This is a genomic window from Erwinia tracheiphila (genome assembly GCF_021365465.1).
Taxonomy (GTDB): domain Bacteria; phylum Pseudomonadota; class Gammaproteobacteria; order Enterobacterales; family Enterobacteriaceae; genus Erwinia; species Erwinia tracheiphila.
The window spans coordinates 1,264,030-1,321,128 of record NZ_CP089932.1 but is presented as its reverse complement, the minus strand read 5'-3'; the positions used below and the strand labels follow the sequence as shown (position 1 = coordinate 1,321,128).

The following is a 57,099-nucleotide window of genomic DNA, read 5'->3' as shown; positions in this document are numbered from 1 at the left end:
CGCCACTTATCCGGGTGCCGATGCAAAAACATTACAGGATTCAGTCACGCAGGTTATTGAGCAAAATATGAACGGCATTGATGGCCTGATGTATATGTCATCTAACAGTGACTCATCCGGTACATTACAACTTACGCTGACTTTCCAGTCAGGTACGGACCCGGACATTGCTCAGGTTCAGGTGCAGAATAAACTGCAGCTGGCCACGCCGTTACTGCCACAGGAAGTTCAACAGCAAGGCATAAACGTTCAAAAGTCCTCCAGCAGTTTTCTGATGGTGGCAGGCTTTGTCAGCGACAGTGACAGCATGACGCAAAATGATATCGCTGACTATGTGGCGTCGAATATTAAAGATGCTATCAGCCGAACACCTGGCGTGGGCGATACCCAAATATTTGGTGCTCAATACGCGATGCGCATCTGGATGGATCCGCACAAGCTCAATAACTACCAGCTGACGCCCATTGATGTCATTAGTGCGATTACCGCACAAAATTCACAGGTTGCCGCAGGTCAGTTGGGTGGCTCTCCCCCGGTTCCTGGCCAGCAGTTAAACGCGTCAATTATTGCTCAAACCCGTCTGACGTCGACCGATGAATTCGGCAAAATCCTGCTTAAAGTTAACGCTGATGGTTCGCGAGTTCTGCTGAAAGATATTGCAAAAATTGAGCTGGGAGGTGAGAACTACGAGGTCATTGCACGATACAACGGCAAACCTGCTTCCGGTATTGGTATTAAACTGGCAACAGGTGCCAACGCGCTGGATACTGCGGATGCGGTAAAGGCACAGCTGGCCAAACTTGAGCCGTTCTTTCCATCGGGCCTTAAGGTTGTTTATCCCTACGACACCACGCCATTTGTTAAAATTTCAATTATGGAAGTGGTGAAAACCCTGCTCGAGGCAATCGTGCTGGTGTTTATCGTTATGTACCTCTTTTTGCAAAATTTTCGTGCCACCCTTATCCCCACAATAGCGGTGCCCGTTGTGCTGCTTGGGACGTTCGCCATTATCAGTGCCTTTGGCTATTCGATAAATACGCTGACAATGTTCGGCATGGTGTTGGCAATAGGATTATTGGTTGATGATGCAATTGTGGTGGTGGAAAACGTTGAGCGCGTAATGGCTGAGGAAGGTCTGCCGCCAAAAGAAGCCACTCGCAAGTCGATGGAACAAATACAAGGTGCGCTGGTGGGTATCGCTTTGGTACTTTCTGCCGTATTTATTCCGATGGCTTTCTTCGGGGGGTCTACTGGGGTTATTTATCGCCAGTTCTCCATTACCATCGTCTCCGCGATGGTATTGTCCGTGGTTGTGGCCATGATCCTCACGCCTGCGCTCTGCGCCACCATGCTTAAGCCAATCAGCAAAGGTGAACATGGCAAAACGACCGGCTTCTTCGGATGGTTTAACCGCATGTTTGACAAGAGCACTCATCACTATACTGACAGCGTAGACCATATTATTCGCAGCACTGGCCGCTATCTGGTGATCTATCTGGTGATAGTGCTGGGCATGGCATGGCTGTTTATAAAATTGCCTTCAGCCTTCCTGCCAGAAGAGGATCAAGGGCTGCTACTGGCACAGGCTCAGTTACCTGCGGGTGCAACACAGGAGCGCACTCAGGCTGTGTTGAACAAGGTCACCGATTACTTCCTGACAAATGAAAAAGACAATGTGAAGTCAGTTTTTACCGTGAATGGCTTTGGTTTTGCCGGTCGTGGTCAAAATACGGGAATTGCCTTTGTCAGCCTCAAGCCATGGAGTGAGCGTAGCGGTGCAGCCAATAAAGTTGACGGTATTGCAGGTCGCGCCATGAGAGCATTTGGTGCCATTAAAGACGGTATGGTCATTCCCTTCAACCTGCCTGCCATTATTGAGCTGGGCAATGCCACGGGTTTTGACTTTCAGCTTATTGACCAGGCTAACTTAGGCCATGATGCCTTGACTCAGGCACGTAATCAGCTTTTTGGTATGATCGCTCAACATCCCGATACGCTGGTGGGCGTCAGGCCAAATGGCCTGGAGGATACTCCACAGTACAAATTGGCCATTGATCAGGAGAAAGCAGAAGCACTTGGCGTATCAATTTCTGACATCAATACCACGCTTGGCGCTGCCTGGGGCGGTTCCTACGTCAATGACTTCATCGATCGTGGTCGTGTGAAGAAAGTGTATGTGATGGGTACGGCCGATTCACGTATGCTGCCAAACGACATTGATAAGTGGTTTGTACGCGGTTCGTCGGGTCAAATGGTGCCATTCTCCGCGTTTGCTTCGGCTAAATGGCAATACGGCTCACCTCGTCTGGAACGTTACAACGGCCTGCCATCGATGGAACTGCTTGGCCAGGCTGCACCTGGCAAAAGCTCCGGTGAAGCGATGGCGCTAATGGAACAACTGGCATCCAAATTACCGCAAGGGATTGGCTATGACTGGACGGGGATGTCTTATCAGGAACGTCTGTCCGGTAATCAGGCGCCGGCACTGTATGCGATCTCATTGATTGTGGTGTTTCTTTGCCTGGCCGCGCTGTACGAAAGCTGGTCAATTCCCTTTGCGGTAATGCTTGTTGTCCCCCTGGGGGTTATCGGGGCGCTTATCTTCACCACTCTTCGTGGGTTGAGCAATGACGTCTACTTTGTTGTTGGCCTGCTGACAACTATTGGGTTGTCAGCAAAGAATGCCATCCTGATCGTGGAATTCGCCAAGGATCTTATGGAGAAAGAAGGTAAAGGCCTTGTGGAATCAACCCTTGAAGCGGTGCGTATGCGTTTACGCCCGATTCTGATGACCTCACTTGCTTTCATTCTTGGCGTGCTTCCGCTGACTATCAGTACAGGCGCAGGTTCCGGTGCGCAAAACGCGGTGGGAACAGGTGTCATGGGCGGCATGGTTACCGCGACGGTACTGGCAATTTTCTTTGTCCCGGTATTTTTTGTAGTGGTACGCAGACGCTTTGGCAAGAACAAAGGATGAATTGAAGCATGCCCATCTGCCAGAACATCCCTGATACCTGGCTGTAAATAAATATCAAAGGGGCTGCTCATACAGCCCCTTTCTTCTTTGAAGACCTGCCTGACAGATTCAGTTTCTGTCACTCCCTTTTTTGGTTGCAATCTATTTTTTCAGAACGCATAATATTGTTATGTTATAACATTTCAATTCAAGAGAAGAATTATGAAAGAAGACATTCATCCTGATTACCGCATCGTGGCATTTCACGACACCAGTGTTGATACTTATTTTATTGTTGGTCCCACTGTCAGAACTGAACGGACGGTAGAGCTCAATGGAAAAATATTATCTTATGTAACACTGGATGTATCCTCCGCTTCGCATCCCTACTACACCGGTAAGCAAAAAGAATTTGCAAAAGAAGGTAGCGCTCGCCGTTTCAATCAGCGCTTTGGTCGCTTTTTCTCTGGCGCAAAATAAGGAGACGATATTATGCAGGTTCTTAGCTCATTAGCATCAGCCAAAAAACGCCATAAAGATTGTAAAGTGGTGCGTCGGCATGGCCGCATATACGTTATTTGCAAAAGCAACCCACGCTTCAAAGCGGTACAGGGAAGAAAGAAAAAGAAACGATAACAGAAATGATATTTCCTTAAATGTATTAGTCGCGACTTAATCTGACACATGACCTTGAAAAGTTGAGAGTTACCGATTTTGATATGGGTGTCGAAGCCTTATACAAAACACAAGGTCACTCTCATGTTTCATTCTACCAATCCCGTCATTAAACACAAAGCCGGTTTGCTCAATCTGGCTGAAGAACTCAGTAACGTGTCGAAAGCCTGTAAAATCATGGGCGTCTCACGCGAGACCTTTTACCGCTATCGCGAACTGGCCGATAATGGCGGCGTGGATGCGCTGATAAATTGCAGTCGCCGCGTCCCTGACCTTAAGAATTGCACCGATGATGCCACTGAGCAGGCTGTTGTTGATTATGCCGTTGCTTTTCCCGCCCATGGCCAGCACCGGAGCAGTAATGAATTACGTAAACAGGGCGTTTTTATCTCAGGAAGTGCTGTCCGTTCTGTCTGGTTGCGCCATAACCTTGAGAACTTCAAAAAACGCCTGAAATCGCTGGAAGAAAAAGTGGCCCGTAAGGGTATCGAACTGAGCGACAGCCAGATAGTGGCATTGTAACGTAAGGCCAGTGATGACGACGTCTGTGGCGAAATTGAAACGGCTCATCCCGGCTATCCGGGTTCACAGGACACGTTCTACGTGGGCAACCTGAAAGGAGCCGGTCGTATTTATCAGCAAACGTTCGTGGATACATATTCAAAGGTCGCTCACTGCAAGCTGTATGTCGCCAAAACGCCGATTACTACGGCTGACCTGCTGAACGATCGCGTGTTACCGTTTTACGAGTCGCAGGGCCTGCCAGTACTGAGGATACTGACAGACAGAGGCACAGAGTACTGTGGCAAGGTGGAACAGCATGACTATCAGCTTTATCTGGCGATAAATGATATTGAGCATACAAAAACCAAAACGATGTCTCCGCAGACCAATGGTATCTGTGAGCGCTTTCACAGAACGATATTGCAGGCGTTTTATCAGGTGACGTTCCGCAAAAAACTGTATGGCGATATCGCCACACGACAATCGGATCTTGATGAATGGCTGGCTCACTATAATAATGAGCGAACCCATCAGGGAAAATGTGCTGTGGGCGGACGCCAATGGAAACGTTACTTGATGGAAAACCTATCCGGGCTGAGAAGAATTTAAGCCAGATATAATCTGACAGACACCTGTATAAATAACCGGTAACGGTCAGATCAGGTCTGAGCTAATACACATAATAGTAGCCAGCTGATGGCCTGCATCAACTATTGATGTAGTACTCAAGAAAGTGTTATATGATTTCTCTGGATCTGATTTACCACAAGGGAATATTTTATGGCAACAGGATTTGCAACCACAGAAGAACCCGGTCGATATTACATATTTCATTCCCCATTGCCCCAGGGGGAATTTTTTGAAATCCGTCCGCTACTTTTACCCCACAATGCCAAACCCATAACCGATGACGAAAGCGGGATGTGTATCGGTTATTCCGTTTCACAAGCCCTTGGTCTTTGGCGAATTTATGACACCGATGGAACTTTTGTCACACTGGAAGAAGCTCCGCTGGAATCACCGCTGATTGATCCAACCGATATTGCGTTACTTGCGGCCGGTATTTTCCGCATCTTCTTAGCTGGCAGGGCGCTACTGCAAAGCGGAGTCAGAACGGCTCTCACGGTAAAGCTCAGTCAGGGAACGGTCAGTTTTTTAAGAAGTCGGTTAAAAGTTGGTCTGTCAGCTCGTAAACTAAAAATGACAGAAACCGCTGCGAAACATATGTATAACTCCGGGCGCTATGTGCCTTTGCAGCTTCAGGAGAAAGCTATTCACTATGGCAAACGAATGCCTGATCCCCAAAAAAAACCGGGTTATTTTCGTTATGAAACAGATATATACAGACTTATAGAAGACAAGGCAAAAAAACATATATCTACAAAAAATACATGTTGGAAGTCGTTGTCAGAGAAAAAGACTGGACAGTTAGCCATTTTTTATATAAATGAAAAAGATTACTATGATCGAAATTATTTGTGGAAACAGACAGCTAAAAGTTACTCCTTATGAAAGAGAGTGTAATCCAGATAATGATGACTGGATAAACGCATGGATTGAATTTAGTGTGCCTGAATTGAAAACGGAATTTAAAACAGCATTTACGGTTTATGAACTTTCACAATTAAAAAATGGAGTTGAAAATATCTATCAAAGCATAGTTTCTGTAAATGAATCATTTACTGTAAATTTTGATAGTCTGGAAAACAGGATGAATATTTCTTTCATTAAAATTCACTCAGAGCATGTCGAAGTTAATTTGGTCTTGAGACCAGAAGATCATGCAGAAAGCATCAAAGTAACGGACACATTTTACATTGACCAGAGCTACTTTCCGGCGTTACTGTCCGGCCTCGACGAGATGATTAACTGGCCTGAATGAAACAGCTAAAAGCCAGAGCGGCCTGCTCGCTCTGTGCCTGACCACGAAAGAGGGCTGATTTTGCCCTCTGCCTGACCGCAGTTCATGCTAATGTAAGTTTGAAATGTGATCCAATGTTCCAAAGTGAAAATGTCAATTTTATGCCTTTCACCAATGTTATTTAGTGGTTAGATATCCGTATGATGATATTGCTTCTCTTGGGGTATTAGGGGTTTGAGGCTCAGTGGAACAGTAACCGCCGTTAAGCAGCCATTTTAAGTGGCCAAAAATAAACCAGCCAATTTACATCGTGAATTTGTGCTCTTGGCTATCTCAATTATGGTAGCTAAGTTGGCTGTACTCATGCTGGCTATTTTTAGAGCAAAAAAAGCCATTAACCGCAACAGATTGATTTAAAAGTTATTGACCACTCAATTTAACCTTTTAACTATCTTTTGGATTCCACTGCTCCATAAACCCCTATGATGCCTGACCGGATGGTTGAGGTTTTAAAAGAATCAAAAAATAAATGAAATTGTAACGGGAGTGGAGAACCACTCCCGTTTGCTATTTGGTAGCTATGACTTTTTTTATTAACTCGAGGTCGTTCTTTTTTTGTTGAGGGTGTGTGTTAGTCGCGACTTAATCTGACACATGACCTTGAAAAGTTGAGAGTTACCGATTTTGATATGGGTGTCGAAGCCTTATACAAAACACAAGGTCACTCTCATGTTTCATTCTACCAATCCCGTCATTAAACACAAAGCCGGTTTGCTCAATCTGGCTGAAGAACTCAGTAACGTGTCGAAAGCCTGTAAAATCATGGGCGTCTCACGCGAGACCTTTTACCGCTATCGCGAACTGGTCGATAATGGCGGCGTGGATGCGCTGATAAATCGCAGTCGCCGCGTCACTGACCTTAAGAATTGCACCGATGATGCCACTGAGCAGGCTGTTGTTGATTATGCCGTTGCTTTTCCCGCCCATGGCCAGCACCGGAGCAGTAATGAATTACGTAAACAGGGCGTTTTTATCTCAGGAAGTGCTGTCCGTTCTGTCTGGTTGCGCCATAACCTTGAGAACTTCAAAAAACGCCTGAAATCGCTGGAAGAAAAAGTGGCCCGTAAGGGTATCGAACTGAGCGACAGCCAGATAGTGGCATTGTAACGTAAGGCCAGTGATGACGACGTCTGTGGCGAAATTGAAACGGCTCATCCCGGCTATCCGGGTTCACAGGACACGTTCTACGTGGGCAACCTGAAAGGAGCCGGTCGTATTTATCAGCAAACGTTCGTGGATACATATTCAAAGGTCGCTCACTGCAAGCTGTATGTCACCAAAACGCCGATTACTGCGGCTGACCTGCTGAACGATCGCGTGTTACCGTTTTACGAGTCGCAGGGCCTGCCAGTACTGAGGATACTGACAGACAGAGGCACGGAGTACTGTGGCAAGGTGGAACAGCATGACTATCAGCTTTATCTGGCGATAAATGATATTGAGCATACAAAAACCAAAACGATGTCTCCGCAGACCAATGGTATCTGTGAGCGCTTTCACAGAACGATATTGCAGGCGTTTTATCAGGTGGCGTTCCGCAAAAAACTGTATGGCGATATCGCCACACGACAATCGGATCTTGATGAATGGCTGGCCCACTATAATAATGAGCGAACCATCAGGGAAAAATGTGCTGTGGGCGGACGCCAATGGAAACGTTACTTGATGGAAAACCTATCCGGGCTGAGAAGAATTTAAGCCAGATATAATCTGACAGACACCTGTATAAATAACCGGTAACGGTCAGATCAGGTCTGAGCTAATACACCTTAAACGAGCCGATGGCCTGATACGCCAGCTGTTGTAATTCATAAATTGTAAAGGACAGTATTTTGCCATCGCTCGCAATTACAACACCATTCCTGCACATTTCTCATTACTATCTTTCAACAGCTGACTACCGTTGTGCTCTGTTCAGAGCCACTAAAAAGGGCTTCCCTGTCCTGCTGACTTATTTCATGCTCTCAACCATGGCATTGACGTTGTGCCTGAACGCTGCAATATAACTGTTCGCCATACCATCTTTTTTAGTTAATGCTTCGGGGTATAACTCCCCGCCGGGTTTAGCCCCCGTGGCAGACGCGATCTGTTTCACCAAGCGAGGATCGGTCTGGTTCTCAATAAAATAGCTGTGAATATGTTCTTTTTTCAGCTGGGTGATTAAGCCAGCAACATCTGAAGCGCTTGCTTCTGATTCAGTAGAAAAACCGGCAGGCGATAAGAAACTTACACCATAACGTTGACCAAAATAACCAAAAGCATCATGGCTGGTTAACACTTTACGTTTTTCTGCAGGCACTGCGGCGAATTCCGTTTTCGCCCAGTCATCAAGCTTCTGTAATTCAGTGATATAGGCCAAACCGCGCTGCCGAAAATAATCTGCATCTTCGGGGTCGATAGCAATAAGTGCATTCATCACATTTGTTGCGTATACCTCACCATTTTTCATGCTGTTCCATGCGTGTGGATCGGTAACAATTCTACCCTCGTCTTCCATCGTTCGGGTTGTGATCCCTTGAGATGCAACAATCACTTTACCCTTGTATCCGGAAGCAGAAATCAAACGATCCATCCAGCCCTCCATACCCAGCCCGCTGACAAAAACCGCATCCGCTTTTAGCAGGACCTGTGAGTCCTGAGGTGTAGGTTCGAAACTATGCGGGTCGCCGTCGAAGCCGACAAGGCTTTTCACTTTCACATGCTCGCCGCCAACTTCTTTAACTATATCAGCCAGAACTGAAAAACTGGCTACCGTATTGACCGTATTTGCCAGCACAAAAGGGGAGACAAAAAACGCCGCAACCGCTAGCGTAACGGGTAACATCTTCATGCTTTCTCCTTACCAATAGAAAAAGGCCGTTTGCGGAAGATTCCACCGCATGGCCCAATTAAAATTGAAATAAAAAACAATATGGCGGCGTTGAGTATTACAGCTGGTCCGGCGGGTAACGAACAATACCAGGAGGCAATCAACCCGGTGAAACTGGCGATTAACGCGAGGAGCATCGCTGTAAAAATCATACCAGGTAATCTCACAGACCAGAAACGCGCGGCAGCGGCAGGTAACATCATTAATCCAACACACATCAAGGTACCTAGTACCTGAAAGCCAGCAACCAGATTAGTGACGACCAGCATGAGGAAGATGCTGTGAACCAACGGAGGGACCCAACGGCTCTGAGCATGCAAAAAAGCGGGGTCGAAAGCATCGATAACTAAAGGACGGTAAATTAATGCCAATGCTAACAGAGTGAAGGAAGCAACGCCGCTGACCAGGATAATGGATGGGTTATCAACAGCCAGAAGCGACCCAAAAAGGACATGGAGCAGATCGATGCTGGAACCACGTAATGAAACCAGCGTAACTCCCAGGGCCAGCGAGCCGAGGTAAAAAGCCGCGAAGCTGGCGTCTTCCCGCAGTGGCGTAAAACGACTGACCGCTCCCGAAAGTAAGGCAACCGACAGGCCTGCGATAATGCCGCCCGTCCCCATCGCCACCAGCGAAAGCCCTGATATCAAATAACCAATAGCCGCCCCCGGCAAAACCGCATGAGAAAGCGCATCACCGACAAGGCTCATTCTGCGTAATAGCAGGAAAACCCCCAAGGGAGTTGCACTAAGCGACAGTGCAACACAGGCCACCAGCGCTCTGCGCATAAAGCCAAATTCAACAAATGGCGCAGTTAGCAGCAAGCTCATTTAAACCCCACTACATTATTAACATTGGGTGACGTAACCCTCTTACTACCAGATAACCATTCAGCACGGTTTGGCAAAAGTTTCAGCGTTTGCGAAAAATGTTTTTCAACGGCGACCAAATCATGCAGTACCACAATCAGGGTGCAACCAGCCTGATGCCGCTCCTCCAAAAGTGTAAGCAGCATCGCTGTTGTTTCGCTGTCAATGCCGGTAAAAGGCTCATCAAGTAATAATAGAGAAGCGTTTTGAACGAGCAGGCGAGCAAAAAGTACACGCTGCAATTGACCGCCTGAGAGTTCACCCGGCGGCATCAGCGCAAAATCCTGCATATTGACTTTCTCCAGTGCCCCCATCACGGACTGCCGCACAGAGCGATTCATTGCGCCAAACCAACCGCATTGTCTCCAGCATCCCATTGCAACAAGATCAAACACACTAACCGGAAAGCCTCTTTCGATTTCGGATTGCTGCGGCAAAAAAACCACATCCCCTGGGGAGTAGTTATGAGTAACAGAACCAGATACCGGGCGTAACAAGCCAGCCACTGTTTTAAGCAAAGTAGACTTCCCTGAGCCATTAGCGCCGATCAGTGCTGTCATAGCCCCGTGCAAAAATCGTCCTTCCAGAACGGGAGTAGCGGCTTTACCACGATAGCCCGCGGTCAAATTATTCAAATGGATCATCCGCAAACAGCCCAATATGTCGATATAAGAAGAATCAAGGAGAGCAGAGATGCAACAGCGATCCTGACCACTGCAGAATGCGTGAATAAGGTCCCTCGCTGAATTAAAGATGAACGGAAAACCATTTCGCATACCCAATATGTTATAACATAACAGTATTTTATGTTAAGAACGAACCTCTGAGTGTAAATAAATTGTATCTAAGTATTTCTTTGGGTAGGATGAAGGTAAATTGTATTAATGTAAATAATCTTTGAGCAGGGTATTCACCTGTCACAAAAATAGGTATTATCTGCTGGAATAACCGATAGTTAAATCATAAAGATGGTGTTGGTATTAATTTAAAGCACTTGATAATTCTGAGCAAAACAACAATTATCGATATAAATATTCATTACGCCACATGGAGAAGAAATATACAGCGCTATTTCATGGTCTGTGAACGTTAATCATGGAAAAGTACTTTTTATGAAACTATTCAGCAGATAATTCCCAAAATAAAAGTTGCGCAAACAACGCATTCCTCATGATTTCAATGAAAATACATTATTTTTACGACAACATTTGAATTGTTTATGTAGAATATTGCTTTGAATCACGCTATAAGATGCTATGCCACTTTAATGAAAGCATCCTAAATACAAATTTCAATCCGCACATGGATAAGTAATATCAAAAGTAATGAAGTCCGAATAGCTCGCTAACCTGTGGATTTTATTAATTTATAATGTCACTATACCCTTGTATTGCTGATAAAATGCTGCGTATAAAAAAATCGTTTAATCAGGTTATTAAATTTATGTCAGTGTAAGAGGCTTAAATATCGCCTCCTGGCACACTATTAGTAAAAGACTAAACTAATGGCACCTCTAACTCGCTGTGGAGGGGAAAAAGATGGACGAGTATTCACCAAAAAGGCATGATATTGCACAATTAAAATTCTTGTGTGAAAATTTGTACGATGAAAGCATGACAACAATAGGTGACAGCCATCATGGATGGATTAACGATCCGACTTCTGCCAGCAATTTACAGCTTAACGATTTGATTGAGCACATAGCCTCATTTACCATGAATTACAAAATTAAACATATTGAAGATAGCGATCTGATTAGTCAGATTGATGAATATCTTGATGACACTTTTATGCTCTTTAGTAATTACGGCATTAATGTTCAGGAACTGCAACGCTGGCGAAAATCAGCTGAAGGGTTGTTTAGCATTTTTGCAGAGGAGTGCGCTCAAGTTGCCAATCCTGCGAGCCACTCGTTTTAAAACCTTTTTTTCAACGGCTTAACAATGACAAACAAAGTTCTTACTAAAACTGATTATCTTATGCGTTTAAGAAAGTGTCGTTCTATCGACACCCTGGAACGCGTTATAGAAAAGAACAAATACGAATTATCCGACAATGAGCTGGCAGTATTTTATTCTGCTGCTGACCATCGCCTGGCTGAACTCACTATGAATAAGCTTTACGATAAGGTGCCTGTTTCAGTCTGGAAATTCATACGTTAGGATTAAAAAATGTGCGGCGGGGCGATAAATTGGTGGAGGCCCTGCCAGCCACATCCCGGCACACACGACGTCTGCTGCGGCTGCTTCCTTCCGGACCTGACCGAGTTCACAGATTAGTGTTGCGGGAGAACCAACCGGGTCTCCATTGAAAAGCCCCATTCTCTGGAGCAGAAGTATTATCAATGAACGCTGCAGCAATTGCAAGTATATGGCAGATAACCGTTTGTTTCTTGTGCACTTCTGCAATCTTTTTTTCTGACGCTCCCTGACTGCACTAATTTAATGATATAACTGTATGAAATATCTCCAATGCTATCTGTTTCACTTATTTTGGCATTCTGAGAATGCGTAGCTATGACAATCCAGGATAATTTCCGCCAGCGTATCTGGCAAATTGTTGCCGCCATACCTTATGGTAAAGTGACCACTTACGGAGAAATTGCCTGCCTCGCAGGTTCACCCCGCGCAGCCCGTCAGGTAGGTGGCGTATTAAAACGGCTTCCCCCCGAGAGTAAATTACCTTGGCACCGCGTAATTAATAGAATGGGTAAAATTTCACTATCAGGTGATAATCTTGCTCGCCAACGTCAGGCATTGATGGCAGAGGGAATCGAAGTAACGCCTGAGGGAAAAATTGTCCTCAGGCGTTACCGCTGGGAAGTTACAGAGATGACGGCGCAGGAACTGAAGCAGAAGGCGTGACCTGCGTGGGCGATGTCGAGGGGACAGTCGTTGTGGCCTCGTTCTGAGAAGGTAAAGCAACAGAAGGAACAGGAACAAGCACCAACTCTTCTTTTGTTGCCCCATTTGTCACAGCCGTTTTAACCGTTTCAGTTATAAAAACCATCTTACCGTCAACGGCAATCACTGTACTAAGCAAAATGCGTGAATTTGGCTGAATATCAGCAGGGTTAAACGGCAGGATAAAATTGAACGGTGCCTGCTTATCCCCTGTTCTGAGCGAACGCTGTGCAATCACTTTAGAAGGTGCACTGGCAACGGAAGCATCTGATAGCATTACAGTCAGCACCGCACCAGGCGGCAATGCAGCCTTCTGCCGAACATAAACAGAACCGCTAACGTTTGGCTGGCGCAGTGTTGATGATTACCCTGCCACCTGCGAAGCGAGGGACGCAGTTGCAACATCTTGACCTTTATTCACACAGCCCGCGAGCGCAATAGTCAGAACAGTACCAGTGTGAGTACTGGCCAGAGTTTCATTGATTAAGTCTCCATGTGATCAATTTACGAGCGTTATTTTAGCGCGCCAAAAGTGGCAGAAATGTTCTGTCATCCCACCTTAAATCCTGGCACAGGTTAATAATATTTTCCGGGAGGCCCCAAATTCCTCCTCCACGGAAACAAATCACTTCAGGCCCGGTTGACGAAAAGTAATCGGATCCCCACACTATTTTATGCGTCGATGATGAAGGAAAAAAACCAATGGGTCATGCCTTGTAGAACTTATTAAACCTGCTTGAGTTGGAAAAACTGGATGAGAGCCTGTTTCGGGACCAGAGTGCAGACATCGGCCTGCGCCAGTTATTCGGAGGACAGGTTATTGGACAGGCTCTTCACGCGGACAGGCAAACTACCCCATCGGAGAGAGTTATCCATTCCCTTCACAGCTACTTTTTACTCCCCGGAGACAGCCAAAAAGCCATTATTTATGAGGTGGATACATTACGTGATGGGCAAAGTTTCAGTACCAGACGCGTCAGCGCAACACAAAATGGGCATCCCATCTTCTTTATGACCCTTTCTTTCCAGACTCCTGAAGTTGGCCTGGATCATCAAAAAGCCATGCCTGATGTGCCGGGCCCCGACGCTCTCCCTAATGAAAGCGATATTGCCAGAGAGCTTGCTCATTCTATTCCAGTGCGCGTAAAAGAGAAATTTCTTGCAGAGAAACCATTGGAAATACGACCGGTAAAATTTCATAACCCACTTAAGGGTGAAATTGCTCCACCCGTACGTTGTGTCTGGATCCGTGCAAATGGAGTACTACCGACAAAGAAGCATATTCATCAATATTTACTGGGGTATGCTTCCGATTTGAATTTTTTGCCGGTAGCACTGCGACCTCATGGTAAAGGTTTTCTTGAGCCAGACATGCAGGTCGTGACGATTGACCATTCGATGTGATTCCATCGTCACGCGGATTTAAACTAGTGGCTACTTTACAACATTGAAAGTTCCTCGACCTCAGGTGCCAGAGGCCTGGTGCATGGGGAGTTTTATACTCAAGATGGAACGCTGGTTGCTTCAACGGTACAGGAAGGCTTAATGCGTATACGTCAGTCAGCCAGCTGAAAGAGAGGTTTACGGCCCCAAATCGGGGCCGTCTTTTTAAAAGTTACTGTCTTTTATCCACTTAGTGGTTGTAGGCATTTTCACCATGACTGTTGACATCCAGACCCTCGCGCTCCTGATCTTCAGGAACTCGCAGACCAACAATCATGTCAGCCACTTTGAAAGCAATGAAAGCTACCACACCCGTCCAGGCAATGGTCACGCCCACGCTTAACAATTGAATCCAAACCTGATGCCCCATAGTCACACCTGACGCATAGCCTACTCCTCCTAATGAAGAAGAAGCAAAGACACCTGTCAAAATACAGCCCACAATTCCACACACGCCGTGTACGCCGAACACATCACAAGGATCATCGACACGCAGCCACTTTTTCAACGTAGTGACGCCCCACAGACCAGCAAGCCCACCGACGAGACCAATAATTAGCGCACCTCCCACTCCGACATAACCGCAAGCAGGGGTAACCGCGACCAGGCCAGCAATTGCACCCGAACAAACGCCCAGCAAAGACGGTTTTCCACGCAACGCCCATTCTCCAAACGTCCAACTGAGCATCGCCCCTGCCGTTGCCATCACGGTATTCAGAAATGCCAGACCTGCAATTTCGTTAGCGGCGCTTGCGGAACCCGCATTAAAACCGAACCAACCAACATAGAGGATCGCCGTTCCAGTGAATACCATTGGCAGATTGTGAGGTTTGAAGGCTTCTTTACCAAAACCAGCACGTTTGCCCACCAGATAAGCACCAACCAGGCCAGCTACCGCTGCGTTTATGTGAACAACAGTACCGCCAGCAAAGTCCAGTGCTCCATCCTGCGCCAGCAAACCACCTGACCATACCATGTGCGCAATAGGTAAGTAGGAAAAGGTTAACCAAATAGCTACAAAAATTAACACAGCGGAAAACCGCACGCGCTCGGCTATCGAACCAACAATCAGCCCGACAGTGATACAGGCGAAGGAGGCCTGAAAAGATACGTGAATATATTGATAAAACGTGCCTACGAGCGCGGTGAGCTGAATATTTTTCAGCATAGCCATGCTGAAACCACCAAAAAAGGCGTTGCCTTCACTGAAAGCAAGTGAATAGCCATAGAGCATCCATAAAACGCACACCATCGCAAAAGTGACCGACACCTGTGTCATCATCGAAAGAACGTTCTTTGTGCGGATCAGACCACCGTAAAACAATGCAATGCCGGGTAAAGTCATAAACAGCACCAGTGCGGTGCAAATCATCATAAAGGCATTATCCGCTTTATCTACCACTGGTGCTGTTGCGGCCATCACAAGCGACGGTAACAGGGCCAGACCTGCAAGACCAAATACAGCAAGTTTTTTCTTCATTCTAATCCATCCCATTGCAATTCTTAGCCTTTACAGCGCAGCTTCATCATTTTCGCCCGTGCGAATGCGGATAACTCGCTGCAGCTCTGCAACAAAAATTTTACCGTCACCAATTTTCCCGGTGTAGGCTGCTTTACTGATAACATCAACGACTTCATCAAGCTGATCGTCTGTAATGGCAATGTCGATTTTTACCTTAGGCAGGAAGTTCACGCTGTATTCAGCACCGCGATAGAGCTCGGCATGCCCCTTCTGGCGGCCGAAACCTTTTACTGCCGTTACGGTCAGCCCCTGAATACCTATGGAAGAGAGTGCTTCACGCACATCCTCTAATTTAAACGGTTTGATTACCACGGTAACCAGCTTCATACGATCCCCCCCAGGTACTGAAAATGGTTGTTTTACCCGATACATAATCAACAAAGCAAAGGCTGTGCCATAAATTTAAAAACTGCAATTTCCAGACGATTAGCCAGTCATGCTCTGCATCCAAGAGTGGCATTAAAGAAAATTCACACTGAACAGTCTCAGGGCGACAGCCCCGAATAGCACAATTATAGTGCATTGCGTTACAGATATGTGCAGTCTGATCTTCCGGGATAGTTATTTGCCTTATTTTGGGGCAAGCTGAGGCGTTTCATTTGTTTCCAGCTCTGCTCCAGCCAGCTGTAACTGATACATTTGCGCATAGCGGCCATGCTCATCCAGTAGCTGTCTGTGGGTTCCCTGTTCAACAATACGACCACGGTGAAGAACAAAGATAGTATCCGCTTCGATAATTGTGGAAAGACGATGGGCAATCGCCACTAATGTGGTTTGTTGACGAACCAAATGTAGTGCTTTTTGAATTGCCTGCTCAGTGCCGGAGTCAATATTAGCAGTGGCTTCATCAAGGATTAAAAGCTTTGGGCTGGCGACCAGTACTCTGGCCATAGCCAGCAATTGCTTTTGCCCTACAGAGAGGGTGTTACCCTGTTCACCGAGATGAGTATAAATACCCTCAGGCAAGTGTCTGGCCAGGTCAGCCAGTTGCACGGTTTCCAGCACCTGCCATACCACATCCTCGCTGATATCACGGCCCAGTGTAACATTGGCAAAGAACGTGTCCGCCAGCACAACCGGATCCTGCTGAACCAATGCCATATCCTTTCTGAGAACGCGTTGCGAAAGCGAATTTATTGGCCTGCCGTCAAGACGAATCTCACCTTCCAGAAGGGGATAATAGCCCATAATCAAATTAGCAAGCGTGCTTTTTCCACTTCCGGTATGGCCAACTAATGCAACAAAATGACGGGGTGGAATCACAAGATTGACGCCCCTGAGCACCTGATAATCAGCACGATAGGCAAAATTCAGACCGTCTATTTCGATCCGCCCCGAATTAAGCGGCCGATCATCGTTGCCATAGGATTGCTGTCGTGCGTCCATTAACTCAAAAATACGCTCCCCGGCTATTAACGCCTGTTGCAGCATCGACTGCTGGGTCGTTAACTCAATCAGTGGCTCATTCAGACGCCCCAGATAATTAATAAACACATAAAGCACGCCCACTTCAATCCTGCCCTGGCCCGAAAAGCCAAATAACATCATCAGGCCACAGAGAATCAGCGCGGAAAACAAACTGAGTAAAGGCCTCAGAAGAAAGCCATCCAGGCGCAAGGTTTCCATCCTCGCTTGATAATGCAGGCGGCTAGCCTCGCACAGGCGCTTACCAAAGCGGGCCTGCTGGCGAAACTGTTGGATAACGCTCATACCATTGATAGCTTCGTTAAAGCCGTTATTGATATCGGCCAGATAACTGCGTACTCGCCGGACGATCGGGGTGCTGTAGTGCTGATAAATGATCATCACGACGATTACCGCAGGGAAAATAGCCACGGCCACCAGCGCCATTCTCCAGTCGAGGCTGAACATGGCCACCAGCATTGCACTAACAAGCGCAGCACTATGCAGCACCGTGGCGAGCACGGTGACATACAGATCGCGGACAACTTCAGTATCATTGGTCACACGCGAAATGATTTGCCCAACAGGTTGGGTATCGTACGAGCTCAGAGGTTGACGCAACGCAGCATCCATTACATCCGTTCGCAAACGTTGAACCACACCCACCGCTGCCTGATTAAACAGCAATGATTGTGAATAATGCAGTAAGGCTGCCAGCACCTGTAACAGGATATAACTTGCTGCAAGTCCAGCCACTAACCCCACCGGCATATGATGTTTCGCCACCATATGATCGATAAAATAGCTGATAAGCACGGGGCCAAGTACTTCAGCTGCCGCCGAAATCCAGAGAAGCAGCACGGCGAGGCCAAGCGATTTTCGGAAGGGGTGCCCGTAGCGCAGCAGCCTTTTCAGAGTTGGCAAGAGTTCTGTCAAATTAGCCATGAGCAATGTCCTTATCAGCCCCGTCATTGTCCAGAGCGGCTTCCAGCTGTTGATAACGATACATGTCCTGATACCAACCGTTTTGCTCCATCAGTTCACTATGCTGACCACGCTGTGACACTGTGCCTTTTTGCATAACCAGAATCTCACTGGCTTCATTCAATGCAGACAGGCGATGCGCACTGATGATTATCGTTCTCCCCGCCCCCCACCAACGAAGGTTTTGTAAAATCTGATATTCAGTCCGACCATCTACAGCGGAAAGCGCATCGTCGAGAATGAGTATTTCAGCATTTAGCAGCAGTGCTCTTGCAATCGAAATACGCTGTTTTTGGCCGCCGGACAGCATCACTCCTCGCTCTCCCACCTCAGTGTCGTAGCCCTGCGGCAGTTGCATAATATCGTCATGCACATTGGCAAGTCGGGCGGCCTGTTCAATATCGCTCCGGCTAGCCGCTGGCCGACCAAGGGCGATATTGTTTGAAACCGAATCGGAAAACAGAAGAGGCGTCTGGCTGACTACGGCTATGCGGCTGCGCCAGCTGTCCAGCCTTAATGAAGAAAGAGGTATACCATGATAACGAATGTCACCCTGACCGATATCGAAATGTCGTTGAATTAGGCCAAGCAAGGTGCTTTTTCCCGCGCCGGTTGGACCGCAAAGCCCGAGCATCTCGCCCGGCTTAAGGCTGGCATTCAGCTGGCGCAGTGCCGGTTGCTTTGCACCGGGGTAAAAAAATTCACGGATAGCAATCTGTAATTGTCCTCGCTCTTTGGGTAACGTCTCGCTGCCGTCTTTGACCGTCGGGACTTCTGCCAGCAGCGGCGCTATCCTTACCCATGCTGCACTACCGCGCTCCACGATATTAAACATCCACGCCAGCGCGAGCATAGGCCAGATCATCAGACCCAGATACATCACAAAGCTGGTTAACTGCCCAAGCGTCATTTCACCGTGCCAGACCAGCCAGCTACCGCCGCCTACCGCCAACAGATTAGACATACCGATCGCTATGTAGATAGTGGGATCGAAGCGGGCATCGACACGCGCCACGCGCAAATTCTTATTCCCTGTATCCTCAGCAATCTCAGCAAATTTTGCTGACTGGTGATTTTCCAGCCCAAAAGCCTTGATCATACGAATGCTGGTAAGACTTTCCTGAGTCTGATCGTTCAGGGAAGAAAAAGCAGCCTGAGCCAGCCGGAAGCTCTGGTGCAATTGTTCACCGTATCGTTTGATCACGATAGCCATAACCGGCATCGGCAACAGAGCCAGCAGGGTCAACTGCCAACTAATCTGTGTGCTCATCACCACCAACACCGCCAGTCCCATCACCAGTGAATCCACCAGGGTGAGCACACCTTCGCCGGCGGCAAACACAACGCGATCCACATCGTTGGTTGCCCGGGCAATTAAATCCCCGGTACGATGACGAAGATAAAACTCAGGGTGCTGGCGACTTAGTTGACGATAAAAATCGCGGCGTAGCTCCACCGCCAGTTGGTAAGACGCACCAAACAGCAGAATTCTCCAGACATAGCGTAAAAAGTAGATCAACACTGCGGTAAAAAACATCAGGGCAACCCACAGCATCAGCCCCATTCCGCTGGTTTGCTGCTGGGTGACGTCATCTACAATGGTTCCGACCACTTTCGGTGGTAACAACTGAAGTAGTGCGATAATGATCAACAGAAACACGGCACCGAGATAGCGCCGCCATTCACGAATAAAAAACCATCTTAATTGGCTAAACAGTCGCACAGTAAACATCCTGGTTATGATTGAGCGAAACGATCACAAAGCGGCGATCAGCCTAACGGCGGTGTATTTTATCACTTCCATCGCGAAACTCGAGGTTACATCCAGCAAACCTGTCATCCGGTTCACCAGACGTTTATAAAACCGATCACAGGTTCTCATATCAGCCACCTGAATGCACAAAAGGTAGTCATATTCTCAGGCCATTCGATAGCAGCTCATCACTTCCGACATTTCATTAACTATCTCCAAGAATCGCTGGTACCAATCACTGCTGTGCTGCTGTGTTTTTTTAACATAAAAATAGTAAGGGAGAGAGAAAGTGTAGCACCAATATAGTAATGTCACTTTTCTCCCATTCAGAGATGTCACTTTTTACGGTATAAAGGCTCAAACCTTTTGCCGCAAAGACATTCGGATGTTAGTAACCATGTCAGATAAAGAGTTAAACCGGGTTAACGTTATTCAGGCTGTTGTCTATATCGCTCTCTGAGATATCAGGTCTTCGACAAACTTGATTGTGTTGATCAGGGGCAAATCGTTGATAAAAAACGCCTCGGTGCCGTACTGAAACTGGCACAGGACAAAATGGATAAGCTGGATCATCATGGCAACCGGGCCAGAAGCAAACAGATGCCGAAACGTCGCGCTCAGGCCAGAGTCCGGGAACAATTGCGGGCTATCAATCCAGTACTGGCCAATCCGGCAGAGTTCTGAGCCAGCCTCAAACGATGATCTCCCTGCACTCTTATCAAAAAAGTGACATTTCTATTTTGGAGAATTGGGTGACATTTTAAGCTTGCTTTAACAGAAAGTTTTTCTGCATCTAACAGCGCTACACGGCCGCGAATATAGCCCTCATCTTCCAGCCTTTTCAAGCGTTTCCAGCATAGTGTGGTCGTCAGATGCAGGGCATCGGCCAGCGTCTGTAATGATAATGTGCAATTCTACTGTAATAAAGCCCGTAACTTAAGGTCAGTTTTATCTGTCATACGTTTCTCTAAGAGAGTTTTTTCTCTTTTATCATCATAATAAAGCAAAAATGGAAAACCTTTTTTCCTTGCAGGCCCTATTCTTTAACAAATTTACAAAGGGCAAAAAAGATGAATGATTTATAGGTTTCCAAAGCTATACAAGAGATAAACGCCGATATTCAGCGTTCCGCTGATACCCACCTGATTCGTCTGCCCCTGCCTGCTTATCCGGGTATCTGGCTCTATCTGAAAGATAAGAGCACCCATCCAAGTGGCAGCCTGAAACACCGCCTCGCGCGATCTTTATTTCTTTATGGCCTGTACAATGGTTGGATTAAAGAAGGTACGCCTGTCATTGAGGCTTCTTCCGGTAGTACCGATGTTTCAGAGGCTTATTTCGCCCGGTTACTGAGCCTGTCCTTTATTGCCGTAATGCCTGAAACGACGGCAAAGCGCAAAATAGAACAAATCATCTTTTATGGCGAACGCTGTCATTTTGTCAGCGATCCGTGCCAGATGTACGCTGAATCAGAACGAATGGACCGCGAGTTGAATGGCCATTTTATGGATCAGTTCACCTATGCTGAACGGCTACAGACTGGTATGGTAATAACAATATTGCCGACAGTATTTTTCAGCAAATGAAAAATGAGTCCTTCCCCATTCCAGAAACCATTGTCATGAGTGCAGGTACGGGCGGCACATCAGCAACGATTGGTCGCTATCTGCGCTATCAGGGGCACCCAACCCGGCTTACGGTGGTCGATCCTGAACATTCAGTTTTCTTTGATTACTGGCAGCAACGCGACAAGTGTTACAGGAAGCAAACTTGAAGGCACAGGCCGTCCGCGAGTGGAACCCTCTTTCATTGTTGATTTGGTGGATGAAATGATGCGCGTCCCCGACGGAGCCAGTATCGCGCCCATGCTCTGGCTGGAAAAACAGCTGGGACGTAAAGCAGGTTCCTCAACAGGAACTAACGTATGGAGCACGTTACAGGTGGCAAAAAGAATGCGTGAAGCCGGGCGCAGTGGATCGATTGTCACATTACAGTGTGACAGCGGTGATCACTATCTGGAGACCTGTTATCATCCCGACTGGGTTGCTGAACATATTGGCGATGTTGGTCAATGGCAGTCTGATATGCCCTGATAAGTAGCACTACCTTTCCAGAACCTGAGCAAGTAAAATATGTCTCAGAAAATTAATAAGGTGAGCAGAATGAAACGTGCAGTGGTGGTTTTCAGCGGCGGTCAGGATTCAACAACCTGCCTGATTCAGGCACTACAGCAGTATGACGAAGTACACTGCGTTACCTTCGATTACGGCCAGAGACACCGCGCGGAGATCGATATTGCGTGTCATCTGAGTAAATTGCTTGGTGCCAGTGCACATAAAACGCTGGACGTCACCTTGCTTAATGAGCTGGCAATCAGCAGTCTGACCAGGGACAACATTCCGGTTCCCGCTTACAACCCCGCTGCCAATGGCCTGCCCAGCACTTTTGTACCGGGACGCAACATTCTCTTTTTGACACTTGCATCAATCTGCGCTTATCAGGTCGAAGCAGAAACGGTCATCACCGGCGTGTGTGAAACAGACTTTTCAGGCTATCCCGACTGCCGGGATGAGTTTGTTAAAGCACTCAATCAGGCCGTTACCCTCGGTATGGCGCATCCGGTGCGTTTCGTAACACCGCTTATGTGGTTAAACAAAGCGGAAATCTGGGCACTTGCAGATTACTGGCATCAGCTATCCCTGGTGCGCAATGAAACACTGACCTGTTACAACGGTATAAAGGGCGACGGTTGTGGCACGTGTGCAGCCTGCAACTTACGGGCTAACGGCCTGCGTGAATATCAGAGTAACGCTGCTGGTGTTATGAAGAACATGCAGCAAAAAACTGGACTAACCTGACAGCATTTCTTCCATTTTTTGCTTAAGCTTTCTCTTGATAGGCTTTGCTTTATGCGTCAGTAAATCAACACAGGCAAAAATGAGTCGGGCGTCAGCAACAATTTCTTTATCAGAGGCGCGAGCCACTGTCTGCGCCACAACGCCGCTTTTGCCGCCAAGTTCCAGCATTTGACTGCTGATATCAAGCACGTCGCCCAGTAATGCCGGGTGACGGTAGTTAATATTAACCATAATGAGGGCCAGTCGGTTCTCCTCCATCCAACTGAAAGCGTTCGAGCACCCCAGCCACTCCCAACGCGCGTCCTCCAGAAACTCAAGATAGTGTGCATTGTTAACATGCTGATGAACATCAAGATGATAACCTCTGACCTTTATTGTCGTTGGCATGGTTCATTACCTCCGGCAGTCAAAGGTCACACCAACTGGTATGACCTCATAAGACTAGCAGAGGTAACGCTTATGTGGCTGGTCTGATAAAAGGCACCGGACTACGATCACAGTTTTAATCGCGACACATTTCTCTCTACTAATGCATTGCCAATTCCAGGTACTTCTTTCAACTGTTCAATACCAGTGAAATCACCGTACTCTTCGCGGTAACTTACAATAGCCTGTGCTTTTTTTAGACCGATACCGTTCAGCGCAGCAGCTAACTCCTCAGCTGTCGCCTGATTGATACTAACCTGCCCGGATGCTGACAGGGCCACCGCCTTTCCTGCATCTGCATCATTGACTGAAAAAGACGAGGGTTCTGCCTGGTCTGACGTTGATACCGAGACGGTTTCTGCTGAATTCGCCTGTGCCGCCCGCACATTATGCCCTGTCGGACTTATCAAAAGTGCCAGAGCTAAAGCTAAAAAAAACCTTTGTTGCATGCTGTTTTCCTCCATGTATTAGACAGCAAAACCACGTTACTCCCGGAGCATGGCGGCCACAAACTGCAGTGTATAAAAATGGAAAAGGCCGCATAAGCGGCCTGTGTTTTTTAATGACGTTGCAAAAAAATTGCGAGCTTTATTGCGCCTGCGCTGCCGCACCATATTTAATTTTGGCATCTTTGCGCAGGTTACTGAGTAAGGCAGCAAAAGCAATTTGAGCATTGTTTTGCGTCACACCCTGAACCATTGCTTTCTTCTGTTCTTCCGGCATGGTTCCACTATGTACCTGATCCAAAGCAATCAGTACCACATTACCTTTGCTGTCTTCGCTGACGGTATAGTCTGGGCTACCTTTCTGAGGTAACGGCATGGAAAAGGCAGCCTGTGTAACCGCATCCTGACCAGAACGAGTGAGCGTTTGCTGTGCACTAAAGGAAACACCCACTGCTTTCATCGCGTCGTCACCCTTATCGGCTTTCAAAGCAGCCAGCAGTTTTTCCGCCCGATCATGCGCTTCTTTTTGGGCCTTTTCAGTTTTCAGTCTGTCCGTAATTTGGACTCGCACTTCACTTAGTGGTTTGACAGCTTCAGGCTTATGCTCACTAATGCGTAGTACAAATGCCCGATCGCCATCGACTGTAATCATATCGGAATTCCTACCCGGGGAGCCATTTTCCCCAACCAGGCCACCATTGAAAATAGCCTGTTCAACCTGTTTGAAGTTTAACTCTTCCGGCAGCGAATCATGACTGAACCACCCGGTTTCAACCGCTTTCACTCCCGCAACTGCTTCAGCACCGGCCAAAGACTCATTGTCATTGCTGGCTGCATCGCTCACTTTTTGCTGGAGCTTATACCATCTATCCAGCGCTTTTTCCTGCTTCACCTTTGCTGCGATATCATCATGCACTGCTTTCAGCGGTTTGATTTGCTGTGGCTGTATATCGTCCAGACGCACAACAAGAAAGCCCACCGACGATTTGATGACGCCAGAAAGCTGGCCTTTATCCGTCAGATTAACGCTTTTTAGCTCATCTGGCGTGGTTTCTGGCTCTAACCATCCCATATCACCACCGTTACGTGCAGAGATAGGATCGGCTGATTTTTGCTTCGCAAGTGCGGCAAAGTCTCCACCTTTTTTCAACTCGTCCAGTACGGCCTCAGCCTCAGCCTCAGTCTTGGTCTGGATAATGCTGAAGCGACTGCGCTGTGGTTGGGTATAATCATTCTGGTGGCTGTCATACCAGCTCTGAATATCGCTCTCGCTGACGGGTTCCTGCAAAGCAGCAGCATCAAGTTTGATATAACTGACACGGAACTGTTCAGGTGACATGAAGTTGTTTTTGTTTTGCTGGTAGTCGTTGTTAATTTCTTCGTCACTGACGGTCTGTTTACCCGTCAGTGCAGCAACATCAATGGTTGCTTCACGCACCACCCGCAGCTGCGAGACCAAGGAAGCCAGCGCATCCGTCTCACCGGAAAGCATAAAGTCGGTACGTGTCACCGCCATAATGATTTGCTGCGTGGTCAACTGATTACGCAGTGCCTCAGCGTAGCGATCAGCAGTGAACCCCATATTATTGATAATGCCAAGGTATTTACTGTTATCGAACTTACCATCAGTTTGAAAAGCAGGCTGGCCAAAGATGGCCTGTTTTATCTGGTCATCGCTAATTGCCAGTCCCAGCGCTTTGGCATACTGATCCAACAAGTGTTCATCGATCAGTTGAGAAAGCGCCTGCTGACGAATTTGCTGCAAATAGCCAGGGTTACTCGCAAGAACAGAAAACTGTTCGCCCAGCATCTGCTGCTGACGGCTGCGCTCGTTGGTAAACGATCTTTCCAGCTGCGCACGGCTTATTTCCTGCCCGTTAACTTTGGCAGCATAATCCCCATTACCACCGACAAGGTAGTTGCCCACCCCGGTCAGAACAAAAGACAGGATGATCAAACCCAGTATAATTTTGAGCACGACATGGTTCGACGCCGCACGTAAATTGTCCATCATGGTATGACAACACTCCGCTGTAGTGTGAATGTAAACTTTGAGCGTCGTTCCACATTCCCAGGAACGCTCCACGCTGGTGCGTATCAGGCTCACTTGTCGATAAACATAAAAAAGGCACATCAGTGACCTGACGTGCCCTGTATGGTACATGAGAACACCTGAACAGTCCTCATTACCACCTGATAAATTGCTCAGAGTGTATCAATTAACCGCATCTTTCAATGCTTTACCCGCACGAAAACTGGGCACTTTACCCGCAGGAATAGTAATTTCTTTACCGGTTTGTGGATTGCGTCCGGTGCGCTCTGCCCGCTCACGAACAGAGAACGTACCAAAGCCAACCAGCGCCACTTCATCGCCTGCTTTCAGAGATCCAGAAACAGAGTCCATGAAAGCATCCAGAGCGCGCCCCGCCGCCGCTTTTGAAATATCAGCGCTGGTGGCGATTTTGTCGATCAACTGTGACTTATTCACTCAATCATCCCCTCTTTTAATTATTCACCTCACGGCATCGATTTGCCAACCGCAAGAGTGCATCAGTTATGTTAATTTTTAATCTGTCGAGCAACAGCAATATCGCAAGCCCTGGCCATCACTGGCTTAACGGCAATCTAAATTAGCGGCCCCAAAAAAAGCTGGCAAGTACCAATTTAACTGCCAGCTTTTGTTTTAAGGTCTTTTTGTCTTACATCACTATTTTGTGGTGGCAACCTGCATGCCGTAAGGGGAATTTTGCAGGGCCAGCGTCAGCACTTCTTCGATACATGTAACCGGATGAATCTCCAGATCAGCGATCACGTTATCCGGGATTTCCTCCAGATCGCGTTTGTTTTCATCTGGAATCAACACCGTTTTAATCCCACCACGATGTGCTGCTAACAGCTTTTCTTTCAGGCCACCGATAGGCAATACCTGGCCACGCAGGGTAATCTCGCCGGTCATCGCCACATCCGCACGAACGGGATTGCCTGTCAGACAAGAAACCAAGGCGGTACACATAGCAATACCGGCACTGGGTCCATCCTTGGGCGTGGCCCCTTCCGGTACATGCACATGAATATCACGTTTCTCGTAGAAGTCACCGTTGATACCCAGCTTCTCCGCTCTCGCACGTACCACGGTGAGAGCAGCCTGGATAGACTCCTGCATAACTTCACCCAGCGATCCGGTATAAGTAAGTTTGCCTTTACCCGGTACGCAGGCGGTTTCAATGGTTAACAGATCGCCACCCACTTCCGTCCACGCAAGCCCGGTAACCTGGCCTACCCGATTTTCACTGTCTGCGCGCCCGTAGTCATAACGTTGAACGCCAAGATAATCTTTCAGGTTGTCACTGTTGATCTCGATGTATCTGGTCTTTTTGTCCATCAGCAGCGCTTTTACCGCCTTACGACAAAGCTTCGACAGTTCACGCTCGAGGCTACGCACGCCTGCTTCACGCGTGTAGTAGCGAATAATGCCAACCACAGCACTATCATCCACGATTAGCTCACTTTCTTTCAGGGCATTACGCTCAATTTGCTTAGGCAGTAAATGCTGTTTAGCAATATTGAGTTTTTCATCCTCGGTATAGCCAGACAGGCGGATCACTTCCATACGATCAAGCAACGGAGCCGGAATGTTCATGGAGTTCGACGTAGCCACAAACATCACATCAGAAAGATCGTAATCCACTTCCAGATAATGATCGTTGAAGGCACTGTTCTGTTCCGGGTCAAGCACCTCAAGCAAAGCAGATGCGGGGTCGCCACGCATATCCGAGGACATCTTGTCTATTTCATCCAGTAAGAACAGTGGGTTTTTAACGCCGACTTTTGCCATTTTCTGGATCAGTTTACCTGGCATAGAGCCAATATAGGTACGGCGATGTCCCCGAATCTCGGCTTCATCACGCACGCCGCCCAGCGCCATGCGAACATACTTTCTGCCTGTCGCTTTAGCAATAGACTGACCAAGGGAGGTTTTACCCACGCCCGGAGGCCCCACCAGGCAAAGAATTGGCCCGCGGATTTTACTGACGCGACTTTGAACAGCTAAATACTCCAGGATACGGTCTTTAACACGCTCCAGTCCAAAATGATCGGTGTCGAGCGTTTCCTGTGCCTTAACCAAATCCTTTTTAACTTTACTGCGCGCATTCCACGGTACCTGAATCATCCAGTCGATATAACCGCGCACCACGGTTGCTTCCGCCGACATCGGTGACATCATTTTAAGTTTCTGCCACTCCGCTTCCGTTTTTTCACGGGCTTCTTTGGGCATTTTTGCCGCATCGATTTTTCGTTTCAGCGCCTCATTCTCATCAGGCGCATCATCCATTTCGCCTAACTCTTTCTGAATCGCCTTCATCTGCTCGTTCAGATAATATTCACGCTGGCTTTTTTCCATCTGCTTTTTAACGCGATTACGAATTCGCTTCTCGACCTGTAGCAGATCGATCTCGGATTCCATCATCGCCATCAGATATTCCAGACGCTCATTCACATCTGACATTTCCAGCACGGACTGCTTATCAGCCAGTTTCAACGGCATATGAGCAGCAACGGTATCAGCAAGGCGTGCCGCATCTTCAATGCTGTTCAGCGAAGTAAGCACTTCTGGAGGGATTTTTTTATTCAGTTTGATGTAACCCTCAAACTGATTAATGGCCGTGCGCACCAGAACTTCCTGTTCACGCTCGTCAATTTCCATGGAGACAAGGTACTCTGCCTGGGCCATGAAGTGATCGCCATTATCTGCAAGAATAGTGATATGCGCACGCTGCAACCCTTCAACCAGCACTTTTACCGTACCATCAGGCAATTTCAACATTTGCAAAATGGAGGCTACAGTCCCGACAGAGAAAAGATCGTTAATGCCAGGCTCATCCGTTGAAGCCTCTTTCTGAGCGACCAGCATGATCTTTTTATCATGATCCATGGCAGTCTCAAGACAGCGAATTGATTTTTCACGGCCAACAAACAACGGAATTACCATGTGCGGATAAACCACTACGTCACGCAACGGCAACACAGGGATTTCAATGCGTTCTGAACGCTCAGGATTCATAGAGCTCTCTCTCAGTTTAATTTCCGCCAGGGCGATGGGTACTGCCATAAACCACTTAAAAGGCAGTTTTACCCAACAGGTGTCTGAGTATATGGGGATGGATGAGGCACATTCAATGTTATGTATGCGAGAAAAGCAAAAGGGGAGACATCCCCCCCTTTTTTGAGATAACCGACTGGAAATATTTGGTTAATTATTCACCAGAAGCCTGCTGTGCTTCATGCTTTCCATATATCAGCATCGGTTCGGTCTGACCTTCAATGACCGTATCGTCTATGACGACTTTTTCCACATCATCCATCGAAGGCAAATCATACATTGTATTTAGCAACGCACCTTCAACAATGGAGCGCAGACCACGCGCACCGGTTTTACGCGACATTGCTTTTTTGGCAATAGCCGTCAAAGCCTCACCACGGAATTCTAGCTCCACTCCTTCGAGGTTGAACAGCGCCTGATACTGTTTAGTTAGCGCGTTCTTCGGTTCCCGCAGGATTTGAATTAATGCTTCTTCGCTTAACTCATTCAGGGTAGCCACAACAGGCAAACGACCAATAAACTCAGGGATAAGACCGAATTTGATTAAATCTTCTGGTTCTACCTGTTCCAACAACTCACCTTCAGTGGCTTTTTGCGACTTGCCTTTCACTGTCGCGCCAAACCCGATACCAGTACCTGTTTCGACACGCTGAGAAATGACTTTATCCAGACCTGCAAAGGCCCCTCCACAAATAAACAAAATTTTGGAGGTGTCAACCTGCAGAAATTCCTGCTGTGGATGCTTACGTCCCCCCTGAGGAGGCACAGCCGCAACGGTGCCTTCGATCAGTTTAAGCAAGGCTTGCTGCACACCCTCACCCGATACATCGCGAGTAATGGATGGATTATCCGACTTACGAGAAATCTTATCAATTTCATCAATATAGACGATACCCCGCTGCGCTTTTTGCACATCGTAATCGCATTTTTGCAGCAGCTTCTGAATGATATTTTCTACATCCTCGCCCACATAACCCGCTTCGGTAAGCGTGGTAGCATCGGCCATAGTGAACGGCACGTCGAGCAGCCGGGCCATGGTTTCTGCCAGCAGCGTTTTACCACTACCGGTTGGCCCAATCAGGAGAATGTTACTTTTACCAAGTTCAATACCATTACTGGTATCGCCATTACGCAAACGTTTGTAATGGTTATAGACCGCTACTGCCAGCACTTTCTTCGCTCTTTCCTGGCCGATAACGTAATCGTCGAGATGATCGCGAATTTCGTGTGGCGTAGGTAATGCACTACGCTCACGATGTGGAGCAACTTCTTTAATCTCTTCGCGAATGATGTCATTACACAAATCAACACATTCGTCGCAGATATACACTGACGGACCGGCGATCAGCTTGCGCACTTCATGCTGGCTTTTGCCGCAAAAAGAGCAGTACAGCAGCTTTCCTGAACCGTCTTTGCGCTTATCTGTCATCAGTTAACCTCTTCTGTTATCTTCGTCCGCTTTGCTTGCGGCGATGATGCCGATAAAAGGCATCATCATTAGTCGCTCTTGCCCCTCTCTGACTATAGACGACAGAAAAGGGATAAGATCAGGTGCGATGCGTCAGAATTGAATCCACAAGTCCATACTCTACCGCTTCATTAGCGGACAGGAAACGGTCACGTTCAGTGTCACGCTCTATTTCTTCGAGAGTTTTGCCCGTGTGTTCAGCCATGAGCTCGTTCATGCGCTGTTTCACCTTAAGGATCTCACGCGCGTGAATTTCAATATCCGTTGCCTGTCCCTGATAACCGCCCAGCGGCTGGTGGATCATGACACGAGAGTTAGGCAGGCAATATCGTTTACCCCTGGCACCCGCAGTGAGCAGAAAGGCACCCATCGAACAGGCCTGCCCCATACAAATGGTACTCACATCAGGTTTGATAAACTTCATCGTGTCGTAAATAGACATGCCCGCCGTAATGACGCCACCGGGCGAGTTAATGTACAGATGGATGTCTTTTTCAGGGTTTTCTGCTTCCAGAAAAAGCATCTGCGCCACGATCAGATTCGCCATATGATCTTCAACCTGACCTGTCAGGAAGATGATGCGCTCTTTGAGCAGGCGAGAAAAAATGTCGTAAGAACGCTCTCCACGAGAGGTCTGTTCAACCACCATCGGCACTAAGGCCATATGAGGTGCCGTTTGTTCGCCACTGTATGACATTATCTGTCTCCTGGATAAATTTTTTGACTGGGTCCCTATCTGGGGATGCTGCCCCACTGATTCAAGCATAACAACGTTTTTATCAAGTGCTAACCAGGAAAAATAGCTTAGTTGATGATTTGACGGTTTAATGAACGAATAAAGCCCGGAATATCACCCAGCGCATTCAATAAAATAAAAAGCCCGTAGCCACAACGGCCGCGGGCTTTTATTTTTTCAAGGTAATCAATAAATCAGGCGTTCTGAGCCTGGTTCATCAACTCCTGGAAGTTTGTTGCTTTTTCCGTCACTTTCGCTTTTTCCAGCACGGCCTCCACCGCCTGCTCTTCCAGCGCGACATTGCGCATGTTGTTCATCAGCTCATTGTTTTTGCTGTAGAACTCAACCACTTCTGACGGGTCTTCATAAGCGGATGCCATCTCTTCAATTAAGGCATTAACGCGGCTTTCATCCGCTTTCAGCTCGTGGGTACGAATAACTTCACCCAGCAACAGACCAACAACAACACGACGTTTCGCCTGTTCTGCGAACAGTTCGCGAGGCAGTTCCAGAGCCTGTTTCTCATTGCCACCAAAACGCTGTGCAGCCTGACGTTTAAGCACCTCAATTTCGCTGTCAATCAGTGCAGCTGGCACGTCAATGTTATTCGCATTAACCAAGCCATCAATCGCCTGTGTCTTAACACGATTGCGAACGGCACCTTTCAACTCGCGCTCCATGTTTTTACGCACTTCTGCACGAAGACCGACAACGGAACCATCTGCCACACCAAAACGCTTAATGAACTCTTCGGTGAATTCTGGCAGCTCGCGCTCTTCAACTTTTTTCAGCACGATATCAAACTTCGCGGCCTTACCCTTAAGATTCTCAGCGTGATAATCGTCGGGGAAATTGACGTCAATGGTGAAGGTTTCACCTGCTTTGTGGCCGACCACACCATCTTCAAAACCTGGAATCATTCGTCCCTGGCCCATCACCAGAACGAAATCAGAGGCTTTACCACCTTCGAACACTTCCCCATCAACAGACCCGGTGAAATCGATGGTGGCACGATCTTCCGCTTCCGCCGCGCGATCAGTTTCTTTCCAGGTAGCCTGCTGCTTACGCAGGGTTTCCAGCATGGTATCAACGTCAGCATCGGTGACTTCAACCAATGGTTTTTCAACCTCAATGGCATCCAGCCCCCGCAGTTCAACTTCAGGGTAAACTTCAAACTCAACGGAGTAAGTGAAATCATTGCCTGGTGTATATTCGCCTGGCACGTAAGAAGGCGCACCCGCCGGGTTGATTTTTTCTTTAATGATCGTGTCAACAAAGTTACGCTGCATCAGGTCACCCAGCACATCCTGGCGGACAGAAGCACCGTAACGCTTTGCCACAACATTCACTGGCACTTTCCCTTTACGGAAACCGTCAATACGAACTTTTTTCGCTACGTTGACCAGCTCGCTTTTAACTGCATTTTCGATAACCTCTTTCTCGACGGTAATCGTAACGCGGCGGCCCAGGCCCTGAGTTGTTTCTACTGAAGCTTGCATCTTAATTACCTCAAAAAAATCACGTTCTCGGTCAACTTCAGACCCTACCCGCCTCAAAAGAAACGGAGTAGAGACTAAGAACCGGGGCGGCCTCTGATATCAAAACCGCACTCCCTGTACCAGAAGCGTCCCGAATACATTCAGGAAGAAAAATAGACGCAGCATTATAGCGGCAACCTCCAGGCGAGTCGAGGCCGCCTCCGCTCCCGTTTTCAGTAACATGGAAAGTTTTATTTGGTAAAAGAGCTGAAAAGGCAAATCAACCCTGTTTATCAAATAAACACAAAAAAGCGGCCCACGGGTTAATGCTGGTCACTTAAGGTGACCAGCAACCTTTTTATCCGGATATTTCCTGCTCTTTACCCTCAACTCTCTCGGGTAACTTCGCTCTCTTCTACCCGGTAACACAAGCCATTTCGCCTGTTCATACAGGGTTCTCAGTTCTCCCGGCATTTTTCCCGGCGAAGCCCAGGGCAGGGTTATCAGCATCCGGATTATTTCGCTTATCGCTCCACTGAAGCTCAGCTGGTAAGGCAGGTAATCTCCTTTCAGATGGAACGCCATCTGCACCATCTGATATCGCACCAGGTTATAAGCCAGCAGTACCCCCCATAGCTCCTGTCTCACCAGCTCCGGCAGGCGACTGCGTAATGTCCACCGGCTGTCCAGCATACCCTGCTTTGCTTCCCGGTAGCCCAGTTCTGTTTCCCAGCGGTGGCGATATAGCTCGCTGATATCTTTACCCGGATAGCGATTCGGGTCTGTCAGTGACGTCAGCACCTGCCTCTCTTTACCGTCTACCCTGCGGGTCAGCAGTCTTGCCACCATTTCTTCCGGGACCCCTGGCCATTGCTTCCTGGCTCGTGGACTGGTTTTCAGGCATATCAGTTCATCTCCACGCCCCAAACGGCGAACCACCTGATACTGTACGTGTTTTTTCAACGGCAACAACCAGTGACGGTGTTCTCCTGCTGTCTGCCAGTGATGAAGCAGACCCATCGAATAAAATCCCTTATCGAACAGGGTGATACTGTTATTCGGGGTTTTCTCCGTCAGGTGCTCAGCCAGCCGCATTTCACTGACTTTTTCACTGTCGAATGCACTGGCGGCGATCAGATGGCTGCTCAGCTCCATCAGACAAACCATTCGCACCTGAGGATAGCCGCCTTCGCCGTACTGGCTGCTGTGTTTACTGAAGACGGCTCTGTTTTCCGGCGTATCGGCGGTACGCCAGACCACGCCGTCGACAGCAAACAGATTCAGACCGTGCCATTTTGGATGTGCAGCCTGCTGATTCCAGTGCTGCTGTGTGATATCAAAAAGCTCCCGCACTGCATTTTCACCCAGAGTCTTACGGCGCTGAATGACAGCGCTGCGTGCGGTAAAAGGAGCTCCGGTCCGGTCAGTAATATCCATCAGATTGACGATTTCGGTCATCGGATGATCGCAAAAAATGGACATCCCAACGACAAGCCAAATCATGGATTCGAGGGAAAGTTTACGTTTACGCAAAGTAACGGTATCGGTCAGGGTGAGCGCCTGCTGAATAAGCTCGGGAGGAATAAGGTCGGCGAGACTACGGGCGCGCTCAGGAGTGGCGGCATTGATTGATGCGCCGCGCGATAAATGCACCCATTTCCGTGAGATAAATGGCTTCGCTGCGGCGTTTCAATATTTGCAAAAGAATTACAATCCCACTGGGCGATCCTCTCTCTGACCGTCCACCGGAAAATATCGATAAAGCGTCGATAACCCCACACCGTAGATAATGGCCAACTGCTGGCGAGTATGCCCCTTAGCCAATAGCCGCCCAATCTGTTCCTGCTCATGCGGCTTTAATGCGTTGGGCCTTCCACCTATGCGTCCCTGTGCTCTGGCCGCTGCCAGCCCGGCCAGTGTTCGTTCGACGATTAGCTCGCGTTCCATCTCCGCCAGTGCCGACATCACGTGGAAAAAGAATCGCCCCATAGCGGTGCTGGTATCAATACTGTCTGTTAAAGAGCGGAAGTGTGCACCGCGTTCATGTAACTCTGATATCAGTGCGATCAGGTTCTTAACGCTGCGCCCCAGCCTGTCCAGTTTCCACACGACCAGGGTGTCTCCGCTATTAACGCACTTTAAAGCGCGTTTCAGACCGGGGCGACTGGCAACTTTTCCGCTCATGCGGTCTTCAAAAATGCGGTCACAGTTTGCGCTTGTAAGTGCATTACGCTGTAAATCGCTGTTCTGGTCGATTGTTGATACACGGATATAACCAATGACGGCCATCAATTCTCCTCCTCTATGTCGCGGCGGGAGGATTTTTACAGATTTCGCTATGTGTAACCGCTTTTCCAAAAACCTTGGTTTAGGGGAAGGCTCTGCGTTACCGGTTGGCGTGCCCATACCGTGGCCGTCAGCAACGCCACCTACGGGATGGCTCAAATGCAACGGAGCAGCGTTCACAGCAGCGCAGTACCCCAGACTGGCGCAGGCATATCCCTCACTCAAATTGCCTGATTTGCGCGGCGAGTTTATCCGTGGCTGGGATGACGGGCGGGGAGTTGACAGCAGCCGAACCCTGCTTAGTGCCCAGGCATATGGCATTCCCAGACTCACCGGCACGTTCCAGTCGTATGACATGGGAGGCTATGAAGGTGCATCTGGCGTATTCAGTGCAGAAAAATTCAGTAACTACATCGCCGCCACTAATGGAACTGAAGGTACAGATATCAAAGTTACGCTGGATTCATCAAAAACTATCCCAGCAACAAACGATGTCAGACCACGTAACGTGGCATTTAACTACATTGTGAGGGCTGAATGATGGCGAAAGCAGAACTGGACAATAATCTTATTGCCACAACAGATGGAGACATCACCGTTTATAACTACGACAGTGAAACCCGGGAGTATTTATCGTCTTCTGTTGAGTATCTTGCTGTCGGTGTTGGCGTTCCGGCCAATTCCTGTATTGACGTGCCGGGTGAAGCCCGCGCGGGGTACGCCATCTGCCGAACTCAGGATTTAACCGCATGGGAGTATATACCTGACCATCGGGGGAAAACGGTATATAGCATCCACTCAGGCGCGGCTGTTGTGGTTTCCGACCTAGGCGATTATCCGGCAGATACCACTCAGCTGGCCCCCGGTACACCCTACGATATCTGGAATGGCACTGCATGGATGACAGATTCCGGTAAAAAACACGCTGCAGATGTTGAAGCGGCTGAACAAAGAAAAGCAGCACTGGCAGAGGACGCCAGGGCAACCATCAGTCTCTGGCAGACTGAGCTACAGCTGGGTGTCATCGGTGATAAAGATAAAGCCAGCCTGATTAACTGGCTGATTTATATCAGGGAGTTGCAGGCACTGGATACAAATGTGGCACCAGATATCAGCTGGCCTGTGCCTCCGGCTTAACTGGCCATGTGACGTCAGGAGCCGTCGAAATATCGACGGCTTTCACTTCTGATTTATAAGCCATCCATGCTGAAAGTTTAGTTTTATCGCTCTCGCTGATATCACCCAGCATCAACGCCACTCTCCAGTCAGATGTTATGTCATCCACCTCAGAAAGGAGCCGCTGCCGCTGTTCTCCGGAGTACTCAATATCGGCCTTGCGCTTAGCTACTGAGTCGGTAACCCATTTTTGTCCATCCCATTTATCGTAGGGTGTCGCGGGTGCTTCAGGGGTTGAATCCGGGGGGTAATCTCCCAGAACACTGATGATAACTGGTTGTCCGGTTTCCTTACTGTAGGCCGTTTCACCCCGATGATCGGCAACATACTCCCATGCTGAAAAATCAGATGTTCTGCAGATAACGAGTCCCTCTTTTGCATCCAGAGGAGCATCAATACAGGAATGTGCCGGAAGTCCGATACCGACGGCAACATACTCGACAGATGATGAACGATATTCACGAGTCGAACCATCGAAGTTATAAACGGTGATGTCACCGGCAACGACAGCGATCATATCGCTGTTAAATTGTGCTTCTGCCATTATGCGGCCCTCACGATGTAATTAAATGCCACGTTTCGCGGACGGGTTTCTGTTGCGGTATTACCGGATGCCCCACTGGTTGTAACGGTTTGCGTATTATCAACGCTGTACAATGAATCGTTACTACCGCGATCACTGTCTGTTGTACGTAGCGGCACCACAACGGTGTGAGTATGTTGCTGCAGGGCATGACTTTGAGCACTCAGAAGCTCGCGCCCGCTGTCTGCCCCGCGTCCGTCATCCCAGCCACGGATAAACTCGCCGCGCAAATCAGGCAATTTGAGTGAGGGATATGCCTGCGCCAGTCTGGGGTACTGCGCTGCTGTGAACGCTGCTCCGTTGCATTTGAGCCATCCCGTAGGTGGCGTTGCTGACGGCCACGGTATGGGCACGCCAACCGGTAACGCAGAGCCTTCCCCTAAACCAAGGTTTTTGACAAAGAGCGCGGGGTCAGGGATATCCGCACCGTTCTGGTCTTTGGCCAGCTTCTCCGCCAGCTTCTTCAGCACCGTGGTCGCAAAATTCGGATCGTTGCCGAGGGCATCCGCCAGCTCTTTGAGCGTATCCAGCGTCTCAGGGGCGCTGCCTGCAAGCGCCGCAAGTGCTTTGGCCACAAACTCTGTCGTTGCCAGCTTCTTGCTGTTATCACTATTCGCAGGCGTGGGAGCTGTTGGCGTGCCGGTGAATGTCGGGCTGGCTTTCGGCGCGTACTGGGTATGCGGGTCAGCTGCCGCGATATGTGCAGCCAGGTCTGTTCCGCTTTTTTCGACCTTTTGTTTGAGGTATGACGTGCGGCTTGCCAGCTGTTTAGCCTGACGGTTAGAAATCCCGTCAGGCCCACCCAGAACGGGGTCAGAGACCTCAATCTGGTAGATGCCGTCTTCCCACTGCGGGGTTTCGGGTAGGTTTGCCATAATTAACTGCTCCCGTGGTTATAGCTACCGTCATAGCTGACGGTGTTGTTGTAGCGAATGGCGACAGACTGATACTCCAGACTCGCCAGATGGCAGCGGGCCGGAGCAAAGGCAGCGAGCGTCTGACGTAACAGCGCCGCCTGGTCGTTAGTGATGGGCTGTTGAAGGATGACGCGATAGACCGCCCAGGCTTCCGCATCACCATGGACGAAAAGCCCGTTGTAACTGTGTTTGCCGTCGTAGCCGATCTGGCCAGTGCCTTCAATCAGATCCACTTCGCCGAAGCCGAAACGGCGGATAATTTCCCGGATTGACCACGGCGGCCCTTTGTAGCGGTGCAGCTCGATAGCTGATTTGATAAGCATGCGGCGTACATCGTCCGATTCCGCCAGCTCCCAGCCATCACCGAACAGTGAGAACTGCTCGCCCAGCCATGGCAGCGCGGAGCTGTCGACAATATCGACCAGGTAGACCATCAGTACGCTCAGGTCGATGTTGTCCAGCCGCCCGGCCAGTCGACCCAGTGCTCTGAGACTGATATCACCCTCAAGCGGCGGCGGGAGTTGCAGCGGCTCAGCCATCGGACACTCCGGTCATGTTGAGAGTGATCGCCGTACAGTTTGCCCACTCGCTTTCACCAACGACCCTCAGCGCCGGTGTCACCAGTTCGACCTGGTAGACCCCGGCAACGGACAGCACGCTGATAATCTGACTGGGAACAATATCGCGGCCCAGTGCTGCGGTACGGGACGCTACCCAGTTTTGTATGGCGCTGTTAGCGGCGTCTTTTATCGAATTGGCATCCTGGTCACGGTAGATCGTGATGTTGGCTTCAATGGTGTAATCCACCTGCACTGGCGTTTTAGCCCGCACGGTATCAGTGAGCGGCCTGACTTTTTCGTCCGAGCAAAAGCTCTCAACCAGCGTGAGGATACTGTCGTCAGGCAGGCCGGTACTGAGCAGCGGATACAGTTCTACGGTGCCGGGAACCGGGGAAAGCACCGCAACATCGACGATGTTCGGATGGGCCTGCAGGGCATGAAAGCGGTATGCCATACGGCTTCCGGCGTTAGTGAATGACTCCGGGGCAAGTTTGATACGCTCGCGCAGCCTGTCATTGTCTTCCTGCTCAGAACCGCCAGAACTGGCTGCCAGATTGGTCACCTGCAGGTCGACATTATCAATCTCATCGAGCAACTGACTGACCTGCGCAGGTTGCCAGCCGTTGCCAGCGGCCCCTGGCTCGGTACAGGTGGCCGTGGCATTGACCAGCAGCAATCCGGCTTTCAGTACCACGTCCGTATCGGTGGCAAAAATAATGCTGTCGGAAGCACTGACGCGGGTGCCTGCCGGAATCAGCATATCAATGGCCAGCGCCTCATCCACGGAGAACTGGAGCGTGGTGGTGGCAGGCTGCGCGGCAAGACGGTACACGCCGACCAGTTCACCGAGGTAATCAATCATCGGCTCACGGGCAAAAGCGACAAGATTCTGTTTAGCGGCTTCCTGCGCCGCCACCCTGACCAGCATTTCACGGTATGCCCACAGGTCAATCAGCAGGCGCTCGGCCTGAGCGGGATACAGCGTTTTACCGGTTGCGGCTTCGTACTGCGCAATCATTTCAGCCGTGATTTTATCGGCGTCGCGTTCAATAAAGTCGGGTTCTGTCAGCGCCATAGCAGCTCCTGAGTCCGGGTCTGTCCGTCTGAGCCTTTCCAGCTCACCCGGAGCGTAAGATGTTCGCCGTCAACGGCGGGTTTGACCGACATAAGCTGGCAGCGAGGCTCCCAGCGCCGAATGGCATCGACGGACTCGCGCACCACATGCGGGATAGCCCGGTCGATGGGCCAGTCGATATAAAGGTGAAGATTGCTGCCGAACTCCGGGCGATGCGGGTCGCTGCCGCGAGGGGTTCGCAGGATGATTTGAATGGCCTGCCAGATATCATCCAGCCCCCGGACGATTTCGCCGGGAGCCTGCAGGGCCGGTTGCCAGAATACAGAGGTTGTTTTCATGGGGGCAGTATTGCCCCTGTGCGGGAACGCCGATATTAAAGGCGTTTAAGAAGGTCAGTGGGAGTGGTGACTGGAGTTCTGGCCGTCAGAGAGCATGCTGCCTGTTGAGTGGGCATTGCCGTTGATTTCAAGGTTGCCGTTCACCGTGGTGGTGTCAGCGGTCAAATCAATGGTTTTGCCCTTCAGGCTGATACCTGCCGCAACCTCGATTACGACGCGCCCGATACCGCCTTTAACCGTCAGCGTATGGGTCGCGCGGTTATAGCTGAACTCTGCACCATCCGCGTATTTCGTGCCCCGGACGTTTTTGTCGCTGAACGGCGGTTTATCGACGTCTGAGTACACCGCACCCAGAATGACACCATCCTCGCCGTTGGCATCGAGCAGCACCTCAACCTGCTCCCCCACGTCAGGGAGCCAGTAATCCTTGTTGTCCTGGGTATTGCGCTGCAGCACGTTAAGCCAGTTAGTGCGCAGGTTATCGCACTCAGGCAGACGAACGCGGGCCTGAACTTTGTCGGCATCGACGGCGCTGACCGTGCCGACCTGACGGGTAACAACAGACATTACTTATCTCCCTTTATTACCGTGGATGTGGTGCCATCGTATTTGTAGACGGTCAGTGTCCGGCTCTTGCCGGTCTTTTTACCTTTCTTCGCCTTGCCCTGCGTGACCGGCCCCCGCGCCACCTCCAGTTCGGTGATGTAGCCGCTGTTACGGTCAAACGCATGGCGGGCAGTGGTTATCAGCCACGGCCCGGATAACTGACCAAAGCCCACCAGTTCAATTTTGTTGCCCGCAGTCAACCGGGGCGTCCCCATCAGCGTCAGGGAGCCGTTCTGCTGGTATTCGTTATGCCTGGCCAGCGCCGAATCTGCTTTAATCCGGGCGCTGTCCGGGTCGCTGACGCGGCTGTTGACCTTCAGTGAGTCGGCACTCGTGACCCTGCCACCTTTGGTCTGTTTGTCGCTTTCGCTGGTGCCGCCATCAGCTTCGTAGACGATCAGCTTTTTACTGCTGCTCTTCTGGTGTTTTACCTTTGCGGATTTGTAGACGCGGTTGATGGTGTCACGCAGGGAAAAACCGGACACATCCTGCGGCTTCAGCTGTTTTACCGGCTCCTGACCGCGCAGCGTGGCCAGATGAGAGAAAATCAGCTGGTCGCTGACAACTTTTACCGCATAACCATACTCGCTGGCCAGCCGGCGCAGGAAGCCCACGTCCGTTTCAGCATACTGGGTCACCCGGTCAATTCTGATGGACTCAATACTGCCAGCCAGCTTCAGCTGATGCTTTTTGGCAATCCGCCCGGCGATGGCCGCCAGCGTGGTGCTCTCGAAACCACGACTGGATTTTGTCCGCAGGGCGTTGTTGACCGACGTGGCCACGCCCCGGATAGCGACAACGGACGGGGGCGAACGCACCTCGATCTCGTCTATCGAGAACGTACCGCAGGACAGCAGCTTCTCGCCCTGATAACCCATTTTCAGCGTCAGCGTGTCACCCTTGCCCGGATACCACTTATCCAGCCATCGGCCATCGGTGTCGTCCAGCTCCACCTCAATGGTATCGGACTCGCTTTTGATGTTATCGCTGTAGGTTACGCAGGTGACATAAGGTGCGATATCGGTAGTGATGTTCTTCTGCAGATACCACAGGGTGAACACCGGACTCAGAACCTCGCGGATGCCGGTCAACGCTGATGCGGCCTGTGTGGTGCTGTTTACCTCAGCCATGGGGCAATATCCTCTTCTGTACTGGCATCGGTAGCCTCGATAACCGGAATCAGTAACAACAACCCGGAGGGCAGCACCGGCTTGATGGCCACGTGCGGGTTAGCGGCGATAATCCGGGGATAACCCAGCGGGTCGCCATAGTACTGCCATGCCAGAGAGTCCCAGCGCTCCCCATCCCGTGTGACATGTTCAAGAAACATCACACACTCCTCGCCAGTATTCTGGCGGCCATGGTGCTCAACCCCGGCGACATGCGGGTGAAGGTGGTGCTGGCAGAGTTGAGCTGCCCGGAAACAGCATCCAGCGCCGCTGCGATATTGCTGCCGTCCACGCCGCTCAGCGAAGACTGCGCCTGTTGTACATATGTAGCCGCATCACTGGTGGCTCTGGCCAGACTGATGGCATCGGGCATGGATTCAGTGAGCGCATTAAACGCAGGAACGCTCTGGCCTAACGCACCGGACACGTTGCCCAGTCCGCTCATCAGCCCCGGCACACGGGTCAGTGCAACGGCGGGATTATCCTTCATCTTCTGCGCCACCCGAACGGCACTCATAGTGGTCTGGAGAACAGACTGCGCCTGTCTGGCATAATTGACGCCGTCGCGAACGTACCGCGCCACCCCGGAAGGTGAAGGAACGGCACCGGAGACCGCCCCGACGCCGGGAACCTGCGTGCGTATTGCAGGCGGCTGTAACGGGTTCTTCGGGTCGCCGATGTACTCCCGGAGAGACGCGGTGGCATTGACAGCCAGCACGTTGCCGGTGCTGTCGGTCTGCTCGCTGGTCGCGGTCACATCGGTAATCACGAACCAGCCGCGATAGTCACCGTTGCCGAAAACCAGCGCCAGCGCCTGATGGGCTTTCATCGCCGTTCTCAGTCTCGCCAGCTCCACGTCGGGCACACAATAATGCTGATGGAAGACCAGGCTCACCTGGATTTCGTCCAGCTTATCGCCGACGAACTGCAGGCCGGGCTTACCCTCGATGCGGGCATGTTCGGCATAATCGACGCCAAACGTGGCCTCGAAGCCGTCCCAGTAGGTAATCAGCTCAAACTCAATATCACCCAGTACTGCAAACATTATTCGTACCCCCGACGTTGTTTCTGAGCCAGCAGACGTTCCAGCATTTTCTCCAGTTCATGCAGGCTCATATTCAGTGCGCCGGTCAGTCCGGCTGGCGCTGCGGTTTCTTTGCCATTGAGGAAAAACTGAGGATTAAAGCTGACCTGAATACCGCCAGACGCTCCGCCACCAGAAGCAGCTGCGCCACGGCCTGAATATCCCGCTGCCATGATGTCCGGCGACGGGATACGGGGAACATCAGGCGTCATCTCTTCTGCCAGCTTCTGTCCGGCCAGCGCCGCAAGCGGAGTGGTGCGCTGCAGGCCGATAGCGGCACCCTGCGCGATATTGTCACCAAAGCCCATAAACACGCGGCTCGGTGAATGGATGCCCAGCTTTTCCTTGAACCAGCCGCCGACGCTGTCGCCCATATCTGTGACGGTGGTTTTGAGCGACTCCCATTTGTTTTTGATGCCGTTTATCAGCCCGTCGATAATATGGCCACCGAAGTCAGTGAACTTCGCGGGCAGATCAGCGCCGAGATATTTCAGCGCAGCCGCAAAGGCTTTATAGAGCAGACCAACCGGCGACCAGTTAATCAGCAGCTTACCAATCCCCACGACACCGCCGTTAAACGCCGTTTTAATGTCAGCCCAGCGCTGCTTAAACCAGCCGCTGACCGCGCCCCAGTTGCGGTAGATAAGGTAAGCCGCTGCCGCGACAGCGGTGATGGCGAGGCCAATGGGATTCATCAGCAGTGCCCGGCCAATCCAGAGAACGGCACGAGCCGCAATCATAAAACCGCGAACAAGGCTACCTGCCAGAATGCCACCAAGTTTCAGACCACCACTGGCCAGTCGACTGAATCCAGTAGCGAGCCAGCGTAATTTGCCGCCTTCTCCGAGTGCTGTGGTCAGACGTAACCAGTTAGTACGCAATAGTACAGTACTTTTCCAGACGCTGACGAAGGGGGAAATAAGGAGATTCAGCCCCAGCTTGAGGCCTATGGTGGCCATTTTGAAAGCGAGTAATGCTCCCACAACCTTTATGGTGCCGCTAACAAGTTGCGGATTAGCCGCGATCCATTTACCGACGTTGTCCATTAAAGGAATAAATGTCTCGCCCAGTTGAATTAGGGCTGGTCGTAGTGATTCTCCGATGCTGATGGCTGCCTCGTTAAACCCAACCTGGGTTCTGCGCCAACGTGCCTCAAGAGTATCATTTTGCTTTGTAAAATCAGTGTTCAACGTATTTTGGGCTGTAGGGCTTTTCATTTCCTGCTTATTGGAAAGATATTTATCCCAGCCCTGACGCATTGACAGTAAATGGTTAACGGTCTGGATATCAGTGAAGACTTCTGCCAGACCAAAGGACTCCATTAGCTTCTGCTGGCCTTCCCGATCACCAACGGCACCAGCTTTCTCCCATTGCTGAACAAACGCCTTACCTTTGTCGTCAATAAAAGCGTTGGCAATCATTAGTGAGGACTCATACTGCGAGAATCCTTGCGCTACTAAGTTCTGCATGGATTTCTGATAATTAATCCCGGCCTTGGCATATTTCTGAATGGTATCGTTTCGCCCCATCGCTGCCAGCCAGTTAGACATATTAGTAACGGCTTCTTCTGCAGAGCCGCTACCTTTGCCGACTTCCAAACTGGAAACGATCTCCATGATCGCTTCTTTCCCGGTAATGCCACGCGCCGCAAATGCTTTCGTCATCCCCGGCAGAGCCTTCGCCATGTCTTTCAGTTCAAACGAGCCGAGTTTTGCACCGGTAGCAGCCATACCAAATGCCTGTTCCAGTTCTTTAGCGTCAGTAATTTTGAGCGCATCGCTAAAGGCATAAGTCATTTTGGCGAGATCGGTCATATCGGCCTTAGTTGCTGTAGCTGTCTTCCCAAGCATCTCAGCAAATGTTGCTGCCTGTTCAGGAGCCATACCATCAGCAACCAACTGTCCGACTCCACCCATCAGAGACTCCTGCAGTTGGTTAATCTTCAGCGAGGCCTGCCTGATAGCCAAGCCAATCGCACGTTCCTGTTTTGCATCCAGATCGCCAGTGACACTGATATCCCGCAACTGTGATTCAAACGAGGCATATTGTTTGACCGAGGCCATGACCGGTGCGCCCAGTGTTCTGCCGATGGCATAGGTTTCTGCCCCCTGGCCATAAAGCGCCATGCGGTTTGCTTTCAACGCATCACTGGTGGCTGATGCTGCAGACAGACGCCGCTGCTGACGCTCAACCTGTTCCATCGTGCGGCTGACCCGAAGCAGATCGCTGTTGAGGCGCTGCATCCGGGATGACCCCAGTTGACCATAGCGCTCTGTTGCGCGGGTTAAGGCGTTCTGGCGTTCCTGCAGACGGCGGGACGTGTCACCCAATGAATCAAGCGCACGCCGGGTACCACTGAGCGCCGAGCGGAAGGTGCTGCCGATCATCCCGCCAATGATGACGCCGACTGAAAATTCACTGGCCACGGTGGTTATCCTCTGAAAGCAGAAAAACGGGAAGGAAATGGTGTGGAGCCATAGAGTACAGCCGCGAGGTGCGGCTGTACTGGGCTGGAGAACTACTGATTGTCGCCGTACTCGCTTTTGATTTGCTCTTCAGCCTGATCCAGCCACATCTCCAGATCGTCAGTATCTAGCGCGTCAATCTCCCCCGGCTGGAAGCGGAACCACCTCGCCAGCAGCCCCTGGGCCTGTTTTATCAGTGTCTGATTTCTTACCCAGCCCCGTGATTTGCTGAAATCGCTCCTGCAGGGCCATGTAATCAGCCAGATCCATCCCATCAATATCTTCAGGCAGCATTCCAGAGGAACGGGCAATCAGCAGCTCGTCCCAGTCAGCAGGATTTTTACTTACCTTCTGAGCTTGCTTCAGGTCTTTGACCGTGAGGCGCTTCAGCGTGATTTGTTCTACTTTGACGCCCGCAGCGGTGGTGAAGGGATACGTCAGGGGAAAAATATCGGATTGGGTCTGGGACATGATAGTGCTCCTATGTAAGTTCAGAGCAGTATGTCCGGAGGTGGGTATGACGGATATTAAAGGGGATTAAGAAGCAAGGGGCCACCAGGCCCCTCGCATCACTTGTGTCGTGGTATCAGGAAAGGGGTTTATCCCCCGATATTAATGCGGTAGTCAGTCAACTGGTCAACACCGCCCACGCGGAAGATATTGGCCAGATAATCCAGCTCCAGCAGTTCTTCGCCATCCAGTACCTGCTTGATGTAGGTGCAGGTAAAGCTGCTGGAGAACTCGGCATTCTCATGCTGTTTGAACGTGCCCAACGGGTTCTTCTTGAACATGATCGTCAGGAAGGTGACCAGCGGAATTTCATCAATCAGCCCCTGCGAACTGTAGCGCTGCACGCTGGAACGGCACTGCAGTGACAGTGATTTATACGGATTGGCAGCGGACAGCATGGCGTCACGGTAGAAGCTGTTCCACTTGATCTCACCTTCCATCTTGTCAAAACCTGCCGGGAGTTCCACTTTGCCCACCATCCCCAGCGCCTTATGCTCCTGCATGGTCATGGACACGTCGGGCAGCTTGACCTCTTCAGCCCGGCCCAGCAGGTTAGCACCACCGATATAAATATTGGCGTTGGTGATGCGGTTGATTTCAATCTTGGCCATTAGCTGTTTCCTTTCAAGGTTAACAGGTATTCCGAGGTGATCTCGGTCTCAAACGTCAGCCGCTCCAGCGGTGGTGACGGCGTGTATTTGTAGCTCAGCAACAGGTGACCGGCGGCCAGTTCCGTCTCCTCATTCCTGGCAGGGTCAAACCAGCACTTAAAGCCCAGCAGGGCACCGTCGCCAATCAGCTTGCGACCATAGGCATTGACCGACTCCGTCAGCGCATCAATCAGTGCCTGGGTAATCGGCATATCAATGTACTGCTGGCTGAAATAGCGCAAGGATTCGTTGATCACATCACCGGTGCGGCGCACGTTCTCAAAGTTGCGCATGTGCGTCACCGTTGGCCATGCCGCTGTGCGGTTGCCCCACAGGCGAAGGCCGCTGCCGTAGCTGCTGAAAATGGTGGTGATCCCTTGTTCGTTGAGCAGGTTCACTTCACTCTGCGGGTCGTCAATCATCGCCGACAGCTGCCGCTCCACGCCGGTGATCCCCATGATTTCCTGGTTGGATGAAGACCACCAGTAGCCCTTGTCCAGGTCAACCTTGGCACGCAGACCGGCAGCACGCTGGCTCAGCGGCTCCAGCCTTTCACTGTTGGTGGCCGCGTCGTACACCCTGACGTGCGGATAACACAGGCGGACACGATCGGAGCTGGTGTTAAAGTTGATGGTGCCTTCCGGGCCACGTCCCGCCAGCGCCTGCGCAAAGGTTGTGCCAATTGGTGCGTCGATGTAGGTCACCGCCCCCAGCTTCTCAGCCATGGCGATAAGCTCAGCAGAGACGCTTTTCTGGGTGCAGAACACCGGGGCAATCAGGATTTTGGCAAAGTAGCCAAGCAGGTTAAAGCTGTCGTTGAGCAGCTTCATGCCGGTTCGGTTGCCCGCCGCGTTAACCGCGCCGATGATATCCGCCGGAGTGACTTTGGTCGGGTCAGCATAGTTATAGCTGGCCGTCGCTGTAGCGCCCGCCGCAATGCTTTTCCCGAGATTTGTAATCGCCCCGGACTGCGCGTCGAGCGAATAGTCCTGGCCTTCAACATAGGGCTGTCCGTCGCTGGCCGGCTTCAGTACCAGTTTGGCGACCACCGGATTGGCCAGCTGCGCTTTGCCCGTTGCTTTATCGAACGTTACATCTTCATCGGCCACGGCAGTTTTATGCACAGCCGGATCGAGCACGTTAATCACCAGAACGGTACCTGCGCCGTGGTCGTAGATGGCATCCAGCGCCTGCGGAATGGTAAAGCCGGTAAGCTGACTGCCAAATGCTGCTGCGTCTTTCTCAGACAGGCACTGCACCAGCGTATTCACGCCCCCCATCGGGGCGGTACCAATCAGACCAATGACGGCAGATTTCACCGTTTTAACCGGGCGGGCACCGTTTTCCACCTCAATGGTTTCGGCGCCGTGCAGATAGTTAGCTGACATGGGTATCCTCCGGTTTCACATCACCGTCGCCACCGTTCCTGCGCTTTGGTGACTGCACGGCTGGTGTGCTGGCGGGTTTAGTCTCTTCAGATACCGGCGTCAGATGCTTCAGCGCCACCAGTACCGTCACATAGTCATGCTCCTCCGGCAGGGAAACATTCTTCCCCGGCCAGAGCAGGATTTCGGTTCCGTCCGACAGCGTGACGCCGCTGGCCGGGCCGGAATAGCGGTATTCTTTCATCACTCGCTTTCCTCATAGTTCACTTCGGTTAACAGCGGACCGGACGGTAAATCGCTGTCTTCGATAAAGACGCTTTCAGTGGCGAAGTCGAGAGCGTACTGCCACAGTCCCTTTACCTCTCCGATAAAGACCTCTCGGGTCAGCCAGATACGACGGCGGCAGTTCGGTGGGGTGTAGCCACCGAGGATGCGGCGGACTGCATCCAGAACGTCAATCGCACCTCTTTTACCGTTGAGCTGGCGGAAGACCACCGTGACGCAGAGCTGGATGGTCTGAGGCTGGATCACCGCACCAATATCATCGGGTTTGTCGAAGCGCGAACCGGCATAGCTCAGCAGCAACGCCCCGACAGGATGATTCAGGCGGTATTCGGACGGCTTTTCCGGGAAGTACTCCACCTGCAGCTGCGGCAGCTTCTCGCGTAACCGGGCCAGTACCGCATCAAGGACGGGCAGAACGTTCATCAGTATTTCTCCAGTAATCCGTCGCGCCCGCCAAAGGTGGGGCGGCGTGCCCGCGCCCGGATTTCACCGGACTCAGGTACGTCTTTTTGAGTCGACTGCAGCCCCAGCGTGAGCTTGTTGTCACGCAACCCTTCCAGCTGTCGCCGGGCCTCTTTATGGTCATCCTTCACGGTATCCGGGACAGCCCCTTCCGGGCGGCGGGTGTAAAGCCGGTAACGCACCAGCGTGAAGGCAATGTCCCGCAGAACGGTCGGTATCTCTGCCAGCGGCAGGGTATAGCGGCCACGAAGGTGAGCATCAATCAGCTCATCGGCATAGCGGATACAGCTGTCCACCACCTCAGTTTTCACCGTCGCGGGCGAGTCGAAGTCCAGCTCCTCATTGGTGAGCTGGATTAGCGTCCGCTCAGGAACCTGTTCAAGCAAATCCGCGAGGGTGCAGTACATATCACACCCCGCGCAGGATGCGGATAACGTCGCCTTCCGCCAGCGCCTCATCCAGCGCAATCCCGGCTGAAATACCCGCAGGGGCATCTTCCGTGGCTGCTGTCTGGGGAACGGCGCAGGCGTTTGCATCCGACTGGACGCTAAGTCCTCTGGCAATCGCAGCACCCGCTTCGACGGCGACGATACCCAGAACGTTAACCGGCGTGACATCACCGGCAGCGGCATCCACCTCTGCCACACCGAGCACCACGGCTCCGGCCTTGCAGGGGGCGTTATCGGCCCCCACAAAACGCTGCTGAGAGAGGGCCGCAAGTGCGACGACAGTGGTGGTCAGAATGACCTGCTGAGTGGTACCCATGACGCTCTCCTTATTTCACAATGTTGGTGACGAGATACCCGGCATCGCCACCGACCACGGCGACTTTGTAGATATCGGTATAACGGCAGTACTTCACCTTGCCGCCGACGCCGTCGTATTTGTCCGCCACCGGCATCCCCTTACGGCGCAGGGTATAACCGAACGATGGTTCGTTTTCGTCGGCGCTGTCGGTGCCCGGCTGGGGTTTGCCGACGTAATGCAGCATCAGGTTGTCGCCCCAGATATCGGACGGGGTTTTATTCTTATCCTGCGCGTCTTTCATGGAGGCCATGGAGACCGGCTCACCAATCACAACATCGTCCAGCTGGAAAAGGTCTTTCAGAATTTCGATGGTGATACGCTTGCGCTCGTTGGCTCCAATCGCGGCCTGAATCGCCGGATGAAACTTCAGCAGTGACATGACGCTGGCCCCCATGGTCATCAGGTTCGGGCGTAGGCCTGTTTTGTTACGTACAGCCTCGATACCGGCTTCGATGACGGTGATTGGATTACCCTTGCCATCCACCCAGCGTTCAGCGGCAGCCAGTGCTTTAACGGACGATGCCGGGTAGACGTTTTTATCCTGGGCCAGGCGGGCTGCGTACAGTTCACGCTTCAGGTTGACGCCGCTGGTGACGCGACGAATGGCCTTGGCTTCTTCGTTGAACATTGACTCCGCCTGCTCGCGATAGTCCACTGGCGCGGCCAGATCGTGCTCATTAAGAACCAGATCCAGTTTGCCGGTTTTCTCACGTACCAGGACGTTGCTGTCAGCTCCCACGGCACGCTCGGTGTCGTACTCCACAAAAGCCGATTTGCCGAAGGTCGGCACACTCACGCCTTCCTTGTCGGTCTGGACAATCGGGAAGATGTGCTCACCGATGAACGCGGCATTTTTATAACCGCGTGCGATGCTGGTCAGCACCGGGTCAACGACGCGCTTACCCTTTAAATAATCAGACATGCTCTCTCCTTAATTACAGGCAGCGTGAGACAGCAGCGTCGTAGCTGATGCCTTCTTTTTTCGACAGTTTCAGCGCTTTCTGATGCAGCGCCAGACGCTCTGGATCGGCTTCAGCAAACTCTGCTGGAGACGTTGAAACACCGGTATCCACACGGTCTTTGGTTGCGTGCTCGCCAAAGTTCAGCACGGGTGCAGCGCCATCCAGCAATGTCTTGAACGCCGTGGCAAGCGGCGTGCGGGTGTCGCCTTCGGCGAATTCCACCGGCTTATCGCCAGCAGAGACCGCATCCAGAATGGCGACAACAACGGACTTCGCTGCCGGGGCCAGTTGACCGCCGCTTACCAGCTTCTCAGCGTAGGAAACGTTGTCAGCGTGCAGCTTCTCCTGCTGACTCTTTGCATCCAGTTCAGCTCGCTGTGTGGCCTCAGCCTTCAGACGGGTGTTTTCCGCCTGAAGCGCTTTGATTTCTTCTTCAGTCATGGTGCTGTTCTCTTGTTGAGGGTTGGGATTGTGTTCACTGAAGTCCGGTTCAGACTTCCCGGTATCGCGGTAAGCCTCTTCGCGCAGGGAGTCAACCTGCCATGAAGGAAGCACCTTGTCGGTCTCGTCCAGCCCGAACTGAGCAATCAGAAAATCGCGCAGACGGCCCCATAAAGAGGCATTGGTGATATCACTCCAGTCGGCAAACTCCACGACGCCTTCTTCTTTCTCACCAAACGAAACCTGCTTCAGCCCCTTAATAGAGGGTGGCTGCGCCCCCAGAAAGCCGACATGACGCAGGTAAAGCGTGCCGGGCTTCGGGTTGTTCGGTGAGTCAGGGAGATAGAACGAGGCGGAGACCTTCTTGAAGCGTCCGTTGCCCACCAGTTCGGCAAACTGCGGGTCGAGCTGGTCAGTCTCGGCCAGCAGATCGCCGCCGCTAAGCGACAGGGATTTCACCCAGCCCCACGCCGGGTCTTCCGTTTTGGGGTGACCAATAACGAGAGGCGCTTCATGTATGGACGGGTCATAGGCTTTCACGCAGGCGGCAAGATCGCTTTGCGTGAACGGCAGTTTCGTGCCGTGCATGTCGGTATGAGTACCGGCTTTGAAAATATGAATGGCTGACATTTTGCTGCCCCGCATGATGTTGTCGGAGACAGTTTGTGGAAAAGCCGCGAAGAGCGCTTTTAATCTGCTTTAGAAAAAATAAGGGGGGATAAGACAAAGAGAGGGAAGCAGGAGTGATTAAAGCCGTAAACGAGGGGGCTGTAAACCTTTATAAAGGCTCCGGGGCGGGTAACGCGGTAAATCGCCCGTCCCGGAGGGTTAACATCAGCGACGGGCCGCAGATTCAAGATGACGCACAATCGTATCGAGGATGGGAATAACCACATCAGACTGCAGCTCACCGTCCCCTGTCAGCGGCAGGAACGGGCGGGCCGGAAGCTCAACGGACTCATTGCGCCCCGTTTTACCACCGAACTGGTGAATCGGCCCATAAACGACGTTAGTGCCAACTGCTGCCTGCCTGTCGTCATGGTCGGTTGTAACTGACCTCATCAGTCGCCCGGTGAGCTGCAGCGTCTGACCATCACGATCCTGCGCGGCAAGCGACGGCGTCCAGCCCGGACGGCCCTCATCCAGAAAGTTAAACTGCGTTTCCGCCAGCAGGGTTCCGGCGATTTTGCGCATCGCAGGCTCCAGGTCTGTGGCGGCTAAATCCAGCGCCCGCAGGCTCCGGCGCAGGGATTCATCGTTAATGGTGATGTTGACCAGGTTATCGGAAGCCATCGTTATCCTCTCAGTTCCTGCTGTGCCAGCGGTTGTAGCGTGCCCTGATAGCGGGCAAGGTCAGGACGGTAGGCTGCGCCCGGCGCATAAGACCAGCCGACGTCGGTAGCCACCTTCGTGGTACCGGTGTTGAAGGTGGCGACATTCTGCATCTCGCCTGTTTTCTCTGAGACCAGCTTCAGCTCCCATCCCATGGCTGAGCCAGAATCTGACACCTTCAGGCCACGGGCACGCACATCCGCCGCGCTCAGGGCTATGACGCCACAACGGCAGCGCCAGCCGTTCGGCGGGTAGAACGCCTGCCAGAACGGGTCATCATAGCGCAGCACCAGACCATGCAGCGCCAGATGGCTCTTGCGGGTATGGCTGTCGTTGATGCCGGTATACATCCAGTACGGCCTGTCGTCGACGTTCTCCATCTGCTCCGCCCAGCGACCGGCACTGTAGAGTACGGACATATTGGTGCGAAAGATGGTGTCGAGCCGCCACGGGCTGCCCTGCTGGATAGTCACCGGCTCACCCGTTACCGGGTCGGTGGTGTCACGCGGCCCCCACCATCCCTTGCGCTGCAGCTCCGGCTCCAGCTCCTTTCTGAACCAGCGGTCTGTCTTCCCCTCGTCCAGCGCTTTCTGCAGGGCGCTTCGGATATCCTCCAGAATATCGAGGCGGGTCACTTTGGCGACGGTAAAGGCGCGGGCATGGGCATCCTGCCACATCTCCTCCCAGTCCCAGGTGATTTTATACCCTTTGGATTTCAGGTAGCTGATAGCCCGTTTTGGGGGCAGCGTCATGCAATACGCCAGTTCAGCCGTTGTCACGCTCATGCAGACGCCCCCAGACAGTTGCAACAAACAGGATACGGGCCAGCCGCTCCTGCAGGTCATCCGCATTCATCTGCGGGTACAGTTCAGCCAGCGCCCCCAGAAGCTCAGCCGGGTTAACGCCGTCTTTCACCTGGTTAAAGAGCGGCTCCAGCACCGGCGCAAGTACGCCGTTTAAGGTGCCGCCGTTCATCAGAATATCCAGCGCATCATCAAGGTCCTGCTGGGCCTGAATATCAGCATCTATGGCCTCGGCGAACGACAGCGGCAGCGCGTTCTTCTGGCGCTCTGACGGTGGTGTCTCATCAATATCGCCGTCCTGCAGCTGATACTCGCGCCTGAAGTATTGCGGCGTGAAGACCACACCGGCGCGGCTGAGTTTCTCATCGCGGGTAGCCTGCGTATCGTCGACCGTTCCCTGTTCCCACATCTTCCAGACGGGGCTGGCCACATCGCCAAAGTTCAGCGAGACGGCCTGACGGATAACCTGATTTACTGCGCTCACCACAATCTCGGCGTCGGCATCGCGGATATCACTGGTGACTTCCAGCCCGGCCTGCGCCGAGGCGCGGTTGCTGTTCGCCTCGGTGGTCTGGTTCTGCCCCAGCAGGGCAATAGAGATTTCACTGCGGGCGAGCGTAATCAGATTCTGGTAAATATCGCTGCTGTCGGCTTTGCCTGCGGCCTCTTTGATTTCAATAGAGGAATCATCGGGAATAGCCGCCACGGCGTCCTCGACCATCGCCTCCATCGAGTCCAGCAGCAGGTCAATTTCGCCCTGTGCGGTACCGCGTGGATGCTTACCGATAACCCACGGCGAGCCAAATTTCTCAGCAAAGCGCACCCAGAACTTCATTCCGCCTTTCTTGAACGTAACGGGCCAGAAGCACATAGACAAATCAGGGAAGCCATACGGGTTGTCGTAGGTCGCATCCTGACGCGGCACCACGAACTTATTCAGCGGTACGGCTTCGCCCTCCAGCCCGGCGTCTTTGGCGCGAAAGCGCAGCAGGTTGTCGTTATCGAACTGGAACCACTCGGGCGGTTTGCCCACGATATCGGTGACCGCCCAGGACTTAACCGAACGGCCCCACATGATTTCACAGGGCTGATACCCGTAGAGCACGGCATCAGTCATCTCGCCGATGATGCGTGACAAATCCAGATCGTCGAGCATATCCCGGATGAAGCTGAGCACCTGAGGCGAAGCGTGACCTTGCTCCAGACCTCGTTCCAGAGACTTCACTGCCGCTTTACGCCTGCGGATACAGCCACCCACCAGCGGGTCGGTACGCAGCTCGCGATAGATGCGGATATCCCGGCCCTGTGATTTGAGAATAGGATCGGGATTGGGCAGGTACATCCCCAGACCGAAAAAGTCGATGGAGCGGCTGCGTGACGCAATCTGCTCCGTCAGCGTCTTGTTCGGCTCGGCAAAGCTGACAAATTCACTGGGTGAAACCCAGAGTCCACGGACCATCAGTAATCCTCCAGCATACGGGCCGCCTGACGGCGACGGCGTGAGCTTGCCTTCACCGGCCCTTTGTTAATTTCACGGCTGGCGAAGTACGCCAGCGCCAGCGCGATAGCTGAATCTCCGTGACGTTTGCCACTATCAGACTTCGCTTTTGAGCGCTGCTCCGGCACGCGGGGAACGCCGTTGACCACCTGAACGGCCCGCAGGTCGTCCAGCGTGTCTTCATCCTTCGGTAAATCCACCAGGTTGCCATCTTCCAGCGCAGCCTTGACCGGCGGCATATGCTCACGATACCAAGCCTCGGTTGGCATCACCTGCTTAACCCGGCTGGAGCCGTAGCGCTGCATGGCGTACTCCGCCAGATAGGCACCGTTACCACGGGCATCGAACGCGGCCCCCATCAGACCGGGCAGACCATCCATCAGATACCAGGTGATTTGTTCCTGCTGTTTAAACGGTACGTTGCGCAGCTCCAGCACGAACGGGACGCGGCGTACCAGGTTCTTCTCCTGCAGCAGGGGATAATCCACCGACAGGTCACCGCTGCGGCCAAAGTCACGCCCCAGGAAAGAACGTGCGTCAGCGGGGAGCGCCTCCAGCAGCGGCTTCAGGTTCTCATTCAGCCAGTCCTGCGTCTCGCTCCATCGAACGTCATCGGGCTTCAGCTCGTAGCCCTCCGGGCAGGTCAGGCGCAGCACCGGTGTGCCTGCCGACATACGGGACTCAATCAGGGCGCGGGACAGCCAGGCTCCGCCGCCGTTGGCCGGGACACAGTCAAGCTCTTCAGATGCGCCGGTGCCGTAGAATTTGTACACCGACGCCATCCACGCCTGCTCAGCGTCCTGCGTCCACTCCGTCCCGGTTCGCAGACAGACACGGTGAAACAAACCCTGTGCCACGGCCTCTTTAAAGGCAATTCGCTGTACGCTGCCCCCCTGACGCCCGGCACGGATATCGCCAATAAGGGTGTTAAAAAGGTTGTCGTCACCGTCATGGGTGGAAATAACGCGCACCTTGCCGCCCCAGATAAGCATCGCCAGCGCCGCCTTCAGCAGTTCGTCCAGTTGCTCATGGAACGCGGCCTCATCAATAACGATGATGCCCTGACGGCCACGCAGGTTCGACGGGCGACTGGAGAGCGCGACAACGCGGAAGCCGGAATCGGGAAACCTGATGGTATACGTTTTGATGTGCTTGTCGTCTTCGTTCTCTTCCCAGAAACCTTCCTGAATCTCGCTGGCGGCGTAGTTGAAGGCCCGCGCCCACATGGCGCAGGCCTGGATATACTCGACGGTCATGTCCTGGTTATAGGCAATGTAATACACGTTCATGCCACCGGCAGGTGCTGAAGAGGCTGCTGTAAGCACGTTGTCGGAGGCTTCAGCCCAGGTAATACCGGTTCGGCGGCTCTTCTCAATCACCTTGAGTGGGGACGTATCAGCTACCCAGCGCTGCTGGTAAGGCATCAGAACGGCGGGGATATCCAGCGCCGAGGTATCCGGTAATACAGGTGCCAGTGTGGTCATGATGCAATCCCCAGAATTTCGCGCTTCAGCGCCTGCACGGCATCGGCTGACAGTCCACCCTTGCGGGCAATCTTCTCAGCGTTGCTGGCTACCTGCCGGGCGCGGTCACGGACTTCGCTCTGAAATTTCTTCAGGTTGACGGAGGCGCGGGACAGCGTGGCCACGTTCTTCGCCACCTTGGACAGCAGCGCCACGCGTTCTTTGGGGTCGACTTCGCCTTCTTCCGCTTCCTGCAACTGGACGATGCTCTCGAACAGTTCGGTCTGGATCAGGGCGATGACGGCTTCTGAACGTGCATCCTGATCGTCAGCCGCACCTTCGGTCAGCATCCGGGCCGCTTCGGTGGCTGCGCGGATAGCGCCGTAGCGGCGCTCAATCTTCTGGCCATAGCGATGGATAGCCGACTTGCTGATGACGTAACCCTGCTCACGCAGCAGGGACTCCAGCTCGTTATACCCGCTGAAGCCGGATTCAGTCAGCGCCCGCTCAAGCCAGCGGCGCACGTTTTCCGGCAGCTTATCTATCGTGCTGCGTCTGGCCATCATTCACTCCAGTACTTTTCCGGGCGGGCAATGCCGGGGCCGCATTCAACGGTATATTCCACCAGGTCAACACCGAGGCGGGTCAGGTCGGCAAACCAGTCGCCGGAGGGTTTTTTCTCCAGTTCGACCATCCTGCGGTCGGCCATATAATCCAGCTCCCGACGCAGCTCCAGCGGCGTGGTGTCCGGGTAGATGGCACGGGATACATCCAGCAGTAGCGTCTCGCTGGCGGTATACGGGCGGGTTTTGTTCAGAGCAACCAGCAGACTCCAGCGCAGGGATTCCCGGCGCACGCGGGCGATATCAACCATGGTGACCTCCTGTATGACGGTACTGCTGTACCACTTCCAGTTTGTTGTAGAGTGCGTCCAGCTTGGCCTCGATGACCGTCTGGCCACGGATGTAATCCTCGCGGCGGACGTAGTTCAGCGGTAAATCCGCCTTAAACCGCATAAATTCTTTTTCCAGCTCGCCCCAGTTGGAGGCGGACTGTTGCAGCGACTGCTCAAGGGAGGCGAACCGCGCCGCCTGACGCTCCTCTGCTTTACTGAACAACCACTTAGCCATACCGCCGACAAAGCTCATGAAGGTGATGAGAAAGCCCACCACCGTCCAGAATTCAACCTGCAACGTCATTTCTGTAATCCTTCCCGTTCGTCCAGCAGCTGGTTTATCTGGCTGCGCCAGATGCGGCACTGCTTCGCGTTGTCGATGATGTTGGCGAGGACGTCACGCTGGGAGACGCCTGAGTCGCGTAACCAGGCGTCAGCGGCTGCAGGTTGCCCGGACGCTGCGCGAGTGCCGGTGCCAGCGGCGGCAGTTGCGTCTGAATGACCGGCGTCAACGGATGCGTTGTCATATCCGAGCGCGGCGTTGTACTGGCGCACGAAACCGCGAGTAAACACGCACTCAATGGGATGGCTCTTGCCTTTTTCATCAATCCAGCGCTGTGTGACATCGTTAATTTGCCCCTGTAGTTGTTTGTTCTGGCTCTCAAGCTGAGCAATTTGCTCAAGGTAACTGGCTTCGGCCTGATGGCCTGCGGCAACCTGATCCTGATACCGCTTTGCCCAGGCCCGCAGCGCAGCGTTCTCAAGCGTTGCCTGCTCCGTTTTGTAGGTATCGAATGCCGACTGCAGCTGACTTAGCGCCGCATCCCCGTCGTGTTTTGCATCATTGTGGCCATCGCGATAACCCCAGCGGTACAGGCCATACAGCGCCCCGACCAGGGCAAGCGTGATTAACATGCCACGCCAAGGCATTTTTTTTATCAGGCTAGTCCACACAGCTGCCGCCTCCCCATGTGAGATAGCGCGGTGCCAGTTCGTGCAGGATGCGCTGCGGGTAGTGGCGGTTCTCGCGC

At 51.5% G+C, this 57,099-nt stretch carries 57 protein-coding genes, 1 other RNA gene and 8 pseudogenes (2 of these 66 cut by a window edge); 17 read left to right on the top strand and 49 right to left on the bottom strand.

From position 1 onward, the window contains the following. The 8 genes and pseudogenes from LU633_RS06960 to LU633_RS06925 all read left to right on the top strand — a co-directional run. Window positions 1-2,977, top strand: the 3' portion of a protein-coding gene (locus LU633_RS06960) for a multidrug efflux RND transporter permease subunit AcrB (protein WP_016191635.1). The gene continues 137 nt to the left of window position 1, outside the view; the window shows 2,977 of its 3,114 coding nt (coding positions 138-3,114); its start codon lies off the left edge, out of view; its stop codon occupies window positions 2,975-2,977. A gap of 201 nt (window positions 2,978-3,178) precedes the next feature. Continuing rightward, window positions 3,179-3,436, top strand: a complete 258-nt coding sequence (locus LU633_RS06955) for a type B 50S ribosomal protein L31 (RefSeq protein ID WP_016191636.1) — start codon at window positions 3,179-3,181, stop codon at window positions 3,434-3,436. Between the two features lie 12 nt (window positions 3,437-3,448). After that, window positions 3,449-3,592 (top strand): type B 50S ribosomal protein L36, encoded by a 144-nt coding sequence (gene ykgO / locus LU633_RS06950; RefSeq protein ID WP_016191637.1) that lies wholly within the window; start codon window positions 3,449-3,451, stop codon window positions 3,590-3,592. 123 nt (window positions 3,593-3,715) lie between these two features. Continuing rightward, window positions 3,716-4,755: pseudogene (locus tag LU633_RS06945) on the top strand (IS481 family transposase). 160 nt (window positions 4,756-4,915) lie between these two features. Then, window positions 4,916-5,647: a hypothetical protein gene (locus LU633_RS06940; protein WP_016191638.1), complete on the top strand. Its 732-nt coding sequence runs from the start codon at window positions 4,916-4,918 to the stop codon at window positions 5,645-5,647. Further along, window positions 5,598-6,017 carry a WapI family immunity protein gene (locus tag LU633_RS06935; protein ID WP_046372402.1) on the top strand — a complete coding sequence of 140 codons (420 nt, stop codon included), beginning with the start codon at window positions 5,598-5,600 and terminating at the stop codon, window positions 6,015-6,017. The genes LU633_RS06940 and LU633_RS06935 overlap by 50 nt, the downstream gene beginning before the upstream one ends. Window positions 6,018-6,275: 258 nt before the next feature. Then, on the top strand, window positions 6,276-6,413 hold the full coding sequence (locus LU633_RS06930; RefSeq protein WP_157275241.1) for a hypothetical protein: 138 nt from the start codon (window positions 6,276-6,278) through the stop codon (window positions 6,411-6,413). Between the two features lie 312 nt (window positions 6,414-6,725). Then, window positions 6,726-7,765 (top strand): annotated as a pseudogene (locus LU633_RS06925) (IS481 family transposase). A gap of 242 nt (window positions 7,766-8,007) precedes the next feature. Here the strand turns inward: LU633_RS06925 and LU633_RS06920 are convergent. Genes LU633_RS06920 through LU633_RS06910 form a run of 3 tightly spaced genes read right to left on the bottom strand, consistent with a single transcriptional unit; the run spans window position 8,008 to window position 10,438 of the window. After that, window positions 8,008-8,886 (bottom strand): metal ABC transporter substrate-binding protein, encoded by an 879-nt coding sequence (locus LU633_RS06920; protein ID WP_016191640.1) that lies wholly within the window; start codon window positions 8,884-8,886, stop codon window positions 8,008-8,010. Further along, complete coding sequence (locus tag LU633_RS06915; RefSeq protein WP_040465679.1) at window positions 8,883-9,749, bottom strand: metal ABC transporter permease; 867 nt, start codon at window positions 9,747-9,749, stop codon at window positions 8,883-8,885. The genes LU633_RS06920 and LU633_RS06915 overlap by 4 nt, the downstream gene beginning before the upstream one ends. A gap of 2 nt (window positions 9,750-9,751) precedes the next feature. Then, on the bottom strand, window positions 9,752-10,438 hold the full coding sequence (locus LU633_RS06910; protein WP_046372383.1) for a metal ABC transporter ATP-binding protein: 687 nt from the start codon (window positions 10,436-10,438) through the stop codon (window positions 9,752-9,754). Between the two features lie 894 nt (window positions 10,439-11,332). On the opposite strand from LU633_RS06910, the gene tomB reads away from it, so the two are divergent. Both tomB and LU633_RS06900 read left to right on the top strand, forming a co-directional pair. Continuing rightward, window positions 11,333-11,713 (top strand): Hha toxicity modulator TomB, encoded by a 381-nt coding sequence (gene tomB, locus LU633_RS06905; protein WP_016191643.1) that lies wholly within the window; start codon window positions 11,333-11,335, stop codon window positions 11,711-11,713. A gap of 24 nt (window positions 11,714-11,737) precedes the next feature. Further along, window positions 11,738-11,956, top strand: a complete 219-nt coding sequence (locus tag LU633_RS06900; protein WP_016191644.1) for an HHA domain-containing protein — start codon at window positions 11,738-11,740, stop codon at window positions 11,954-11,956. Between the two features lie 39 nt (window positions 11,957-11,995). On the opposite strand, the gene ffs is transcribed toward LU633_RS06900, so the two are convergent. Beyond that, an RNA gene (gene ffs / locus LU633_RS06895) (signal recognition particle sRNA small type) lies at window positions 11,996-12,092 on the bottom strand. A 218-nt stretch (window positions 12,093-12,310) separates the two neighbouring features. Between ffs and LU633_RS06890 the strand changes: the two genes are divergently transcribed. Beyond that, complete coding sequence (locus LU633_RS06890) at window positions 12,311-12,658, top strand: MGMT family protein (RefSeq protein WP_016191645.1); 348 nt, start codon at window positions 12,311-12,313, stop codon at window positions 12,656-12,658. Here the strand turns inward: LU633_RS06890 and LU633_RS06885 are convergent. Beyond that, window positions 12,618-13,177 (bottom strand): annotated as a pseudogene (locus LU633_RS06885) (YbaY family lipoprotein). The gene LU633_RS06890 and the pseudogene LU633_RS06885 overlap by 41 nt on opposite strands. Before the next feature lie 252 nt (window positions 13,178-13,429). Here LU633_RS06885 and LU633_RS06880 point away from each other — a divergent pair. Beyond that, a pseudogene (locus tag LU633_RS06880) lies at window positions 13,430-14,269 on the top strand (acyl-CoA thioesterase domain-containing protein). 61 nt (window positions 14,270-14,330) lie between these two features. Here the strand turns inward: LU633_RS06880 and amtB are convergent. The 5 genes and pseudogenes from amtB to LU633_RS06855 all read right to left on the bottom strand — a co-directional run. Beyond that, window positions 14,331-15,635 (bottom strand): ammonium transporter AmtB, encoded by a 1,305-nt coding sequence (gene amtB, locus LU633_RS06875; RefSeq protein WP_087949710.1) that lies wholly within the window; start codon window positions 15,633-15,635, stop codon window positions 14,331-14,333. A 15-nt stretch (window positions 15,636-15,650) separates the two neighbouring features. Continuing rightward, window positions 15,651-15,989, bottom strand: coding sequence for a P-II family nitrogen regulator (glnK, locus tag LU633_RS06870; RefSeq protein ID WP_016191649.1), 339 nt, complete (start codon window positions 15,987-15,989; stop codon window positions 15,651-15,653). A gap of 243 nt (window positions 15,990-16,232) precedes the next feature. Further along, entirely contained in the window at window positions 16,233-18,011 is a 1,779-nt protein-coding gene (locus LU633_RS06865; RefSeq protein ID WP_016191650.1) for a SmdB family multidrug efflux ABC transporter permease/ATP-binding protein, read from the bottom strand. Beyond that, entirely contained in the window at window positions 18,004-19,773 is a 1,770-nt protein-coding gene (locus LU633_RS06860; RefSeq protein ID WP_016191651.1) for a SmdA family multidrug ABC transporter permease/ATP-binding protein, read from the bottom strand. The genes LU633_RS06865 and LU633_RS06860 overlap by 8 nt, the downstream gene beginning before the upstream one ends. Window positions 19,774-19,806: 33 nt before the next feature. After that, window positions 19,807-20,093: pseudogene (locus LU633_RS06855) on the bottom strand (Lrp/AsnC family transcriptional regulator); the annotation flags it as partial. A 157-nt stretch (window positions 20,094-20,250) separates the two neighbouring features. On the opposite strand from LU633_RS06855, the pseudogene LU633_RS06850 reads away from it, so the two are divergent. Then, window positions 20,251-20,487 (top strand): annotated as a pseudogene (locus LU633_RS06850) (ISNCY family transposase); the annotation flags it as partial. Window positions 20,488-20,576: 89 nt separating this feature from the next. Here LU633_RS06850 and LU633_RS06845 read toward each other — a convergent pair. Then, a pseudogene (locus tag LU633_RS06845) lies at window positions 20,577-20,762 on the bottom strand (Lrp/AsnC family transcriptional regulator); the annotation flags it as partial. Window positions 20,763-20,900: 138 nt separating this feature from the next. On the opposite strand from LU633_RS06845, the pseudogene LU633_RS06840 reads away from it, so the two are divergent. Together LU633_RS06840 and queC are read left to right on the top strand one after the other, a co-directional pair. Continuing rightward, window positions 20,901-21,896 (top strand): annotated as a pseudogene (locus LU633_RS06840) (PLP-dependent cysteine synthase family protein). 69 nt (window positions 21,897-21,965) lie between these two features. Beyond that, entirely contained in the window at window positions 21,966-22,661 is a 696-nt protein-coding gene (queC, locus tag LU633_RS06835) for a 7-cyano-7-deazaguanine synthase QueC (RefSeq protein WP_016191657.1), read from the top strand. Here the strand turns inward: queC and LU633_RS06830 are convergent. The 10 genes from LU633_RS06830 to LU633_RS06785 form a co-directional block, all read right to left on the bottom strand. After that, window positions 22,653-23,048, bottom strand: coding sequence for an acyl-CoA thioesterase (locus LU633_RS06830; RefSeq protein WP_016191658.1), 396 nt, complete (start codon window positions 23,046-23,048; stop codon window positions 22,653-22,655). The genes queC and LU633_RS06830 overlap by 9 nt on opposite strands. Before the next feature lie 107 nt (window positions 23,049-23,155). Further along, the gene (locus tag LU633_RS06825) at window positions 23,156-23,536 is read right to left on the bottom strand and encodes a helix-hairpin-helix domain-containing protein (RefSeq protein WP_016191659.1); all 381 of its coding nucleotides are present in this window, start codon (window positions 23,534-23,536) and stop codon (window positions 23,156-23,158) included. Between the two features lie 139 nt (window positions 23,537-23,675). After that, window positions 23,676-25,547: a peptidylprolyl isomerase gene (gene ppiD, locus LU633_RS06820; RefSeq protein ID WP_016191660.1), complete on the bottom strand. Its 1,872-nt coding sequence runs from the start codon at window positions 25,545-25,547 to the stop codon at window positions 23,676-23,678. A gap of 201 nt (window positions 25,548-25,748) precedes the next feature. Next, the gene (gene hupB, locus LU633_RS06815) at window positions 25,749-26,021 is read right to left on the bottom strand and encodes a nucleoid-associated protein HU-beta (protein WP_016191661.1); all 273 of its coding nucleotides are present in this window, start codon (window positions 26,019-26,021) and stop codon (window positions 25,749-25,751) included. 219 nt (window positions 26,022-26,240) lie between these two features. Then, on the bottom strand, window positions 26,241-28,595 hold the full coding sequence (lon, locus tag LU633_RS06810; RefSeq protein WP_016191662.1) for an endopeptidase La: 2,355 nt from the start codon (window positions 28,593-28,595) through the stop codon (window positions 26,241-26,243). A gap of 193 nt (window positions 28,596-28,788) precedes the next feature. Then, window positions 28,789-30,063, bottom strand: coding sequence for an ATP-dependent protease ATP-binding subunit ClpX (gene clpX, locus LU633_RS06805; protein ID WP_233479017.1), 1,275 nt, complete (start codon window positions 30,061-30,063; stop codon window positions 28,789-28,791). Between the two features lie 118 nt (window positions 30,064-30,181). Further along, entirely contained in the window at window positions 30,182-30,799 is a 618-nt protein-coding gene (gene clpP, locus LU633_RS06800) for an ATP-dependent Clp endopeptidase proteolytic subunit ClpP (protein ID WP_016191664.1), read from the bottom strand. Between the two features lie 233 nt (window positions 30,800-31,032). Continuing rightward, a complete protein-coding gene (gene tig / locus LU633_RS06795) occupies window positions 31,033-32,337 on the bottom strand; it encodes a trigger factor (protein ID WP_016191665.1) in 1,305 nt (434 codons plus the stop codon). A 312-nt stretch (window positions 32,338-32,649) separates the two neighbouring features. Beyond that, window positions 32,650-33,969: an IS4 family transposase gene (locus tag LU633_RS06790; protein WP_046372382.1), complete on the bottom strand. Its 1,320-nt coding sequence runs from the start codon at window positions 33,967-33,969 to the stop codon at window positions 32,650-32,652. Window positions 33,970-34,023: 54 nt separating this feature from the next. Beyond that, window positions 34,024-34,605: a recombinase family protein gene (locus tag LU633_RS06785; protein ID WP_016191666.1), complete on the bottom strand. Its 582-nt coding sequence runs from the start codon at window positions 34,603-34,605 to the stop codon at window positions 34,024-34,026. Window positions 34,606-34,654: 49 nt separating this feature from the next. Between LU633_RS06785 and LU633_RS06780 the strand changes: the two genes are divergently transcribed. Beyond that, on the top strand, window positions 34,655-35,143 hold the full coding sequence (locus tag LU633_RS06780; protein ID WP_016191667.1) for a phage tail protein: 489 nt from the start codon (window positions 34,655-34,657) through the stop codon (window positions 35,141-35,143). Further along, window positions 35,143-35,739, top strand: a complete 597-nt coding sequence (locus LU633_RS06775) for a tail fiber assembly protein (RefSeq protein WP_016191668.1) — start codon at window positions 35,143-35,145, stop codon at window positions 35,737-35,739. The genes LU633_RS06780 and LU633_RS06775 overlap by 1 nt, the downstream gene beginning before the upstream one ends. On the opposite strand, the gene LU633_RS06770 is transcribed toward LU633_RS06775, so the two are convergent. The 28 genes from LU633_RS06770 to LU633_RS06630 form a co-directional block, all read right to left on the bottom strand. After that, on the bottom strand, window positions 35,714-36,322 hold the full coding sequence (locus LU633_RS06770; RefSeq protein ID WP_016191669.1) for a tail fiber assembly protein: 609 nt from the start codon (window positions 36,320-36,322) through the stop codon (window positions 35,714-35,716). The genes LU633_RS06775 and LU633_RS06770 overlap by 26 nt on opposite strands. After that, window positions 36,322-37,236: a tail fiber protein gene (locus tag LU633_RS06765; protein WP_016191670.1), complete on the bottom strand. Its 915-nt coding sequence runs from the start codon at window positions 37,234-37,236 to the stop codon at window positions 36,322-36,324. The genes LU633_RS06770 and LU633_RS06765 overlap by 1 nt, the downstream gene beginning before the upstream one ends. A gap of 2 nt (window positions 37,237-37,238) precedes the next feature. Then, window positions 37,239-37,817, bottom strand: a complete 579-nt coding sequence (locus tag LU633_RS06760) for a phage tail protein I (protein WP_016191671.1) — start codon at window positions 37,815-37,817, stop codon at window positions 37,239-37,241. Continuing rightward, window positions 37,810-38,913 (bottom strand): baseplate assembly protein, encoded by a 1,104-nt coding sequence (locus LU633_RS06755; RefSeq protein WP_016191672.1) that lies wholly within the window; start codon window positions 38,911-38,913, stop codon window positions 37,810-37,812. The genes LU633_RS06760 and LU633_RS06755 overlap by 8 nt, the downstream gene beginning before the upstream one ends. Further along, window positions 38,904-39,251 (bottom strand): GPW/gp25 family protein, encoded by a 348-nt coding sequence (locus tag LU633_RS06750; RefSeq protein ID WP_016191673.1) that lies wholly within the window; start codon window positions 39,249-39,251, stop codon window positions 38,904-38,906. The genes LU633_RS06755 and LU633_RS06750 overlap by 10 nt, the downstream gene beginning before the upstream one ends. 54 nt (window positions 39,252-39,305) lie before the next feature. After that, window positions 39,306-39,818 (bottom strand): phage baseplate assembly protein V, encoded by a 513-nt coding sequence (locus LU633_RS06745; protein WP_016191674.1) that lies wholly within the window; start codon window positions 39,816-39,818, stop codon window positions 39,306-39,308. After that, a complete protein-coding gene (locus tag LU633_RS06740) occupies window positions 39,818-40,987 on the bottom strand; it encodes a phage late control D family protein (RefSeq protein WP_016191675.1) in 1,170 nt (389 codons plus the stop codon). Before LU633_RS06740 ends, LU633_RS06745 begins: the two co-directional genes overlap by 1 nt. Next, window positions 40,975-41,187 (bottom strand): tail protein X, encoded by a 213-nt coding sequence (locus tag LU633_RS06735; protein ID WP_198292528.1) that lies wholly within the window; start codon window positions 41,185-41,187, stop codon window positions 40,975-40,977. Before LU633_RS06735 ends, LU633_RS06740 begins: the two co-directional genes overlap by 13 nt. Continuing rightward, on the bottom strand, window positions 41,187-42,071 hold the full coding sequence (locus LU633_RS06730) for a phage tail protein (RefSeq protein WP_016191677.1): 885 nt from the start codon (window positions 42,069-42,071) through the stop codon (window positions 41,187-41,189). Before LU633_RS06730 ends, LU633_RS06735 begins: the two co-directional genes overlap by 1 nt. After that, window positions 42,071-44,536, bottom strand: coding sequence for a phage tail tape measure protein (locus LU633_RS06725; protein WP_016191678.1), 2,466 nt, complete (start codon window positions 44,534-44,536; stop codon window positions 42,071-42,073). Before LU633_RS06725 ends, LU633_RS06730 begins: the two co-directional genes overlap by 1 nt. 174 nt (window positions 44,537-44,710) lie before the next feature. Continuing rightward, complete coding sequence (locus LU633_RS06715; RefSeq protein ID WP_016191679.1) at window positions 44,711-45,046, bottom strand: phage tail assembly protein; 336 nt, start codon at window positions 45,044-45,046, stop codon at window positions 44,711-44,713. 128 nt (window positions 45,047-45,174) lie between these two features. Further along, window positions 45,175-45,696, bottom strand: coding sequence for a phage major tail tube protein (locus tag LU633_RS06710; RefSeq protein WP_016191680.1), 522 nt, complete (start codon window positions 45,694-45,696; stop codon window positions 45,175-45,177). Next, window positions 45,696-47,123: a phage tail sheath subtilisin-like domain-containing protein gene (locus LU633_RS06705; RefSeq protein WP_016191681.1), complete on the bottom strand. Its 1,428-nt coding sequence runs from the start codon at window positions 47,121-47,123 to the stop codon at window positions 45,696-45,698. Before LU633_RS06705 ends, LU633_RS06710 begins: the two co-directional genes overlap by 1 nt. Further along, a complete protein-coding gene (locus tag LU633_RS06700; protein WP_198292530.1) occupies window positions 47,113-47,364 on the bottom strand; it encodes a hypothetical protein in 252 nt (83 codons plus the stop codon). Before LU633_RS06700 ends, LU633_RS06705 begins: the two co-directional genes overlap by 11 nt. After that, entirely contained in the window at window positions 47,364-47,828 is a 465-nt protein-coding gene (locus LU633_RS06695) for a Gp37 family protein (protein ID WP_016191683.1), read from the bottom strand. Before LU633_RS06695 ends, LU633_RS06700 begins: the two co-directional genes overlap by 1 nt. Next, the gene (locus LU633_RS06690; protein WP_016191684.1) at window positions 47,828-48,274 is read right to left on the bottom strand and encodes a gp436 family protein; all 447 of its coding nucleotides are present in this window, start codon (window positions 48,272-48,274) and stop codon (window positions 47,828-47,830) included. The genes LU633_RS06695 and LU633_RS06690 overlap by 1 nt, the downstream gene beginning before the upstream one ends. 1 nt (window position 48,275) lies before the next feature. Beyond that, on the bottom strand, window positions 48,276-48,632 hold the full coding sequence (locus tag LU633_RS06685; RefSeq protein ID WP_016191685.1) for a DUF2190 family protein: 357 nt from the start codon (window positions 48,630-48,632) through the stop codon (window positions 48,276-48,278). Between the two features lie 10 nt (window positions 48,633-48,642). Next, window positions 48,643-49,596 (bottom strand): hypothetical protein, encoded by a 954-nt coding sequence (locus LU633_RS06680; RefSeq protein ID WP_016191686.1) that lies wholly within the window; start codon window positions 49,594-49,596, stop codon window positions 48,643-48,645. A 13-nt stretch (window positions 49,597-49,609) separates the two neighbouring features. Beyond that, the gene (locus tag LU633_RS06675; protein WP_016191687.1) at window positions 49,610-50,707 is read right to left on the bottom strand and encodes a hypothetical protein; all 1,098 of its coding nucleotides are present in this window, start codon (window positions 50,705-50,707) and stop codon (window positions 49,610-49,612) included. Window positions 50,708-50,911: 204 nt separating this feature from the next. Beyond that, window positions 50,912-51,370, bottom strand: coding sequence for a phage virion morphogenesis protein (locus tag LU633_RS06670; RefSeq protein WP_016191688.1), 459 nt, complete (start codon window positions 51,368-51,370; stop codon window positions 50,912-50,914). A 2-nt stretch (window positions 51,371-51,372) separates the two neighbouring features. Beyond that, entirely contained in the window at window positions 51,373-52,194 is an 822-nt protein-coding gene (locus tag LU633_RS06665; RefSeq protein ID WP_016191689.1) for a phage head morphogenesis protein, read from the bottom strand. Next, complete coding sequence (locus tag LU633_RS06660; RefSeq protein WP_016191690.1) at window positions 52,175-53,671, bottom strand: DUF935 domain-containing protein; 1,497 nt, start codon at window positions 53,669-53,671, stop codon at window positions 52,175-52,177. Before LU633_RS06660 ends, LU633_RS06665 begins: the two co-directional genes overlap by 20 nt. After that, window positions 53,671-55,194, bottom strand: coding sequence for a terminase large subunit domain-containing protein (locus tag LU633_RS06655; RefSeq protein ID WP_016191691.1), 1,524 nt, complete (start codon window positions 55,192-55,194; stop codon window positions 53,671-53,673). Before LU633_RS06655 ends, LU633_RS06660 begins: the two co-directional genes overlap by 1 nt. Beyond that, the gene (locus LU633_RS06650) at window positions 55,191-55,736 is read right to left on the bottom strand and encodes a DUF3486 family protein (protein WP_016191692.1); all 546 of its coding nucleotides are present in this window, start codon (window positions 55,734-55,736) and stop codon (window positions 55,191-55,193) included. Before LU633_RS06650 ends, LU633_RS06655 begins: the two co-directional genes overlap by 4 nt. Continuing rightward, window positions 55,736-56,047: a hypothetical protein gene (locus LU633_RS06645; protein WP_016191693.1), complete on the bottom strand. Its 312-nt coding sequence runs from the start codon at window positions 56,045-56,047 to the stop codon at window positions 55,736-55,738. Before LU633_RS06645 ends, LU633_RS06650 begins: the two co-directional genes overlap by 1 nt. Continuing rightward, a complete protein-coding gene (locus LU633_RS06640) occupies window positions 56,040-56,372 on the bottom strand; it encodes a hypothetical protein (RefSeq protein WP_000175096.1) in 333 nt (110 codons plus the stop codon). Before LU633_RS06640 ends, LU633_RS06645 begins: the two co-directional genes overlap by 8 nt. Continuing rightward, on the bottom strand, window positions 56,369-56,983 hold the full coding sequence (locus LU633_RS06635) for a hypothetical protein (RefSeq protein WP_407646998.1): 615 nt from the start codon (window positions 56,981-56,983) through the stop codon (window positions 56,369-56,371). The genes LU633_RS06640 and LU633_RS06635 overlap by 4 nt, the downstream gene beginning before the upstream one ends. A gap of 28 nt (window positions 56,984-57,011) precedes the next feature. Beyond that, window positions 57,012-57,099, bottom strand: partial view of a transglycosylase SLT domain-containing protein gene (locus LU633_RS06630; RefSeq protein ID WP_016191695.1) — the 3' end only. 635 nt of this gene lie beyond the right edge of the window; 88 of the gene's 723 nt are visible here — the last part of the coding sequence; its start codon lies off the right edge, out of view — the gene reads right to left on this strand; it ends in the stop codon at window positions 57,012-57,014.

Coding starts and splice junctions, on each gene's coding strand:
- LU633_RS06955 (WP_016191636.1), top strand. CDS start 3,179: ATGAAAGAAGACATTCATCCTGATTACCGCATCGTGGCATTTCACGAC.
- ykgO (WP_016191637.1), top strand. CDS start 3,449: ATGCAGGTTCTTAGCTCATTAGCATCAGCCAAAAAACGCCATAAAGAT.
- LU633_RS06940 (WP_016191638.1), top strand. CDS start 4,916: ATGGCAACAGGATTTGCAACCACAGAAGAACCCGGTCGATATTACATA.
- LU633_RS06935 (WP_046372402.1), top strand. CDS start 5,598: ATGATCGAAATTATTTGTGGAAACAGACAGCTAAAAGTTACTCCTTAT.
- LU633_RS06920 (WP_016191640.1), bottom strand. CDS start 8,886: ATGAAGATGTTACCCGTTACGCTAGCGGTTGCGGCGTTTTTTGTCTCC.
- LU633_RS06910 (WP_046372383.1), bottom strand. CDS start 10,438: ATGATCCATTTGAATAATTTGACCGCGGGCTATCGTGGTAAAGCCGCT.
- tomB (WP_016191643.1), top strand. CDS start 11,333: ATGGACGAGTATTCACCAAAAAGGCATGATATTGCACAATTAAAATTC.
- LU633_RS06900 (WP_016191644.1), top strand. CDS start 11,738: ATGACAAACAAAGTTCTTACTAAAACTGATTATCTTATGCGTTTAAGA.
- LU633_RS06890 (WP_016191645.1), top strand. CDS start 12,311: ATGACAATCCAGGATAATTTCCGCCAGCGTATCTGGCAAATTGTTGCC.
- amtB (WP_087949710.1), bottom strand. CDS start 15,635: ATGGGATGGATTAGAATGAAGAAAAAACTTGCTGTATTTGGTCTTGCA.
- glnK (WP_016191649.1), bottom strand. CDS start 15,989: ATGAAGCTGGTTACCGTGGTAATCAAACCGTTTAAATTAGAGGATGTG.
- LU633_RS06865 (WP_016191650.1), bottom strand. CDS start 18,011: ATGGCTAATTTGACAGAACTCTTGCCAACTCTGAAAAGGCTGCTGCGC.
- queC (WP_016191657.1), top strand. CDS start 21,966: ATGAAACGTGCAGTGGTGGTTTTCAGCGGCGGTCAGGATTCAACAACC.
- LU633_RS06830 (WP_016191658.1), bottom strand. CDS start 23,048: ATGCCAACGACAATAAAGGTCAGAGGTTATCATCTTGATGTTCATCAG.
- LU633_RS06825 (WP_016191659.1), bottom strand. CDS start 23,536: ATGCAACAAAGGTTTTTTTTAGCTTTAGCTCTGGCACTTTTGATAAGT.
- ppiD (WP_016191660.1), bottom strand. CDS start 25,547: ATGATGGACAATTTACGTGCGGCGTCGAACCATGTCGTGCTCAAAATT.
- lon (WP_016191662.1), bottom strand. CDS start 28,595: ATGAATCCTGAGCGTTCAGAACGCATTGAAATCCCTGTGTTGCCGTTG.
- clpX (WP_233479017.1), bottom strand. CDS start 30,063: ATGACAGATAAGCGCAAAGACGGTTCAGGAAAGCTGCTGTACTGCTCT.
- clpP (WP_016191664.1), bottom strand. CDS start 30,799: ATGTCATACAGTGGCGAACAAACGGCACCTCATATGGCCTTAGTGCCG.
- tig (WP_016191665.1), bottom strand. CDS start 32,337: ATGCAAGCTTCAGTAGAAACAACTCAGGGCCTGGGCCGCCGCGTTACG.
- LU633_RS06785 (WP_016191666.1), bottom strand. CDS start 34,605: ATGGCCGTCATTGGTTATATCCGTGTATCAACAATCGACCAGAACAGC.
- LU633_RS06780 (WP_016191667.1), top strand. CDS start 34,655: ATGTGTAACCGCTTTTCCAAAAACCTTGGTTTAGGGGAAGGCTCTGCG.
- LU633_RS06775 (WP_016191668.1), top strand. CDS start 35,143: ATGGCGAAAGCAGAACTGGACAATAATCTTATTGCCACAACAGATGGA.
- LU633_RS06770 (WP_016191669.1), bottom strand. CDS start 36,322: ATGGCAGAAGCACAATTTAACAGCGATATGATCGCTGTCGTTGCCGGT.
- LU633_RS06765 (WP_016191670.1), bottom strand. CDS start 37,236: ATGGCAAACCTACCCGAAACCCCGCAGTGGGAAGACGGCATCTACCAG.
- LU633_RS06760 (WP_016191671.1), bottom strand. CDS start 37,817: ATGGCTGAGCCGCTGCAACTCCCGCCGCCGCTTGAGGGTGATATCAGT.
- LU633_RS06755 (WP_016191672.1), bottom strand. CDS start 38,913: ATGGCGCTGACAGAACCCGACTTTATTGAACGCGACGCCGATAAAATC.
- LU633_RS06750 (WP_016191673.1), bottom strand. CDS start 39,251: ATGAAAACAACCTCTGTATTCTGGCAACCGGCCCTGCAGGCTCCCGGC.
- LU633_RS06745 (WP_016191674.1), bottom strand. CDS start 39,818: ATGTCTGTTGTTACCCGTCAGGTCGGCACGGTCAGCGCCGTCGATGCC.
- LU633_RS06740 (WP_016191675.1), bottom strand. CDS start 40,987: ATGGCTGAGGTAAACAGCACCACACAGGCCGCATCAGCGTTGACCGGC.
- LU633_RS06735 (WP_198292528.1), bottom strand. CDS start 41,187: ATGTTTCTTGAACATGTCACACGGGATGGGGAGCGCTGGGACTCTCTG.
- LU633_RS06730 (WP_016191677.1), bottom strand. CDS start 42,071: ATGTTTGCAGTACTGGGTGATATTGAGTTTGAGCTGATTACCTACTGG.
- LU633_RS06715 (WP_016191679.1), bottom strand. CDS start 45,046: ATGTCCCAGACCCAATCCGATATTTTTCCCCTGACGTATCCCTTCACC.
- LU633_RS06710 (WP_016191680.1), bottom strand. CDS start 45,696: ATGGCCAAGATTGAAATCAACCGCATCACCAACGCCAATATTTATATC.
- LU633_RS06705 (WP_016191681.1), bottom strand. CDS start 47,123: ATGTCAGCTAACTATCTGCACGGCGCCGAAACCATTGAGGTGGAAAAC.
- LU633_RS06700 (WP_198292530.1), bottom strand. CDS start 47,364: ATGAAAGAATACCGCTATTCCGGCCCGGCCAGCGGCGTCACGCTGTCG.
- LU633_RS06695 (WP_016191683.1), bottom strand. CDS start 47,828: ATGAACGTTCTGCCCGTCCTTGATGCGGTACTGGCCCGGTTACGCGAG.
- LU633_RS06690 (WP_016191684.1), bottom strand. CDS start 48,274: ATGTACTGCACCCTCGCGGATTTGCTTGAACAGGTTCCTGAGCGGACG.
- LU633_RS06685 (WP_016191685.1), bottom strand. CDS start 48,632: ATGGGTACCACTCAGCAGGTCATTCTGACCACCACTGTCGTCGCACTT.
- LU633_RS06680 (WP_016191686.1), bottom strand. CDS start 49,596: ATGTCTGATTATTTAAAGGGTAAGCGCGTCGTTGACCCGGTGCTGACC.
- LU633_RS06675 (WP_016191687.1), bottom strand. CDS start 50,707: ATGTCAGCCATTCATATTTTCAAAGCCGGTACTCATACCGACATGCAC.
- LU633_RS06670 (WP_016191688.1), bottom strand. CDS start 51,370: ATGGCTTCCGATAACCTGGTCAACATCACCATTAACGATGAATCCCTG.
- LU633_RS06665 (WP_016191689.1), bottom strand. CDS start 52,194: ATGAGCGTGACAACGGCTGAACTGGCGTATTGCATGACGCTGCCCCCA.
- LU633_RS06660 (WP_016191690.1), bottom strand. CDS start 53,671: ATGGTCCGTGGACTCTGGGTTTCACCCAGTGAATTTGTCAGCTTTGCC.
- LU633_RS06655 (WP_016191691.1), bottom strand. CDS start 55,194: ATGACCACACTGGCACCTGTATTACCGGATACCTCGGCGCTGGATATC.
- LU633_RS06650 (WP_016191692.1), bottom strand. CDS start 55,736: ATGGCCAGACGCAGCACGATAGATAAGCTGCCGGAAAACGTGCGCCGC.
- LU633_RS06645 (WP_016191693.1), bottom strand. CDS start 56,047: ATGGTTGATATCGCCCGCGTGCGCCGGGAATCCCTGCGCTGGAGTCTG.
- LU633_RS06640 (WP_000175096.1), bottom strand. CDS start 56,372: ATGACGTTGCAGGTTGAATTCTGGACGGTGGTGGGCTTTCTCATCACC.
- LU633_RS06635 (WP_407646998.1), bottom strand. CDS start 56,983: ATGTTAATCACGCTTGCCCTGGTCGGGGCGCTGTATGGCCTGTACCGC.